This window comes from Vibrio sp. 1159 (genome assembly GCF_033340395.1).
GTDB classification, from domain to species: domain Bacteria; phylum Pseudomonadota; class Gammaproteobacteria; order Enterobacterales; family Vibrionaceae; genus Vibrio; species Vibrio alginolyticus.
The window spans coordinates 1-57,671 of the sequence record NZ_JAWOWL010000020.1 but is presented as its reverse complement, the minus strand read 5'-3'; the positions used below and the strand labels follow the sequence as shown (position 1 = coordinate 57,671).

At 45.2% G+C, this 57,671-nt stretch carries 52 protein-coding genes and 1 pseudogene (1 of these 53 running past the window's edge); 35 read left to right on the top strand and 18 right to left on the bottom strand.

Annotation, left to right across the window (positions count from 1 at the left end; all coding sequences use genetic code 11):
• The 7 genes from R7127_RS15950 to R7127_RS15920 form a co-directional block, all read left to right on the top strand.
• On the top strand, nt 1–562 hold the 3' portion of the coding sequence (locus tag R7127_RS15950) for an SDR family oxidoreductase (RefSeq protein WP_005375778.1). Its footprint begins 197 nt before the window's first position; only the last 562 of its 759 coding nucleotides appear in the window; its start codon lies beyond the left edge, outside the window; its stop codon occupies nt 560–562.
• A gap of 794 nt (nt 563–1,356) precedes the next feature.
• A complete protein-coding gene (cyoA, locus tag R7127_RS15945; RefSeq protein WP_005388604.1) occupies nt 1,357–2,238 on the top strand; it encodes a ubiquinol oxidase subunit II in 882 nt (293 codons plus the stop codon).
• A gap of 5 nt (nt 2,239–2,243) precedes the next feature.
• The gene (cyoB, locus tag R7127_RS15940; RefSeq protein ID WP_005375781.1) at nt 2,244–4,280 is read left to right on the top strand and encodes a cytochrome o ubiquinol oxidase subunit I; all 2,037 of its coding nucleotides are present in this window, start codon (nt 2,244–2,246) and stop codon (nt 4,278–4,280) included.
• Complete coding sequence (cyoC, locus tag R7127_RS15935; protein ID WP_033906953.1) at nt 4,270–4,872, top strand: cytochrome o ubiquinol oxidase subunit III; 603 nt, start codon at nt 4,270–4,272, stop codon at nt 4,870–4,872. The genes cyoB and cyoC overlap by 11 nt, the downstream gene beginning before the upstream one ends.
• The gene (gene cyoD / locus R7127_RS15930; protein ID WP_005375783.1) at nt 4,872–5,183 is read left to right on the top strand and encodes a cytochrome o ubiquinol oxidase subunit IV; all 312 of its coding nucleotides are present in this window, start codon (nt 4,872–4,874) and stop codon (nt 5,181–5,183) included. The genes cyoC and cyoD overlap by 1 nt, the downstream gene beginning before the upstream one ends.
• Complete coding sequence (gene cyoE, locus R7127_RS15925; protein WP_033906955.1) at nt 5,144–6,058, top strand: heme o synthase; 915 nt, start codon at nt 5,144–5,146, stop codon at nt 6,056–6,058. The genes cyoD and cyoE overlap by 40 nt, the downstream gene beginning before the upstream one ends.
• A gap of 671 nt (nt 6,059–6,729) precedes the next feature.
• Nucleotides 6,730–7,836 carry an NADH:flavin oxidoreductase gene (locus tag R7127_RS15920; RefSeq protein WP_154203913.1) on the top strand — a complete coding sequence of 369 codons (1,107 nt, stop codon included), beginning with the start codon at nt 6,730–6,732 and terminating at the stop codon, nt 7,834–7,836.
• Between the two features lie 80 nt (nt 7,837–7,916).
• Here R7127_RS15920 and R7127_RS15915 read toward each other — a convergent pair whose 3' ends face one another.
• Nucleotides 7,917–8,807, bottom strand: coding sequence for a LysR family transcriptional regulator (locus R7127_RS15915; protein WP_005375788.1), 891 nt, complete (start codon nt 8,805–8,807; stop codon nt 7,917–7,919).
• 155 nt (nt 8,808–8,962) lie between these two features.
• Between R7127_RS15915 and R7127_RS15910 the strand changes: the two genes are divergently transcribed.
• The 7 genes from R7127_RS15910 (at nt 8,963) to R7127_RS15880 (ending at nt 16,751) form a co-directional block, all read left to right on the top strand.
• The gene (locus tag R7127_RS15910; protein ID WP_005375789.1) at nt 8,963–9,361 is read left to right on the top strand and encodes a RidA family protein; all 399 of its coding nucleotides are present in this window, start codon (nt 8,963–8,965) and stop codon (nt 9,359–9,361) included.
• A 73-nt stretch (nt 9,362–9,434) separates the two neighbouring features.
• Nucleotides 9,435–10,895 (top strand): aldehyde dehydrogenase family protein, encoded by a 1,461-nt coding sequence (locus R7127_RS15905; RefSeq protein ID WP_005375790.1) that lies wholly within the window; start codon nt 9,435–9,437, stop codon nt 10,893–10,895.
• A 69-nt stretch (nt 10,896–10,964) separates the two neighbouring features.
• Nucleotides 10,965–11,954 (top strand): membrane dipeptidase, encoded by a 990-nt coding sequence (locus R7127_RS15900; RefSeq protein ID WP_053303711.1) that lies wholly within the window; start codon nt 10,965–10,967, stop codon nt 11,952–11,954.
• 109 nt (nt 11,955–12,063) lie between these two features.
• A complete protein-coding gene (locus tag R7127_RS15895) occupies nt 12,064–13,665 on the top strand; it encodes a BCCT family transporter (protein ID WP_172563867.1) in 1,602 nt (533 codons plus the stop codon).
• A gap of 101 nt (nt 13,666–13,766) precedes the next feature.
• On the top strand, nt 13,767–15,503 hold the full coding sequence (locus R7127_RS15890) for a hypothetical protein (protein WP_115386695.1): 1,737 nt from the start codon (nt 13,767–13,769) through the stop codon (nt 15,501–15,503).
• Nucleotides 15,500–16,231, top strand: a complete 732-nt coding sequence (locus R7127_RS15885) for a DUF3726 domain-containing protein (RefSeq protein WP_115386694.1) — start codon at nt 15,500–15,502, stop codon at nt 16,229–16,231. The genes R7127_RS15890 and R7127_RS15885 overlap by 4 nt, the downstream gene beginning before the upstream one ends.
• 142 nt (nt 16,232–16,373) lie before the next feature.
• Nucleotides 16,374–16,751, top strand: coding sequence for a nuclear transport factor 2 family protein (locus R7127_RS15880; protein ID WP_065275629.1), 378 nt, complete (start codon nt 16,374–16,376; stop codon nt 16,749–16,751).
• A gap of 82 nt (nt 16,752–16,833) precedes the next feature.
• Here R7127_RS15880 and R7127_RS15875 read toward each other — a convergent pair whose 3' ends face one another.
• Both R7127_RS15875 and R7127_RS15870 read right to left on the bottom strand, forming a co-directional pair.
• Nucleotides 16,834–17,829: an ABC transporter substrate-binding protein gene (locus tag R7127_RS15875; RefSeq protein WP_086047327.1), complete on the bottom strand. Its 996-nt coding sequence runs from the start codon at nt 17,827–17,829 to the stop codon at nt 16,834–16,836.
• Between the two features lie 141 nt (nt 17,830–17,970).
• Complete coding sequence (locus R7127_RS15870; RefSeq protein ID WP_206971212.1) at nt 17,971–20,205, bottom strand: hypothetical protein; 2,235 nt, start codon at nt 20,203–20,205, stop codon at nt 17,971–17,973.
• A gap of 424 nt (nt 20,206–20,629) precedes the next feature.
• On the opposite strand from R7127_RS15870, the gene artP reads away from it, so the two are divergent.
• The 5 genes from artP to R7127_RS15845 all read left to right on the top strand — a co-directional run bounded on the left by artP (nt 20,630) and on the right by R7127_RS15845 (nt 24,257).
• Nucleotides 20,630–21,358 (top strand): arginine ABC transporter ATP-binding protein ArtP, encoded by a 729-nt coding sequence (gene artP / locus R7127_RS15865; protein ID WP_086013014.1) that lies wholly within the window; start codon nt 20,630–20,632, stop codon nt 21,356–21,358.
• Nucleotides 21,359–21,446: 88 nt separating this feature from the next.
• A complete protein-coding gene (locus tag R7127_RS15860) occupies nt 21,447–22,190 on the top strand; it encodes an arginine ABC transporter substrate-binding protein (protein WP_017634244.1) in 744 nt (247 codons plus the stop codon).
• 1 nt (nt 22,191) lies between these two features.
• Nucleotides 22,192–22,881, top strand: coding sequence for an arginine ABC transporter permease ArtQ (gene artQ / locus R7127_RS15855; protein ID WP_005388570.1), 690 nt, complete (start codon nt 22,192–22,194; stop codon nt 22,879–22,881).
• The gene (gene artM, locus R7127_RS15850; protein WP_122069945.1) at nt 22,878–23,546 is read left to right on the top strand and encodes an arginine ABC transporter permease ArtM; all 669 of its coding nucleotides are present in this window, start codon (nt 22,878–22,880) and stop codon (nt 23,544–23,546) included. Before artQ ends, artM begins: the two co-directional genes overlap by 4 nt.
• A 138-nt stretch (nt 23,547–23,684) precedes the next feature.
• Nucleotides 23,685–24,257: a protocatechuate 3,4-dioxygenase gene (locus tag R7127_RS15845; RefSeq protein WP_206971211.1), complete on the top strand. Its 573-nt coding sequence runs from the start codon at nt 23,685–23,687 to the stop codon at nt 24,255–24,257.
• Nucleotides 24,258–24,266: 9 nt separating this feature from the next.
• On the opposite strand, the gene R7127_RS15840 is transcribed toward R7127_RS15845, so the two are convergent.
• Nucleotides 24,267–25,097 carry a LysR family transcriptional regulator gene (locus R7127_RS15840; protein ID WP_071234353.1) on the bottom strand — a complete coding sequence of 277 codons (831 nt, stop codon included), beginning with the start codon at nt 25,095–25,097 and terminating at the stop codon, nt 24,267–24,269.
• Nucleotides 25,098–25,215: 118 nt separating this feature from the next.
• Between R7127_RS15840 and R7127_RS15835 the strand changes: the two genes are divergently transcribed.
• Nucleotides 25,216–25,863 (top strand): glutathione S-transferase family protein, encoded by a 648-nt coding sequence (locus R7127_RS15835; protein WP_206971210.1) that lies wholly within the window; start codon nt 25,216–25,218, stop codon nt 25,861–25,863.
• Nucleotides 25,864–25,947: 84 nt separating this feature from the next.
• Here the strand turns inward: R7127_RS15835 and R7127_RS15830 are convergent, their stop codons facing one another.
• Nucleotides 25,948–26,619: a type 1 glutamine amidotransferase domain-containing protein gene (locus R7127_RS15830; protein WP_017821211.1), complete on the bottom strand. Its 672-nt coding sequence runs from the start codon at nt 26,617–26,619 to the stop codon at nt 25,948–25,950.
• A gap of 117 nt (nt 26,620–26,736) precedes the next feature.
• Between R7127_RS15830 and R7127_RS15825 the strand changes: the two genes are divergently transcribed.
• On the top strand, nt 26,737–27,621 hold the full coding sequence (locus R7127_RS15825) for a LysR family transcriptional regulator (RefSeq protein WP_005388553.1): 885 nt from the start codon (nt 26,737–26,739) through the stop codon (nt 27,619–27,621).
• A gap of 59 nt (nt 27,622–27,680) precedes the next feature.
• Here the strand turns inward: R7127_RS15825 and R7127_RS15820 are convergent, their stop codons facing one another.
• The gene (locus R7127_RS15820; protein ID WP_206949041.1) at nt 27,681–29,342 is read right to left on the bottom strand and encodes an electron transfer flavoprotein-ubiquinone oxidoreductase; all 1,662 of its coding nucleotides are present in this window, start codon (nt 29,340–29,342) and stop codon (nt 27,681–27,683) included.
• 137 nt (nt 29,343–29,479) lie between these two features.
• Here R7127_RS15820 and R7127_RS15815 point away from each other — a divergent pair, with 137 nt between their 5' ends.
• Entirely contained in the window at nt 29,480–30,445 is a 966-nt protein-coding gene (locus tag R7127_RS15815) for an electron transfer flavoprotein subunit alpha/FixB family protein (protein WP_054574341.1), read from the top strand.
• 67 nt (nt 30,446–30,512) lie between these two features.
• Here R7127_RS15815 and R7127_RS15810 read toward each other — a convergent pair whose 3' ends face one another.
• From R7127_RS15810 to pdhA, 3 genes are read right to left on the bottom strand one after another with little or no spacing between them, the layout of a single operon-like run.
• Entirely contained in the window at nt 30,513–31,661 is a 1,149-nt protein-coding gene (locus R7127_RS15810) for a dihydrolipoamide acetyltransferase family protein (RefSeq protein ID WP_175413489.1), read from the bottom strand.
• Nucleotides 31,658–32,641: an alpha-ketoacid dehydrogenase subunit beta gene (locus tag R7127_RS15805; RefSeq protein ID WP_017634235.1), complete on the bottom strand. Its 984-nt coding sequence runs from the start codon at nt 32,639–32,641 to the stop codon at nt 31,658–31,660. Before R7127_RS15805 ends, R7127_RS15810 begins: the two co-directional genes overlap by 4 nt.
• Nucleotides 32,634–33,728 carry a pyruvate dehydrogenase (acetyl-transferring) E1 component subunit alpha gene (gene pdhA, locus R7127_RS15800; RefSeq protein WP_025998586.1) on the bottom strand — a complete coding sequence of 365 codons (1,095 nt, stop codon included), beginning with the start codon at nt 33,726–33,728 and terminating at the stop codon, nt 32,634–32,636. The genes R7127_RS15805 and pdhA overlap by 8 nt, the downstream gene beginning before the upstream one ends.
• 65 nt (nt 33,729–33,793) lie before the next feature.
• Here pdhA and R7127_RS15795 point away from each other — a divergent pair, with 65 nt between their 5' ends.
• The 4 genes from R7127_RS15795 (at nt 33,794) to yegD (ending at nt 37,127) form a co-directional block, all read left to right on the top strand.
• Complete coding sequence (locus tag R7127_RS15795) at nt 33,794–33,988, top strand: hypothetical protein (protein ID WP_152560954.1); 195 nt, start codon at nt 33,794–33,796, stop codon at nt 33,986–33,988.
• A gap of 396 nt (nt 33,989–34,384) precedes the next feature.
• The gene (locus R7127_RS15790; protein WP_005375836.1) at nt 34,385–34,705 is read left to right on the top strand and encodes a DOPA 4,5-dioxygenase family protein; all 321 of its coding nucleotides are present in this window, start codon (nt 34,385–34,387) and stop codon (nt 34,703–34,705) included.
• A 324-nt stretch (nt 34,706–35,029) separates the two neighbouring features.
• On the top strand, nt 35,030–35,653 hold the full coding sequence (locus R7127_RS15785; protein ID WP_005375837.1) for a hypothetical protein: 624 nt from the start codon (nt 35,030–35,032) through the stop codon (nt 35,651–35,653).
• 121 nt (nt 35,654–35,774) lie between these two features.
• Complete coding sequence (yegD, locus tag R7127_RS15780) at nt 35,775–37,127, top strand: molecular chaperone (RefSeq protein WP_005375838.1); 1,353 nt, start codon at nt 35,775–35,777, stop codon at nt 37,125–37,127.
• A 339-nt stretch (nt 37,128–37,466) separates the two neighbouring features.
• Here the strand turns inward: yegD and R7127_RS15775 are convergent, their stop codons facing one another.
• A complete protein-coding gene (locus R7127_RS15775) occupies nt 37,467–37,940 on the bottom strand; it encodes a copper chaperone PCu(A)C (protein WP_042521048.1) in 474 nt (157 codons plus the stop codon).
• A 93-nt stretch (nt 37,941–38,033) separates the two neighbouring features.
• On the bottom strand, nt 38,034–38,495 hold the full coding sequence (locus tag R7127_RS15770; protein WP_005375842.1) for a hypothetical protein: 462 nt from the start codon (nt 38,493–38,495) through the stop codon (nt 38,034–38,036).
• 439 nt (nt 38,496–38,934) lie between these two features.
• Between R7127_RS15770 and R7127_RS15765 the strand changes: the two genes are divergently transcribed.
• Complete coding sequence (locus R7127_RS15765) at nt 38,935–39,984, top strand: hypothetical protein (protein ID WP_017634220.1); 1,050 nt, start codon at nt 38,935–38,937, stop codon at nt 39,982–39,984.
• A 97-nt stretch (nt 39,985–40,081) separates the two neighbouring features.
• Here the strand turns inward: R7127_RS15765 and R7127_RS15760 are convergent, their stop codons facing one another.
• Entirely contained in the window at nt 40,082–40,378 is a 297-nt protein-coding gene (locus R7127_RS15760) for a hypothetical protein (RefSeq protein ID WP_017634219.1), read from the bottom strand.
• 149 nt (nt 40,379–40,527) lie between these two features.
• Nucleotides 40,528–41,727 (bottom strand): DUF5666 domain-containing protein, encoded by a 1,200-nt coding sequence (locus tag R7127_RS15755; RefSeq protein WP_017820243.1) that lies wholly within the window; start codon nt 41,725–41,727, stop codon nt 40,528–40,530.
• A gap of 89 nt (nt 41,728–41,816) precedes the next feature.
• On the opposite strand from R7127_RS15755, the gene R7127_RS15750 reads away from it, so the two are divergent.
• The 3 genes from R7127_RS15750 to R7127_RS15740 all read left to right on the top strand — a co-directional run bounded on the left by R7127_RS15750 (nt 41,817) and on the right by R7127_RS15740 (nt 44,765).
• A complete protein-coding gene (locus R7127_RS15750) occupies nt 41,817–42,485 on the top strand; it encodes a response regulator transcription factor (RefSeq protein ID WP_017820242.1) in 669 nt (222 codons plus the stop codon).
• Nucleotides 42,457–43,698 (top strand): sensor histidine kinase, encoded by a 1,242-nt coding sequence (locus tag R7127_RS15745; protein ID WP_017634216.1) that lies wholly within the window; start codon nt 42,457–42,459, stop codon nt 43,696–43,698. The genes R7127_RS15750 and R7127_RS15745 overlap by 29 nt, the downstream gene beginning before the upstream one ends.
• A gap of 137 nt (nt 43,699–43,835) precedes the next feature.
• A complete protein-coding gene (locus R7127_RS15740; protein ID WP_017820241.1) occupies nt 43,836–44,765 on the top strand; it encodes an SRPBCC family protein in 930 nt (309 codons plus the stop codon).
• A 146-nt stretch (nt 44,766–44,911) separates the two neighbouring features.
• Here the strand turns inward: R7127_RS15740 and R7127_RS15735 are convergent, their stop codons facing one another.
• The 5 genes from R7127_RS15735 to R7127_RS15715 all read right to left on the bottom strand — a co-directional run bounded on the left by R7127_RS15735 (nt 44,912) and on the right by R7127_RS15715 (nt 51,541).
• Nucleotides 44,912–45,367 carry a hypothetical protein gene (locus tag R7127_RS15735; RefSeq protein ID WP_005375850.1) on the bottom strand — a complete coding sequence of 152 codons (456 nt, stop codon included), beginning with the start codon at nt 45,365–45,367 and terminating at the stop codon, nt 44,912–44,914.
• Nucleotides 45,368–45,379: 12 nt separating this feature from the next.
• Nucleotides 45,380–47,158, bottom strand: a complete 1,779-nt coding sequence (locus R7127_RS15730; protein ID WP_054579021.1) for a S8 family peptidase — start codon at nt 47,156–47,158, stop codon at nt 45,380–45,382.
• Nucleotides 47,159–47,407: 249 nt separating this feature from the next.
• On the bottom strand, nt 47,408–47,749 hold the full coding sequence (locus R7127_RS15725) for a hypothetical protein (RefSeq protein ID WP_017820239.1): 342 nt from the start codon (nt 47,747–47,749) through the stop codon (nt 47,408–47,410).
• A 10-nt stretch (nt 47,750–47,759) separates the two neighbouring features.
• Entirely contained in the window at nt 47,760–49,673 is a 1,914-nt protein-coding gene (locus R7127_RS15720; protein ID WP_213895308.1) for a tetratricopeptide repeat-containing diguanylate cyclase, read from the bottom strand.
• A gap of 611 nt (nt 49,674–50,284) precedes the next feature.
• Nucleotides 50,285–51,541: an aromatic amino acid transport family protein gene (locus R7127_RS15715; protein ID WP_130545589.1), complete on the bottom strand. Its 1,257-nt coding sequence runs from the start codon at nt 51,539–51,541 to the stop codon at nt 50,285–50,287.
• Nucleotides 51,542–51,920: 379 nt separating this feature from the next.
• On the opposite strand from R7127_RS15715, the gene R7127_RS15710 reads away from it, so the two are divergent.
• From R7127_RS15710 to R7127_RS15690, 5 genes and pseudogenes are all read left to right on the top strand, one after another.
• Entirely contained in the window at nt 51,921–52,355 is a 435-nt protein-coding gene (locus R7127_RS15710; RefSeq protein WP_017634213.1) for a GNAT family N-acetyltransferase, read from the top strand.
• Between the two features lie 292 nt (nt 52,356–52,647).
• Nucleotides 52,648–55,311, top strand: a complete 2,664-nt coding sequence (locus R7127_RS15705; protein ID WP_318141797.1) for a nitrate reductase — start codon at nt 52,648–52,650, stop codon at nt 55,309–55,311.
• A gap of 20 nt (nt 55,312–55,331) precedes the next feature.
• Nucleotides 55,332–56,237, top strand: a complete 906-nt coding sequence (gene cobA / locus R7127_RS15700; protein ID WP_054823889.1) for a uroporphyrinogen-III C-methyltransferase — start codon at nt 55,332–55,334, stop codon at nt 56,235–56,237.
• The gene (locus R7127_RS15695; RefSeq protein WP_206971199.1) at nt 56,234–57,187 is read left to right on the top strand and encodes a glycosyl transferase family protein; all 954 of its coding nucleotides are present in this window, start codon (nt 56,234–56,236) and stop codon (nt 57,185–57,187) included. Before cobA ends, R7127_RS15695 begins: the two co-directional genes overlap by 4 nt.
• 103 nt (nt 57,188–57,290) lie before the next feature.
• A pseudogene (locus tag R7127_RS15690) lies at nt 57,291–57,596 on the top strand (dienelactone hydrolase family protein); the annotation flags it as partial.
• Between the last annotated feature and the right edge of the window lie 75 nt (nt 57,597–57,671).

Here is a 57,671-nt window from a genome sequence, read left to right as displayed (position 1 = left end):
AATCGATGTTGAAACCACGTTTGAAGCGATTATCCAAGATTTTGGTCAACTCAATGGGTTAGTCAATAACGCTGGCGTGTTAAGAGATGGGTTACTTGTAAAAGCAAAAGATGGCGTGATCAGTAAGATGTCTTTGGATCAATTCAATTTGGTCATGAACGTTAACGTGACAGGAACATTTTTGTGTGGGCGTGAAGCTGCCGTCAAGATGATTGAGAGTGGCTCCCAAGGCGTTATCATCAATATTTCTAGTGTTGCGAGAGCAGGGAATATCGGACAAACCAATTATTCTGCATCTAAAGCGGCGGTCGCGACCATGGCGACAACATGGGCCCGTGAGCTCGCAAGATACGGTATTCGCGCGGCGGCGGTTGCACCAGGTGTAGTACACACCGCGATGGCAGAGCAAATGAAACCCGAAGCCATAGAGCGATTAGAAAAGATGATCCCAGTTGGCAGGATGGGCGAAACAAGCGAAATCGCGCATGCAGTAAAATACATTATTGAGAGTGATTACTTTACTGGCAGGGTTTTAGAAGTGGATGGAGGCATTCGTATGTAAAGCCCCAGGGTTAGGCCCCACAGACCGGAATGACAAGCTTCTTTCCCTTTCAACATTTTCTATGTTGTGGAGTGCTAATTCTGCGCAACCCAAATATATTTACAACTTATGTTTGGATTTACCTTGAGAATGATTTCTCACAATCCAATAAAGAGATGTAAATACCACTCAAATATTAAGTGAAATCATTAATTTGATGTTGATCACACTTTTGTTTTTTTAGTTTCCGCTTCTCATTAAGGCTATCTGCGTAAATGAAGTTGATAGTCAGTCTCATCAATTTTAAGTTTCAACTATTTGTTTTTAAATAATTAATTGTTGAAGCACGAGAAATTCGTGTTGAGGTTAATATTCGATTTAAAGTGTGTAACTTCCATTAATGGAAGGTTAGTTTCCAGTTGTGGCTAATGAGCTTTAACTTTTTACTCCTCATAATGCGCCAAATGTAACATAGTGTTTCAAAGTGTAACAATAAACTCACACTAAGAGTGTGGTTTTGATCTCCACTCAATTCCGTTTTGTTTCGCTCTGAGCCCGACGTTACTCATGCTCAACACATAAACATTCTAATGACTATAACAACTGGTTCTTGGCTTGATACCAATCGTATCGTAGTAAATAACGGTTCATTCTAGCTGGTTAAATGCTTGATGACGAAGTTGAAAAATTGTAAGTAGAATAACTACTTATCGAAGTTTTTTCTTGTTCTCATACATTACCTCTGCGCTATTTGTGAGCTCTTATTTACTTTGATTGGCATCTGCTTTGAAACCAGACAACCATCGAGAAAGTTAATGGAAGCCTCAAGATATAAACGCATCTTGTCGAGGGGAAGTTTGGCGTCCGTCATACTTATGCTCTCAGGATGTAATTCAGCTTTACTTGACCCCAAAGGTGCCATTGGTGTGCAAGAAAAAGAGTTAATTATTACTGCTCTTTTGCTGATGTTGATCGTTGTAATCCCTGTGATTTTAATGACGATTTACTTCGCTTACCGATACCGCGCCTCTAACACTGAAGAAGAGTACGCACCCGAGTGGTCACACTCGACCAAAATCGAAGTGGTGGTATGGACAATTCCAATCATCATCATTGCGATTCTTGCGACGATCACATGGCGTTCGACTCATGAACTAGAGCCATCCAAACCTTTGGAAAGTGATGTTAAACCAATGACCATCGAAGTGGTGTCACTCGATTGGAAATGGTTGTTCATCTATCCAGAAGAAAACATTGCGACGGTGAACTATGTGGCGTTCCCGAAAGACGTGCCAGTGCAGTTCAAACTGACTTCGGACAACATCATGAACGCGTTTTTCATCCCTCGCTTAGGTACACAGATCTACGCGATGCCAGGCATGGTAACCAAGCTCAACCTCATAGCGAACCACGAAGGTGACTACAAGGGTTTTGCATCGAACTACAGCGGCGAAGGCTTTTCGCAAATGAAGTTCACAGCTTCAGCAATGTCTGATCGTGCTGCGTTCCTAAATTGGGTGCAGAAAGTGAAGGCGAGCCCTGATCGTATTGAAGATTGGGAGCAATACAGCTCACTGGCAGCGCCAAGTATCGCAGAGCCAGTCACTTTGTTCTCTAGCGTTCCTCCGTTCTTGTTCACCGACGTTGTGACTCAGCATCCTGGTTCAATGAACTGTTTGCCTGAAAACCAAGGATAATCGTAATGTTTGGAAGATTAACTCTTGATTCAGTTCCATTCCACGAACCTATTATTGTCATCACCCTAGCGGTTGTGGCGCTGGTTGGTTTAGCCGTAGTTTACGCGGTGACCAAAGCCGGAAAGTGGCAATATTTGTGGAATGAATGGTTTACTTCAGTAGACCATAAAAAACTTGGCTTCATGTACATCGCAGTAGCGATGGTGATGCTTGTTCGTGGTTTTGCTGACGCAGTCATGATGCGTAGTCAGCAACTCCTTTCTTCTGCGGGTGAAGCAGGTTACTTGCCACCGCATCACTACGATCAAATTTTTACTGCCCATGGCGTGATCATGATCTTTTTCGTAGCGATGCCATTGGTTATTGGTCTGATGAACATCATCGTGCCATTACAGATTGGTGCGCGTGACGTAGCTTTCCCGTATCTGAATAACTTGAGCTTCTGGCTGTTTGTTGTTGGTGTCATCCTAACAAACATGTCTCTCGGCTTAGGTGAATTTGGTCGCACCGGTTGGTTGGCGTATCCGCCGCTTTCAGGTATTGAGGCTAGCCCAGGAGTCGGGGTCGACTATTGGATTTGGGCGCTGCAGATATCAGGTGTTGGTACGACGTTAACAGGCGTGAACTTCTTCGCGACCATTTTGCGTATGCGTACACCGTCTATGCCAATGATGAAGATGCCAGTTTTCACTTGGGCGTCTCTGTGTGCAAACATTTTGATCATCATTTCATTCCCAATCCTAACGGTGACTATCGCTCTGCTAACGCTGGATAGATACCTAGGCATGCACTTCTTTACCAATGATCTTGGCGGCAACGTAATGATGTACGTCAACCTTATTTGGGCTTGGGGTCACCCAGAAGTGTACATCTTGATCTTGCCAATTTTTGGTGTGTTCTCAGAAGTCACCGCAACCTTCTCACGTAAAAAGTTGTTCGGTTACACATCGCTAGTTTGGGCTACCGTAGTTATCACGATTCTTGCCTTTGTCGTTTGGCTACACCACTTCTTTACGATGGGGTCTGGCGCGAACGTAAATGCCTTCTTCGGTATTGCCACGATGATCATTTCTATCCCAACAGGGGTGAAGATCTTCAACTGGCTATTCACCATGTACAAAGGCCGCATCCGCTTTACGACGCCAATGATGTGGACGGTGGGCTTCCTGATCACCTTTACTGTTGGTGGTATGACGGGCGTACTAATGGCTGTTCCGGGTGCAGATTTCGTTCTGCATAACTCAGTATTCCTAATTGCTCACTTCCACAACGTTATCATCGGTGGTGTGGTGTTTGGATGTTTCGCTGCGATCACTTACTGGTTCCCGAAAGCGACCGGTTTCACCATGAATGAAACTTGGGGCAAACGCGCGTTCTATCTTTGGATTATTGGTTTCTTAATGGCGTTCTTACCGCTTTACGCGCTGGGCTTCATGGGGATGACTCGTCGTTTAAGCCAAGACATCAACCCAGAATACTTCCCACTGTTGTCGATTGCCGCAGCAGGTACGGTTGTGATTGCGCTGGGCGTATTGTCTCAGTTCATCCAAATTTACGTGAGTATCCGTGACCGCGAGCAAAACCGTGATCTAACTGGTGACCCGTGGGGTGGACGTACTCTTGAGTGGGCAACATCGTCTCCACCGCCGTTCTACAACTTTGCGCACCTACCAAAAGGTGATGTGCTGGATGCCTTCTGGTACCAGAAACAAAGTGGCGAGTTCGATCCAACTAAAGAAGTGGAATACGAACGTATTCATATGCCAAAAAACACGGCAACAGGCATCTACGTGTCGGCTTGGTCGCTCCTATTTGGCTTCGGCATGATTTGGTACATCTGGTGGCTAGCGGCGGCAAGTTTGGTCGGTATTATCGTGACGTGTATTCAGCACAGCTACAACGATGACGTGGATTACTACGTGGAAGTTGAAGAGATCAAAGCAATTGAGGCCGAACGTCGAGCTCAGCTTGAAGAAGCGAAGAAAAACTCAGTGAAAGACAGCGAAAGTAAAGATGATCTGGAGGTGACGTATGCAAACTAATATCGCAGCACATCACGACCATGATCACCACCATGACACGAATGGCAACAAGCTATTTGGTTTTTGGGTTTACCTGATGAGTGACTGCGTACTGTTTGCGACCTTGTTCGCGACATACGCTGTGTTGTCGAGCAATTCAATTGCGGGCCCAACAGGTAAAGACATTTTCGAACTCCCATTTGTGTTTGTCGAAACCATGCTACTGCTGTTTAGCAGTATCACATTTGGTTTTGGCATTATCGCGATGAAGCGCAACAACGTTGCTGGTCTCAAACGTTGGATGTTAGTCACGTTCGCGCTTGGTCTTGGCTTTATCTGTATGGAGGTCTATGAGTTCCATCACCTGATTGAAGAAGGCTATGGGCCACAAACAAGTGCATTCCTATCGGCATTCTTTACGTTGGTTGGTACGCACGGCCTGCACGTAACCTTTGGTCTGATTTGGTTAGCGGTAACGTATCATCAACTGTCGACGAAAGGTCTGAACGACAATATGGCAATGCGCTTTAACTGCTTAAGCCTATTCTGGCACTTTCTAGATATCGTTTGGATTTGTGTCTTTACCATCGTTTACTTACTGGGGGTAATGTAATGGATCAACATGTAGAAACCAGTTCGTCAGATTACGTGAAAGGCTTTATTGCCTCACTGATTCTGACGGTAATTCCGTTCTACTTTGTTTGGACGAAATCATTACCAGATACAACGACCTATGCGATTCTATTTGGATGTGCATTAGTGCAGATATTTGTTCACTTTAAATACTTCTTGCACATGGAAACAAAAACATCCGACGGACGTTGGAACCTTGTATCACTGATGTTTACCGCCATTGTTGTACTTATCCTTATCGCTGGCTCGGTATGGATCATCTACAACATGAACGTCAACATGAAGTTGTAGGCCAAGGTATGCTGAAAAGTTATTTGTCTATCACTAAACCGGGCATTATTTTCGGCAACCTGATTTCTGTTGCGGCGGGGTTCTTCCTCGCCGCAAAAACAGAACCAGCCAGTCTAATGTTGTTCGTTACGACGTTAGTTGGTGTTGGGTTAGTCATCGCTTCAGGTTGTGTGGTGAATAATATTTTCGATCGTGATATCGACCAAAAGATGGCACGTACACGAAATCGTGAAACAGTGAAAGGCAACATCAATATCGATATTGCGTTTGTTTATGCACTTGCATTATTGCTGGTAGGAACCGCACTGTTATTTATCCGAGTGAACCCACTATCCGCTGTCGTCGTGTTGCTTGGCTACGTGTATTACGTGTTCTTTTACACGATGTGGTACAAACGTAACTCGGTGTATGGAACCTTAGTGGGAAGTATCTCAGGCGCAGTTCCGCCATTGGTGGGTTACTTGGCGGTAACAAACTTCATTAGCTTGGAAGCGATTTTACTCTTTACCATGTTCTGTCTCTGGCAAATGCCGCACTCGTATGCCATTGCCATGTTCCGCATGCAAGACTACCGAGAAGCCGGGATTCCCGTATTGCCAGTTAAAGAAGGCATTCATAAAGCGCATCGACACATGAAAGCGTATGTCGTGGCGTTTGGAGCAGCATCATTGGGGTTATTTTTACTAGGTGAAGCCGGGTATGAATACTTAGCGGTTGCAGCGGTTGTTTGCTTTATGTGGACGAAAGTGACCTTTCGCAGCATTGATGACAACAACTACATCGCTTGGTCAAAGTCGGTGTTTAAAGTCTCACTGCTAGTGGTGATGGGGATCAGTGGTGTGCTTGGTGTCGAGTTGATTCCTCTAGCTCTGTAACAACCAAACCTAAGCGTTTGCTAAGCGCCAATATCTTTTGCTGCTGAATGCATGAATGACCTTACCTAGAAGTAAGGTCATTTAACTTTCTATTGTCCTTTGTTTTCCCTGTTTTTCCTGTTCCTCCTCTAGCTTCACTATCACGTATTCATATCTAAAAGCAAAAACAACCAGTGTGTAAAACATAGTGGGTCGCGTGTTTCCGCTGACGCGTAATAATGCCAAGAGATAGCGACGATTAAGCCAAAAAGTATAAACAGCGCAATAACTCTATTTGCCATATGAGAATTCAATATCGATAGTTTGTAATGTAAACATTTGGGGTAGTGCTAGTTCCGATAGCAGCATACAAACTAACAATGTGAATGTTTGAGTTGAATCACCAGCTAGCGAAATACAAAAGCTTTACGACTGAAAGTGGGTGACGAAGCATCTTAACTCCAGTGAAATGAACACGATTAAGAATCATCCATTTACATAATCTAAAAACTCACTAAACCTTAACCCAGATTAAAGTTTTGTCGTCTCCGAGGCATTAAGGTGCGCCTGTAGTTTGCAGGTCTCAAGGATTCAGAGAAGGAACAGCCATACATCGTGTATCGCTGTTCCTTTTTCGTTCTTGTTTACTTGCGAACAGATAAAACATAAAGACAACTTTAAGAGGACTGGTTTTGAGCATTTTGTTTTCCGAAGCCCGCATTGGCAACATGACCCTAAAGAACCGTTTTGTGAGAAGCGCAACGTGGGAGAACATGGCGACCGAAGATGGTCATATGACGGCAAAGCTTTACGATATTTACGAAACGCTTGCGAAAGGGGAAGTTGGGCTTATTGTTACGGGTTATGCCAATATCGTTGAAGAAGAGAAACCCAACGCAGGTATGATGGGGATCTACAACGACTCTTTTATTGAAGAATACAAAAAGCTAACAGAGCTAGTACATCAACAAGATTCTAAAATCGTGATGCAAATTGCTTACGGTGGCACCAAAACCACCCATAACGTCGGTGAGCGTGTCATCTTCGCTCCGAGTGACGTGCCTGAGCGTGGTACAAATACGCAAGGCAAAGCGATGACAAAGGACGAAATAGACTACATCGTAAAGGCATTCGCATTGGCGAGTAAACGTGCTCAAGACGCTGGTTTTGACGGCGTAGAGATTCATGCGGCGCACACTTATTTAATTAACCAGTTTTTAAGCCCGTACTATAATCGTCGAGAAGACGAATATGGCGGTGACTTAGAAAATCGCATGCGCTTTCTTTTAGAAATTTATTCTGAAACCAGAAAGCTGGTTGGAAGCGAATTTCCCATCCTCGTTAAACTGACGGCAACAGAGTTCTTTGACGGCGGTTTAACGTTCGATGAAACTCGCGTCGTCAGTAAGAAACTTGAAGAAGTAGGCGTTGATGCGATCATCGTATCTGGCAATATTCACGGCAAAGCAAACGAACTTGTTGGTCAAACGTTCGATGGTTACACACTACAAGAAGAAGGTTACTTTCACGAATATGGTCACGTGATCAGTCAGGACGTTAGCATACCGGTGATTACTGTCGGCGGGCTGAGCGACATTGATGCGATTGAGAAAATTGCAGAAAACACAGGTATCCAATTTTTTGCTGTGTCACGCCCTTTATTGGCTGAGCCACAGTTGATCAAACGTTGGAAAGAAGGCAATCGCGCACCAGTAGATTGTGAACGTTGCTCAAAGTGTCGTACCAAGCGTGGTAACTTTTGCGTGGTGTATAAGAACCGAAATCGTCGCAAAAAATAGAACGAAGCGAATACACAAATACAAATTAGCCTCCACTCTGAATATGGAGGCTTTTAATTATCCGCATGTTAATCGAACCATTATTTATCTTCTTTTTGATAGTTTAAATAATGCACACAAAGATCGTGAAATGCTTTAGCTTGAGGCGAGATCGTGCGATCGGTTAACGTAAATATACCAATTTGCCTTTCAAGTGGTGGATCGATAAGCGGAATCCAAACCAAGCGTGTTTCATTGGTTGGGAAAGCAAGCTTCGGTAGTGTCGTGACACCAATCCCAAGTTCTAAGACAGAAAACAGCGAAGTAATATTTTCGACCGAATAGAGCGCTTGCTGACTCAGAGCTCTTGCTGGGGTTGGATCGAGAAGTGTACAAGTGCCGTTACGGATAAAGGGTTGTTCCAACAAAGTTTGCCACTCGATTCCTTCTGGATGACTCGCAATAGGGTTGTCCTTTAAACACACCACGCCTATTGGATCGGCTAACAGCGGCGTAAAGTCAATGCCGCCCTCATCGAGGTGAGAGGGGTTACCGAGCGCTAAGTCGACCTCACCGGAGAGTAGGCGAGCCTCGACGCCAGCGGCATTATCGTCTATCAAGCTTACTTCTACATTTGGATACTGTTCGCAAAAGGCGCCCAACACGCTAGGAATGAGCTTCGCTGCAACAGAAGGAACGCTCGCAATTCGCACTCTCCCTTGCTGTCCGGCAGCGGCTGCTTTGAGATCGTTGTCTAGTGCACTGTAGATATTGAGAAACTGAACCACTTTGGGAAGACAAATTTCACCAAACGGGGTCAATTTGGTTTTGTTTCCGGGTTCAAACAGCGTTTGCCCTAGAATTTTTTCAAGCTCTTTTATCGATGTTGACAGTGCCGCCTGAGAACGATTTGCACGATGTGAAGCGGCTCGAAAGCCTCCTTCCTCGACTACCATCACAAAATGCATTAATTGTTGAAGCTTAATACTCATCCCTAATGCCTCCTAATCCCTTTATTTACGTTATTTTAAACAGGGTGATAAGTTTAATTTATCAAATGTCAAAAATTTACCGTTAGATTTATCGCCTGTCAATGTGCATCATTTAACCATATTGAAACAAAGCTGTTACAAAGGTTGAAAGGCACGTGAATACTCCTACTAAAAAACACCCAGTTAAAACCAGTCTATTTGCTTCTAAAGCGCCGCTTGAATGGGCGATAGTCAACAACGGAACCCTGTATACGGCTCAAATTCCTATTGATGACACAGGCGCGGTTGTGGAAGGCGGTATCGAAGCACAAACACGTCAAACCTTTAACAATCTCATTCACACCCTGGAGTGTGCAGGGGAGTCTTTGGACTCGGTGTTGCAGGTCCTGATTTATGTGACTGACAGAGAATACTTAAAGACCGTTAACCAAGTGTACGCGGAATATTTTGAAGCACCGTACCCAAATCGCGCCGCCATGGTGGTTGCAGGGTTAGCGCGAGAAGAGATGTTGGTGGAGTTTGTCGTCTACGCGTCGGCAAGCCAACCAGAATAAATCCAATAAGAACAATTAGAGATCAGTGAGTGGGTGGCTTGCCATCACAAATCGGAAGAACAAGGAAAGAACCATGACTTTTATTAACAATGTTCAAGCAGAAAAATCCCTCTATATAGCGGGTGAGTGGCAATCGGGCATGGACACCATCGCCAATATTAACCCTTCTGATATCAGCGAAAACATTGGCGATTTCGCACAAGCGAGTGTGTCGCAAGTAGAGCAAGCGATTCAAGCGGCTAAATCAGCGCAGCCAGAGTGGGAAAAAACACCAATCGAGCGCAAGCAAGCAGTGCTACAAGCGATTGGTGATGAGCTCATTGCACGATGTGACGAATTGGGCACCTTACTTTCGCGTGAAGAAGGTAAGCCATTTGCTGAAGGTCGAGGTGAGATATACCGTGCTGGCCAATTCTTCCAATACTTTGCTGCTGAGGTTCTGCGTCAAATTGGCGATAACGCTGCTTCCGTCCGTCCAGGTGTCTCCGTTGAAGTTACTCGTGAAGCCGTCGGCGTTATCGCCATTATCTCTCCTTGGAACTTTCCAACAGCAACAGCGGCTTGGAAAATCGCGCCAGCACTTGCGTTTGGCAACAGCGTCGTCTGGAAGCCTGCCAACCTAACCCCAGCAAGTGCCGTTGCGCTGACAGAGATTATCCATCGCCAAGGTTTACCTGCCGGCACGTTTAACCTCGTTTTGGGTAGCGGTTCGCAAGTCGGTAATACCCTTATCAATTCGAAGGATGTGAACGGCGTGAGCTTCACTGGTTCTGTGGACACAGGCCGTAAAGTTGCAGCGGCAACGGCACCAAATTTTGTGCGTTGTCAGCTAGAGATGGGTAGCAAAAATGCGCTCGTAGTGGCAGATGATGCAGACATTCAAATTGCCGTTGAAGCGACAATCGCAGGCTCATTCTCGGGTGCAGGTCAAAAGTGCACCGCGTCTTCTCGTCTTGTGGTTATGGACGGAATTCACGACGCGTATGTTGAAGCGCTAATCCAACGCATGAGCGAACTTAAAGTGGGTCACGCACTGGAAGAGGGCGTGTTCATGGGCCCTGTGGTTGATGGTAACCAGCTGAATGCGAACTTTGAGTGGATCGAAAACGCACGCCAAGCAGGCGCGGAGCTGGCTTTCGGTGGTGAGCGTCTGAGCCTAGAGCATGACGGTTACTACATGTCACCAACTCTGTTTTTAAATACACAGAATGGCTGGGAAGTGAACCAAGAAGAAGTCTTTGCGCCAATGGCGAGCGTGATTCGCGTTTCTGATCTGGATGAGGCAATTGCAGTCGCGAACGATACGCGCTTTGGCCTGACAGGCGGCATTATCACGCAAAGCTTGCGTAATAGCGCGATCTTCAAACAGCAAGTCCAAACGGGCTGCGTCATGGTTAACTTGCCAACTGCGGGTACAGATTATCACGTTCCATTTGGTGGCCGTAAAGAATCTAGCTTTGGTCCTCGTGAGCAAGGTCAGTACGCCAAAGAGTTCTACACCGTAGTGAAAACCGCTTATCAGCGTCCTTACTAAGATCGACAGGGTAACTGATGGTGTCAGTTGCCCGCACGAAAAGGCTAAGAAATTGTTTAAGGAGTGGTTATGTACCAACAACGGATTGTGATTGACGGATTGCAGTACTGCAATTGGGATCGAGAGTATTTCCAAACGCTTAAGGCGAGTGGCATTACCGCCGTTCATGCCACCATCGTCTACCACGAAACTGCGCGCGAAACCTTAACGCGTTTTGCTGAATGGAACTTGCGCTTCGAGCAAAATGCGGACCTCATCATGCCTATTTATTCAATGGCAGATGTAGAAAAAGCCAAAGCAGAAGGTAAAGTCGGCATCTTCTTCGGCGCGCAAAATTGCTCACCTATCGATGATGAAATTGGCCTGATTGAAGTGATGCGCCGCCAAGGTCTGCTGATCATGCAACTGACCTACAACAACCAAAGCTTACTGGCGACAGGTTGTTACGAACAAAACGATTCCGGCGTAACTCGCTTTGGTAAACAAGCGATTGAAGAGATGAACCGAGTCGGGATGATCATTGATATGTCCCACAGCGCGGAGCGTTCGACGTTGGAAGCTATCGAGCTCTCTTCGCGTCCAATTTGTATCAGCCATGCTAACCCGACATTTGCGCATGACGCACTGCGCAACAAGTCCAACACCGTGATCAAAGCACTGACGGAGCGCGGTGGTTTGATTGGATTCAGTTTATATCCATTCCATTTGCCAAATGGCAGCCAGTGCACGCTGGATGATTTCTGCCAGATGGTTGCGAAAACCGCAGACATGTTTGGCGTTGACCATTTAGGTATCGGTAGCGATTTGTGCCTAAATCAGCCGCAACAAGTGTTGGAGTGGATGCGCAACGGGCGTTGGTCAAAAGCGATGGATTACGGCGAAGGTTCTGCAAGTAACTCGGGATGGCCAGATGCGCTGCCATGGTTCTGCGGCAGCGCAGGGATGGAGAACATCTACAACGGATTAATGGGTCACGGATTCAGTGAATCTGAGGCTGGAAAAATATTGGGTGAAAACTGGTTCAACTTCCTTAAAGAAGGATTAGAGCCTATTTCATAGCATTCCCCAAAGTAGGAACCGCCTGCCCACATAATAACAATACGGCAGGCGTAAAACTCACATTTGTAGCCAGTCTTTGGCTGCTGCAAAGAACCTCTGGAGCCAGAGTATGTCTGATTTAACCAATAGCATGAAAGCTTCCACGATGAGCGTGTCATCGGGCAAGTCGAAAGCAAAACACAACACATCAACAACAGAAAACACGACGGACAAATTAGGACTGAGTAACCCGGCCTTTTGGTATAGCGGTGGTTTCATCGCGTTGTTCGTTGCTATTGCACTTTATGACGGCGAGCTGTTATCTACGATCGTTAACGCTGGCTTTGGCTGGGCAGTTCAGGTATTTGGTCCATACTGGCAGTTACTGCTGCTTCTCACTTTTCTTATTGGTCTTGGCTTGGCTGCAGGGCGAACAGGCAAGGTGATGTTGGGCGGGATTGCAAAACCAGAAATGGATTCTTTCCGCTGGATGGCGATTATTTTCTGTACCTTATTGGCTGGTGGTGGTGTTTTCTGGGCCGCGGCTGAGCCTATCGCGCATTACGTTAGCCCACCCCCTTTGTACGGCGCGCAAGATAACCCGCAGCAAGGTGCGGTGAATGCGTTGTCGCAATCCTTTATGCACTGGGGCTTTCTGGCTTGGGCGATTGTAGGTAGCTTAACTTCCATCGTGGTGATGCACCTACATTACGACAAAGGTTTACCACTAAAACCCCGTATTTTGCTTTACCCAGTCTTGGGCGAACGAGCACTTAAAGGCCAACTCGGTGCATTGATTGACGCGTGCTGCATTATCGCGGTAGCCGCGGGCACCATCGGACCAATTGGGTTTTTAGGCTTGCAGGTTAGCTACGCGTTAAATGCGCTGTTTGATATTCCTGATGGCTTTACCACTCAGCTTATCATCATCTTGTTTGCGATTGCGCTTTACACCTTGTCAGCACTCAGTGGATTAAGCCGAGGCATGCAACTGCTTAGTCGTTACAACGTGATTCTGGCAATGGCATTGATGGTTTACATCCTGTTTTTTGGCCCTACGAATTTTATCTTTAATGGATACATTCAAGGTGTAGGGAGCATGCTGGATAACTTTATCCCAATGGCGACCTACCGTGGTGATGAAGGTTGGCTAAGCTGGTGGACAGTATTTTTCTGGGGCTGGTTCCTGGGTTATGGTCCGATGATGGCAATCTTTATTGCGCGTATTTCCCGTGGTCGAACTATTCGCCAAGTTATTTCCACCATCAGTATTGTGGCTCCGTTAACCACCTGTTTTTGGTTCACGATTGTGGGCGGCTCAGGCCTTGCGTTTGAAATTGCTGAACCGGGTAGCGTGAGTGCGGCGTTTGAGGGCTTTAACTTGCCAGGTGCTTTGCTTGCAGTGACTCAGCAACTACCAATGCCAATGCTGACTTCAATTCTATTTCTGATTTTAACCACGATCTTCATCGTCACGACGGGCGACTCAATGACCTACACAATCAGTGTCGTGATCAGTGGTGAAACGGAGCCGAATGCGATCATCCGTACCTTCTGGGGAGTAATGATGGGTGTGACGGCATTGATCCTAATTTCCCTTGGCTCTGGCGGCATCTCTGCTCTGCAATCTTTCATTGTTATTACCGCGGTTCCGGTTTCGTTGATTCTGTTACCGTCACTTTGGAATGCGCCACAAATTGCAATCAAAATGGCGAAAGAGCAAGGGCTATAACAATTATCTAATTCAAACAACGTGGAGCTTGTGCGGGTGTTTTCCTCCTGCATCCGCACAAACCCTAGTATTCTTACAATAACAAATAGGTGGTGAGCAAAATGGATGCACATCGTTCTACTTATACGGAAGCAACTATGCGCGATGCAGCGATTGTCATGGCAGCCGAAAGGCTTGGCGCAATGCACCAAAACCGAATTAGCTTTGTACGCAGTCTGATTCGTAATATGGCAAGCCAAAACTGGCAAGTAACCAAGCATGAGTGGCAGCTTTGTCCTCGTGGTTATGGTCATGTGATTTACAAATTGACCACGCCAGAGCACGTTTATCATTTGGTGGTATTCTGTGATGAAATTGCCGACGACGAGCGTAATGATCGCGTAATTGCTGAAAAGTGGGACGTCACATTTGCACTGGTTCAAGGCGATGTTGATGTTACTTTGTTGGAAAGATTGCGAGAAAATGTACCGCTGCAAGAAGCGGGACGTAATCCAAACAACGTACTTGTTCTTGCTCGCGCAAACAAAAGTGTGCGCGTGTTTGAGCACATTGTTAGCGCGCTTTCTCAAGGCGAGCAGCCTGAGCCGAAAGAGTTAGCTGAAGTGGGTTATATCCTGCGTACCACAGCTGTTTATGGTAACGGAAAGTTTGGTATCGCCGATTTCAAACTGTTAGAGAACAACTCAGATTTCAGCCAGTCTTTTAGTGCGCAAATGTGTGCCGTATATATGTTGCGTGAATTCAGCCTGGATTGGGTGCACTATCTGGCACTTCAACAAGGTGGCGACAACGCGGTGGCTTTGCATCGTGGCTTGCAGCGCTACCTTGGTGTCGGCAATGCGACTGGCTTAGGCATGGCTCCATACTTGATTAATCACCCGTGCATCGTTGACCAATGGATGACCTCTCGCGAACGTGCGGTAGCGCGAGTCTTTGCGATGCCATGTGAAGCTTCATTCCATGCTCCTTTGCAAGGATTACTACAAAAAGCACAGCGTCATTTAGAGCAAGTCATCACCATCAATGAACATCAAGACAGGCTCAATCATCGAGCGATATCAGACATCAAACAACTGCTATCAGAGCTAACAACGTTAATGGCATCACATCCGAATTGGGCGAGTTTGGTCGAGCATAAGAAAACAATGAGTGTGGAAGCCCAAGAAATCCTCACCTCTTGCTTGATCGAACTCTACCCATCTTTAGTGGATGAATTTGCTAGCCAAATGAATACGGATGAAACGTTATCTATTCCGGGCGGGAAAAAGATCCAAGATTTACTGGAAGTGTTGCAAAGCAAGTACCGCTGGGCGATTGATGCGGATTACTCACTAGCCGAGAACAACTACTGGTTCTGGTATCGCTCACAAGATAAAGAAGAGCCAAGGCTTGGTGTTCGCGGGGAAGAGGCTGGAGAAGAAAAAGAACTGCCGCTTGATATCGGCAGACAAGTGAATCGCTTGTACCAGGCCTTGCTTGACTGTGATGTAGAAATGTCCGTAGCAGAGTTTCTATTGCAAAAACTGGCTTATCGTTCGATCACACGTCGCGTATGGACGCTAGGCAACCGTGCGATGGGGGATATTCAAATGAATGTGCTGCGTAAAGATGCGTTACCAATGCACTTACTGCGTTGTAAATTGGCGATCTTTGGCGCGACTAAGTTTGATCCGCGCTCGGATCGTTGGGTTCGAGTAACTTTCTTCCAAGGTGCGCCGTTGTTAGATGAAATTCACGACCCTAAACTGGCAGACACATGGATTTTCCCTAGCATGCCGCCACGTGACGAAATTGCGCAAAGTGATAATCAAAAAATCAGTGGAGGATTTGCATTATGATCGTCTCTCACAACGAATTGGTGGCCGCGGTTAATAAGGCATTTCTTGGCATGCGCCGTCACTGTGGTGAGGCGGATGTCATTGCGAACATGGTGGCGGACTTGCAAATGGTTGGCTTACATGGAGTTCGCCATTTTAATAACGCCAGTCTGTTTCTTGGGTTAGATTCAGACTGCGCCGTATCGGTGACCAACAGCACGTCAGCGAGTATCGAGATGGATTTGCACAATGGCAGTGTGGCGTGCCACTTACCCGCCGTGTTGGATTTCGCACTTGAGAAAATGATTAACAGTAAGTCGATTACTATCACGTTGAAGCAGTGCCATAACCGTTGGCTAGGTTTTAGTGAGTTGTTGAAGCTCTCTGCAAAAGGCATTGCGTGCCGTGCACAATGGGTCAATGGCTCTAGTCCCAAGCGAACGCTTTATGTGTTAAACCGTGGACGAATCGCGCCAGAAGTCTTTTTCTCGGATCAGTTTGATGGGCATGATACGGATTTGCATAGTATGGTTATCGAACTCTCTGTGAACGATTTCGATATCGAGAAAAGCGCACAGGGATACACCATTCACATTGAAGGCGATGAGTTAAGCAACACGCAACAAGCCTCTTGGCAAAATGGTATTTTTGTCGAAGACCAAGAATGGGAAACACTGAAACAAACCGCAACCGCGTTGCTGGTGGAGAGCAGTGAGCGTTCTATGCTCGGTGCTGGTGGTGTGGTTTAAGCGATGAAAGGCGATGATTCCAAGTAGAAGTGATGAAGGCTGCTCTTTAGCGGCCTTTTTTGTGCGCGAAGTTTGGTCACTTCTGAAGTTCAAAGACTATGATTACCGTTATCCGCAAGATGGAGCAACACAGGTAAGAAAAATGGATCTGCAAGAGAATAAAAGAAATGCCATTGCGTTTTACGAAACCTCCTATCGAGGTAATCCAAGAAAAGCGGTTGAAGACTATGTTGGCGATGAGTACATCCAGCACAATCCATTAGTTGGAAATGGCCCCGAGGCTTTTATCGAGTATTTTGAGCGGATGCAAAATGAGTATCCCAATAAAGACATTACGTTTGTGCGAGCCATTGCTGAAGGGAACTTGGTGGCACTACACACTCACCAAACATGGCCTAATGATATTGAATACGTGACGATGGATTTCTTTCGTTTTGATCATAATGGGAAGATTGTTGAACATTGGGACGCTCTGCAAGAGATTCCTAAAGAAACATTGAATGGTCACACTATGTATTAACGAGTCGTTGACGAGTCTCCCATGCCGTTTATTCAAACGGTATGGGAGGTTAAATGATTTGTGGCACTTTAAGTATTAATCATCAAAGCGCTTTTTCGATTCTCACCGCGACGTCTTCAGATACCCAGCCTTTCCACAAGTCAGGGTAGGTATTAAAGAAGTAAAACATCGCTTCTTCACCGTCCGCGTAGTTATCTTCCATCCAGGCCAGCATTTCACTCATTTGCTCGTTGGTAAATCCGCGTTTCTGCAAGTACGCGAATGCTTGGGGTTCTTTGCTCGCAAACGCCTCAGTTGTTACTGTGCGAACTGGAGAAGGTGGGTACATTGTTACTTTTGGTGAAGCGCAATCAGGCTGAGTGGTACAGTTGCGATACTCTTCTAAATCTGTTCCGCTACCAAAATCCACTTTGACCATATCATACTTGCCCAATACGGGGGTCGGTGACCAGTAGTAACCAAACCAAGGCATTTTGCGATCATAGGCTTTGGCGATGGTGCCAGCTAATGCTGCGCCAGATCCTGGGTCAACCATCTCAAAGCCGTGCTCACTTAACCCTAATGCATTAAACAAGTGACCGGAGGTGATTTGGCATGTCCAACCAGCAGGGCAGCTATAGAACGCGAACTTGTCATCATCTTCTGGGTGTTCAAATAGTTTGGCGTGCTTGATGACGCCTTCTATCGTCGCGAGTTCTGGATACTGTTTTACCAGATAGGCGGGAACCCAAAACCCTTCTTCACCACCATTGACAAGCGATTCACTAGCGATGCGCAAGCGTTTATCCGCAATCCCTTTATCAAGTGCTTCTTTAATACCGTTTGTCCATAACTCTGGCGCAACGTCAGGCTGTCCCTTTTCAATCATAGAGGTGCCTGTAGGAACGCTATCACCAGGGATCAATTCCGCATCGCACAGGTAGCCTTCATTTAAGACAAATTGGTCGATGTGCGCCATTAAGCTGGCCGAATTCCAATTCATGTCTGCGATGGTTATTTTTCCGCATTCGTCCGCATTTGCATGAGTAGATAATGCTGATAGCAGCAGAACAGAGAGCATTGAAGGTGTCGTCTTCATGTGACTGAATTTCCTTGTCGTTGTCATTTACTTCAGTATATACATCGGTTTATAAAGATTCAGTGAACAAGTTTTTTTCAGTGACGTTAAGCATAAAAACGGCGATTTATGAAGCGTTTAGTCAGAGTGGTTGAAAGGGAGTTAATACAGCAAGAACACTCCTTCGTAGCCGCCAATCTCAATATGAGAAACATAGTCGCCGATGTTACCGTCTTGATCTACAGGTCGCATAGGCTCTGGAAGTGCGATAGTTATCCTCGGTGAGGAGAAATAATCGATATTTTTGCCAAAAAAATCAGTCCGATACAGCACTCGGCCTTTAGTGAATTCGCGGGCTAACACCATCTCCGTAGGACCATGCACCACCACCGTATCGTCTGAGTGATACGCAAAGTACGTATGGGTTGGTAACAAATCGATAGCGCCATTGGGCAAGTCAGGATGAGCCACTTTGCTCATAGAAGCATCTCCAATCACCGTGTAATCGGCAGGATAGGGCGTGCTGGTGGACATCATTACCGGAGTCGCCTGATACCCCTCTGGTATTTGATTGGCAGGCTCTCCCAAATCAACGGCAAGCAAGGTGCTAGGTTGATAAGCAATATTCTTTGGTACGCCTGCCTTCCAGAAGTTGTCACTTGTTGTGTTATTACTTCCATATAAGTAGCCATTGTTCCACTGATTAAAGTAACTGCGCTCAGGGTGATAGTTTAAGTAGAACACTGCTAGTGCAGAGTATTGGTCCTGTTTCCAATTGTCTTCTGTGTTCCCAAAGTATTGAACGCGACCATAACGCGTTGTCGCTTGATAAATCACTTTCTGGCCAGCTTTGGCGAGTGCAGAGTTATCCCAAAACTTAGCTAACCCAGCATAGCCACTAAAGCCGGTAGAAGGGAAAAGGTAGTGCTCGCGCAAGTACAAGGAGCCAGCGTCAACCAAGTGGTTTTGCCCATTACGACCGAATAAGTTTGCCGTACCTATGTTGAGGCCAATTAACGCATCTTCATCCTGCGTTGCCAGTTTATTCAAGAACGCCGAGAATTGCGCTTTGTACGCATCGTCAGCAGCTTGGCTACCCGCCACCAAACCAAGCTCACCCACTGTGCCTCCGGAATATATGTAGAACTGATTTGCACCGAGTAACTTATTCGTGTCGTCGTTGTACGCACCATTTAAACCTTGTTTCGCCCATTCAGCTTGGTAATAGTGGCGCATTGTATTGGTAAAAACGGGATTGCCGAGATTGGTCAATGCCCAAGAAGAGGTTTGATTCCACATACGACCAAATGGAATAACCCGTGACTCCCAACGAAATCGTGCGGTTGCATTCTTATTTGAACGGTTTTTGTATTCATTCCAAGAAAGATAATTGTCTTGGTTTCGATCTGCAGATTTGTCGAAGCCACGAATTTTACGCCAGCGTTGAATGGTTTGACCTTCAGGTGTCTCCGTTGGTGCTCCTGAGATATTGACGGCAGGGAAGCTATTTTTGAGTTGAATGTTTTCGAGACGTGGGCGGTTTTCTATGTTGCCGTCATGCCAAGTAATTTTCGCAAAGTAAAGGCGGCCGCCGTCGCGTAAAAAGGTGGAGCCAAAGTACTGACCGCCACCATAAGTTTTTCCGCTACCATCATGCGTTGTAGCGCGAACCCAATCCGAAGGAACAGACCAGTTTACTGTTTGGTTTTTAGTCATGTTCTCAGTTTTGTCTTTTTTAATCGCGAAGCGTTTCCATTCTGTTACCCGACCAAACGAGTCGATAGCAGAAGGGTATTCAATCGTGAAGCTGCCGCCTTGAGCAAACTGAGAAAACGTAAAGGTTAAGCGGTCGAACTTCTCTGAGTGATAAACATAGAGCGCACCATCATTATTCGCCTGACCAAATACGTCAGCATCCCATGGCGGTGTTTGATATAGCCAAAAGCCGGCGTGGTCAGCGCTGGCGGTATAGCCAACGATCATCGGTTTTCGATTGAGTAATGTATTTTCACCATGGCTTGAGTCGACTTCAGCTAGGATAGTGTCTTCAGAAAAGTGGAGAAAGAAATCTTCGTAGTCAATTCCATTCAGTTCTGCTTGGTTACGTATATCGTTTTCCAGCCAACCTGAGTTAAGTTCCAGCTTTTGGTTGTACATGTAACCAAGTGCTTGTACACGCTCATTATGACTTTTACTTTCGTAAGCGCCGAATACGATATCAGCATAATCCAGTTCCCATTCACGTGTAGCCGCAGCAGAGATAGGCTTATCTTGAAGATCAATACCCTGTTCATGCAATCCAGGTAACACGATTGCTGTTCTACTCCAAACGCTGGGTATAGAAAGTAAGCTCAGAGAAGCAAGTGCAATGAGAGAAAAACAATGCGACTTCAACATGGAGTTATCCCATTAATACTTAGATGACTCAAATTAAGAGTCAGATACAAAAAGAAATTATAGTCCATTCACAAAGTCCTAATCAGGAACTCGCCGATAGAAGGCTTTACCGGAAATCGAGGGGGGAAGCCCGGCAAAAATGAGAAGGTCTGCGTCGGGTGTAGTACGTTCAAAGACTCAAAATTCCGTCTACACAAGCACAAAAGTAACCAGAATTTTAACCTTGTTTCGATTGCCATCATATTGTTGGATTTTCATCAACAATTTCAGTTAAAACCAACTGATTAAACCAGTCATATTCTCTGTTGTATTGATTGCTTATCATACAAAAATTTAACAAAATTAATTTTTATACATTTTTATTGCATAAAAAATCCTTTTGAGTAATATAAATGCCAAGTGACAATTAATGCGGTATGTCAGCATGACTATTCAGGTAAGCGGAATCAATAAATCCTACGGTGAGACACAAGTGCTTCACGATGTCAGCTTTAAGTGTGAAAGCGGCGAAACACTGGTGTTACTCGGTCCGAGTGGTGCAGGGAAGAGCTCTCTACTACGTGTTCTTAACCTTCTTGAAGGTGCGGATAACGGCAAGCTAAACATCGCAAATGATGTTTTTGATTTCTCTACTGAAATCAAAGAGAAACAAGGTTTAGCACTTCGTCGTAAAGTAGGCATGGTGTTCCAGCAGTACAACCTATGGCCACACATGACAGTGATGGAGAACCTGATTGAGGCTCCGGTAAAAGTCGCTGGCATGGATAAAGAAGAAGCGAAGAAGCAGGCAATGCAAATTCTTGCGACGCTGCATTTGGCAGACAAAGCGGATGCATGGCCGATGCAACTTTCTGGTGGTCAGCAACAACGTGTGGCGATTGCTCGTGCATTGATGATGAAACCGGAAGTCTTGCTTTTTGATGAACCGACCGCTGCGCTTGATCCGGAAATTACTAACCAAGTCGTTAAGATTATTAAAAATTTAAGCGAAACCGGAATTACACAAGTAGTTGTGACGCACGAAGTGGATTTCGCCAAGAAAATCGCTAGTCACGTACTGTATTTAGAAAAAGGACACATCGTTGAGCACGGCACAAATGATTCGTTTTCTAACCCGCAAACCGCCCAGTTTGCTGACTACTTAAATCACTAAATTACGTTTTTAAAGTTCAGTCTATTTAACAGATAAGCTCGGCTGTCATTGCGAGTGTCAGCCCACTAAGTACACACGGAGTATTGCAATGAAAAAGATTCTACTAGCTTCACTAATCGGCCTTTCTTCTGCAACTATGGCAGCAAACGCAGCAGCACAAGAAGAGATCAAATTCGCGATGGAAGCGACGTACGCACCATTCGAATACATGGATGAAAACAACCAAATCCAAGGTTTTGACGTGGATCTGGCGAACGCACTATGTAAAGAAATGGAAGCCAAATGTACCTTCCATAACCAATCTTTTGACAGCCTGATCCCTGCATTAAAATTCAAACGTTACGATGCGGCTATCTCTGCAATGGACATTACCGAGGCGCGTTTGGAGCAAGTGAATTTCACGAATGCATACTATGACAACTCAGCTGCGTTTGTTTCTATCAAAGAAAAAGTGGCTGATCAAAAAGCACTAGAAGGTAAGCGTGTTGGTGTTCAAAACGGTTCAACACACCAAAGTTACCTGATTGAGCAAATGCCAGGTGTAACTGCGGTTCCTTACTCAAGCTACCAAGACGCATTCATCGATATGAAGAACGGTCGTATTGATTCTGTATTCGGCGATACAGCTGTTGTAGCTGAATGGTTCAAGAAAGAAGACAATCTAGCATACGTGGGCGAGCACGTAACCAACCCTAAATACTTCGGTAACGGTTTCGGTATCGCAGTAAACAAAGGTAACGACGAGCTAGTGAACAAGCTGAACACGGCACTGAAAACAGTGAAAGCGAACGGCGAATACGACGTAATCTACAACAAGTACTTCGGTAAGTAATATGGCACTAACGGGTTACTCTTTATCGCTTGTTCAAGCTAGTTGGATGACTGTCCAGCTAGCCTTCACAAGCCTTTTAGTCGGTTTGATTCTGGCAGTGGTATTCGCCAGTGGCGAAATGTCTCGCCGCGTTTTCGTTAAATGGCCAATGACGGCGTTTGTGACGATTGTGCGTGGCTTGCCAGAAATCCTTGTCGTGTTGTTCATTTATTTTGGTTCGACTCAGGTTCTGTTTTTAATCACCGGCGACTTTATTGAAGTTAGCCCGTTCTTGTCTGGCGTGGTGGCGTTGTCATTGATCTTCGCTTCTTATGCTTCTCAAACTCTACGTGGCGCGTTAAAAGCCGTTGGAAGAGGGCAGAGAGAAGCAGCAAGTGCACTCGGCATCAGTCAGGCACATGCTTTTGTTCGCATTGTTTTGCCACAAGCAGTAAGACACGCACTACCAGGTTTAACTAACCAATGGTTGGTTTTGCTGAAAGATACCGCGCTTGTATCACTGATCGGAGTAACGGATTTGTTGAAACAAGCACAGCTAACATCTGCAGCGACACATGAAGCGTTTACATGGTACGCAACTGCTGCGGCGATTTACTTAGGCATTACTTTGATTACACAACGTGCCGTAAAACTGATTGATAAGAAGTTCTCAATTCAAGGCATGAGCATGGGACAGGAGGCAACCGCATGAACGAACAACACGTTTGGCAAATGCTGGATGGCTTAGGCACTAGCCTTCAATTGACCGCCGCTTCTTTGGTAGTGGGCTGTCTCTTAGCTTTGATGATGACGCTGACTCTGATCCTACGTACTCCGGGTTTGCATTGGGTAAGTCGTGGCATCATCACCTTGTTTACTGGTACACCTTTGTTGGTGCAGATCTTCTTGGTGTACTACGGTCCGGGTCAGTTTGATGCCGTAAGAGAAAGTGTATTCTGGACATGGTTAAGCCAACCTTGGTTCTGTGCGATGTTGGCGTTAGCGTTGAATACCGCGGCGTACAGTACTCAGCTGTTCAAAGGAGCGTTTAACGCGATTCCTTCCGGTCAATGGCAAGCGTGTCGTGCATTAGGCATGAACAAAACAGCAACACTGAAAGTGCTTCTGCCATACGCTATTCGTCGTGCTGTTCCGGCTTACTCGAACGAAGTGATTTTGGTCTTCAAAGGCACGTCACTAGCAAGTACGATTACGATCATGGATCTGATGGGTTACGCGCAGCGCATTAACGCACAAACTTACGATACGTTGACAGTATTTGGTGTTGCAGGCGCATTTTATTTAACGGTAAATGGTGTGCTGACTCTCATTTTCCGTCAGGTAGAGAAGAAAGCACTGGCGTTCGAAGCCGCATAATCCTTCGATCAACACTCATCATTTAGTTCCACAGTGCCTCTGCAAATGACTCTCTTGCAGGGGCATTTTTTATATTCGTCATGGCAAATCTCTCAAGTTCCACCAAACTTAATTCAACGTAATTGCATTGGTGGCATCATGGAAAGAAGACACTTTTTAGCGCTGTGGACATTGTTGTTCGCACCCTCTTTAAAAGCGACGACACCAATGCGGCCGACGCCAGCACAAACAGAAGGGCCATTTTATCCAGTAGTGGATATTCCTCTTCGTCAAAACTTGATTCTGCAATCAGAAGGTTTGGTCGGTGAAGCTATCGTGTTGCAAGGTAAAGTCGTAGATACGTCGGGAAGCCCTATCTCAGGCATCAAAGTAGAAATCTGGCAATGCGATGGGCAGGGGATTTACGATCATCCTAAGCAGCCAAATAATGATAAGTTTGATACTCACTTTGCAGGTTTTGGCGCGGTAGAAACTCAATCGGATGGTCGCTACTTATTCCAGACTTTGTACCCCGTGCCTTATGCCTCTCGTCCACCGCACATTCACGTTAAGTTGTGGCGGGATAACCAAGAGCTTCTGACCACTCAGTTGTACTTAAAAGGCAATACTGGTGATGAATGGTGGGGTGGCAAAGCCCGAGATTATCTACAGTTTGAAACCATACGAACCGACGGGCGATTAACTGGCCAATTTAACTTTGTGATTGGCTAGCGAATCCGGTTAAGCCATCAACTCAACCAATTGCGCCAAGCATTCTTTGTCCAGTATTGGATGAGGCTCAACACCCGTGACCAGCACTATATCCACGGAAGGCAGTGATGGCATATCGTCTAAGATCTTAAGATCCTCGCTAACGCTAATACTGCCCATCGCACCGATAGCCATGCCTGAACGTACAATTGCTCGTTGTGCAGAAGCCGTATTGCAACATGCCAGTAGTTGATAAGGAGTGCCACGTTTGGTTAATCCGTCTACTGCTGCCGCATGGTATTTACAGTCGGTTTGGAATAGGGCGAGAGGGAGAGGTTGGGCGTTCTCAATGTCAAAATCAGGATGAGCAATCCACACGCCTTTGTCGCTTGCTAGCCAGTAACCTTCCTCACTGTCCGGTGCTCTTGTCACAATAGCGGCGTCTAGCTTTCCTTCATCAAGTTTTTCTCTCAAGGTGATGCTCGGCTCACTAAAGACCTGAATCGAACATGTGGGCTCAGATTGCTGTAATACGCGGATGACTTTAGGCAAGATATTGTCGTTGTAATCTTCTGGGCAACCTAAGCGAAGAGGACGCTTATTTTCATAACGTTTCACTTGTTTCAGTGCTTGATTGTGCAAGCTAACCAATTGCTCTGCGTGAGAGCGTAGTGCTAATCCCGCTTCACTTAAGACAAGATTGCGACCTTCTTTTTCAAACAAACTGACGCTGAGTTCGTCTTCTAGCTTACGCATTTGCGCACTGAACGCGGATTGGGTGCGATTGATCTGCTTGGCTGCACGAGTGAAACTTCCCGTTTCGACAAAAGCCAGAAAGCTGCGTAACGCATCGATATCCATATCTAAAACTCATCCATCGTTTTTGTTGAAGTGTTCCATCAAAACTATCCGTTAGTCCCCTTAAATACAATCAGATATTGTGAATGGGTACTCAAAACACAAACCGCATGGAGGCGTCATGAAACTGTTTATTGCTAATCAAAACTACTCAAGCTGGTCACTTCGCGCATGGCTGATCTTTTCTCAATTCAAACTAGATGTCGAAGTCACCAAGCTCAAATTATTCACAGAAGACTTTTATAAGACCTTGGAAGGTATTACACCAACCGCGAAAGTACCTACCTTGGTGGATGGTGACGCAACCGTGTGGGATTCATTAGCGATTTTGGAATACGTTAACGAGCAATACTTACAAGGTAAAGCTTGGCCAAGCAACTCCGCAGAACGAGCTAAAGCACGCGCCATTGCATCAGAAATGCATTCGGGTTTCTTTGATTTAAGAAACGAACTCCCAATGAACATCCGCGCACACAGAAAAGTCGACTTAACGAAGGGTGCGCTTAAAGATATTGCTCGTATTGACGCCATTTGGGCAGAGCAAGCAGAACTGCATCCAAACGGTTGGCTATTTGGAGAATGGTCGATAGCGGATGCTATGTATGCACCTGTGGCATTGCGTTTCCAAACTTACGGTATCGAGTTATCCGAAGGTGCCAAAGCTTACCAACAGAAGGTGCTAGCAAGTGAATCTTTACAGCAATGGTTGGAAGAGGCGAACCAAGAAACAGATATCGTAAAAGAGGACGAGGCAGGGGAAGAAGTATAAGCGCATCTTGCGATCGCCTGTAGCAAGGGAAAGCATGACAAAGCACGCTTTCCTCTTCTAGGATGGTTGTAGTTTCCGGCGCGTTTAAGCTAGGTGTTCAACAATCGCTCTGCCTACGCCGTGTGCGCTCGTTGGGTTTTGACCTGTGATGACTCGGTCGTCCACAATCACAAGCTCTTGCCATGGTTGCACTTTAGAGTATCGCGCTGCGCCACGAGCAAGAGACTCTTCCAACAGGAATGGGATGTCGTTGATAGTGCCGAAGTCGATCTCTTCTTCGCGAGTGAAACCTGTCACTGATTTAGACGCAAGTAGCTTCTCGCCATTGCTAAGCGTGATAGGAAGAAGAGCGCCCGGACCATGACAAACTGCTGCCACAATACCGCCATCTTCATAGTGTTTTGCGGAAATCTTGGCAAAATCTTCGTTGCTCGCTAGGTCTGAAAGAAGACCAAAGCCACCCGGATAGAAGATCGCATCATAGTTGTCACCGTTGATTTGTGATACTGGAATCGTGTTGTTGATGCGGTTCTGGAAATCATCATCCGCCAAAATTTTCTCGTTGACTGCGTCGCCTTCGATGTCGGTTCCGTACAGTGGTGCTTGTCCACCTTTGATAGAGGCAATGTCGTAATCGAAGCCTGCACCTAGTAGCTCGCTAAGGGCATGAGTGAGCTCTGGCGCGTAAGTTCCGTTTGCTTGGTCAGTTTCACCAAGAGTCGCATGGTTCGTCACAATGATGAGTACTTTCTTCATGATGGTTTCCTTTTTGGCTTACGTGTATTTGTTGAACACCTTCATACTAATTGCTAAACAAATAAGTGATAATACGATTAATTGGCAAAACATTATTGCTATATAGCAAAGGTAAGTATGGACAGTTTTGAAGGCATCAATGAGTTTGTTACGGTTGCTGAGAGCTTAGGGTTTTCTGCAGCGGCAAAACAGTTAGGTTGCAGTACTAGTCATGTCAGTCGCCAAGTCACAAGATTAGAAGAGCGATTAGGTGTCGCTTTGTTAGCCCGTTCGACAAGAATGGTGAGTCTAACGGAAGCGGGGCAAGCGTATTATCAGCAGTGTAAAGAATTGGTGATTGGGCTTCAGCAAGCCAATGAACAGCTCACCACGCAGCAAACTCAGTTGAGTGGTACGTTACGCGTGAGTGCCGCTGGTGCGTTTTCTGAGAACCATGTAGCGCCTGCCTTGATGGCGTTTGCCAAGCAACATCCTAATCTCACGGTTGAAATTAACTTCAACACCAGCATGGTCAACTTTATTGAAGATGGTTTCGATTTTGCCATTCGTTACGGCAGGTTGAGTGATTCAGGCTTGGTTGCGAGAAAGCTGGTGGATCGTCCCATGGCAGCGGCAGCCAGTCAGCGTTATCTCGATGAACATGGTTTACCAACGCACCCAGAGCAACTCAAGCGTCATAGCTGCATTATTGCCAATAAGGACGTTTGGTTGTTTGAAAAAGACGGCAAGCCTTTAGATGGCGTAAAAGTGCAGGGCAGATGGAAGAGCAATAACGCACACACGGTCTTGCAAGCCTGTGCAGAAGGATTAGGTGTGGCGTACTTACCGAAGAGCAGTTTCAACGATGCTATTTCGTCTGGTCGTTTGGTGCCAATCCTAGAGCCCTATTGGGGAAGTGGCAACAGCAGCTGGATTGTTTATCAGAATCGTCATTTTCTACCACTACGAGCGCGATTGGCTATCGACTTCTTGCTTGATCATTTTGCCGATTGGCAGGAGTAATGAGGCTCTGCCAATCGGTTTGTTTATCCATTTGTTAGATCGTCAACATACTAACGTATCTACATGTTTTGATAGCTCGGTCCACCGCCACCTTCTGGTGCTTTCCACGTGATGTTTTGCGAAGGATCTTTGATGTCACAGGTTTTGCAATGCACGCAGTTGGCGGCATTTATCTGAAACTTCAACTTATTGTCCACTTCCACCACTTCGTAAACCCCAGCGGGGCAATAGCGCTGACTCGGTTCGTCATACATACCTAAATTCACATCAATTGGAATGTGAGGGTAAGTCAGAACAAGGTGACAAGGTTGATTCTCTTCGTGCTGTGTTCCCGACAAAAATACCGACGAAGGCTTATCAAAACTGATTTCACCATCTGGTTTTGGGTATGCAATTGGGTGGCACTCTTGTTTAGGTTTTAACTGCTCATGATCGTGCGAATAGTCCTTGATAGACCAAGGTAACGGCTTCTTAACCAGTGGTTGCCACAGGTTGTGTTCAAAAGTCGAAAGAGCACCGCCAAGTATGCTGCCCAACTTATGAATGTTCGCGCCAAAGTTACGCGTTTCGGCGAGTTCGTCATACAACCATGATGATTCAAACAACGACTGGTAGTCTGGCTCAGAAGCTCCAGTTTGTCGGGCCGTATGTACCGCTTCTGCTGCAATGATTCCGGATTTCATTGCTGTGTGGCTGCCTTTAATTTTTGCGACGTTCAAAGTCCCCGCATCACAACCAATCAATAAACCGCCAGGGAATTGCTGTCTCGGCAGAGAGGAAAGCCCACCTTTCGCAATGGCTCTTGCGCCGTAAGCGATGCGCTGAGCACCTTTCAAATGTGTTTCAATAGCAGGATGGTGCTTAAAGCGTTGAAATTCGTCAAACGGACTCAAGTAAGGATTGCTGTAATTCAAGTCGACAATAAGCCCGACGGCGATTTGGTTGTTCTCCATGTGATAGAGAAAACCGCCGCCTGTGGTATTTGTTTCACTCAAGGGCCAGCCAGCGGAGTGGATAACACTGCCAGATACATCCTTACTGTCAGTGGGTAACTCCCATATCTCTTTTAGGCCAAGCGCGTAGTGCTGTGGTTGCTTTCCTGCGTCTAGGTCGAACCTTTGAATAAGTTCTTTACCCAGATGTCCGCGACAACCTTCAGCAAAAAGGGTGTATTTTGCCCTTAGCTCGATACCTGGTTCAAAGTTAGGTTTGGCCTGGCCGTTCTTATCTAGTCCCATATCGCTCGTGTTAATGCTTGTCACGGCGCCAGTCTGATCATAATTGATGCTTGCAGCGGCAAAGCCCGGAAAAACTTCCACCCCAAGATTTTCTGCTTGGTTAGCGAGCCAACGGCAAAGGTTGGCAAGGCTAATTACGTAATTATTCTCGCCATTTATCATTGGACGCGGTGTAAGGAAGTGGGGAACGCGAATATGGTTTTGTTCAGTAGTAAGATAAAGGAAATCATCTCGTTGAACTGAGGCTGCTAGCGGGGCGTCCATTTCTTTCCAATTGGGGAAAAGCTCATCTAAGGCACTAGTTTCAAAAACAGCGCCAGATAAAATATGTGCGCCCACTTCTGAGCCTTTTTCTACAACGCAAATTGAAAGTGCGTCACCTTCACTGTCTTGGTTGAGTTGAGCTAGCCGACAAGCGGCGCTTAAGCCTGCAGGTCCGGCCCCCACGATCACGACATCAAACTCCATGCATTCTCGTTCCATCTTTATGCTTCCTTTCTATTATCGTCATCTGCGTGACAGGTTTTGGTTTCTATACAGAAAACTATAGCTCAGTTGACGTTAACGTGAAGTGGACTAAGCTCAAGTAATGGATCTGACGTGTTATATGAGGCATGACCATGGAAGACCGACCATTAGCAACACTTGTGCTCGCAGAGCATGACAACCAATCGTTGGCTGTAGGGACGCTGTGTGCAATTAAAGCGGCATTTGAGATTAAGGATGATGATAAATCGCTTCCTGTTTCTGTGTTGCTTATTGGTTATCAGTGCCAATCAGTTTTGGATGAGTTGAATTGCGTTCAGGGTGTTGCAGAAATTATCTGGGTTGATGCGAAGGGATATGAACATGGATTAGCGGAAAATATCGCACCTTTGATCTCACAAGTAGCCAAAAACTACTCACACATTCTTTCTCCTGCCAGTACATTTGGTAAGAATGTGATGCCTCGTGTGGCGGCGTTGCTTAATGTTGGTCAACTTTCTGACGTGATGACAATCGAGTCTATCGATACGGTGATTCGTCCAATTTATGCTGGAAATGCATTGGCGAGAGTCACGTCGAATGATCTCTATAAAGTGATGACCATAAGAAGTACGGCTTTTGATGCCGCAGAGCTATCTGACACGCCAGTTGTCCCTAAGCTTACTCAAGTCGACACGGTGATTATCAATAAACTTAGTGAGTTTGTTTCGCAACAAACGCCAGAAAGTGAGCGACCAGAATTGCCAGCGGCTAGAGTAGTGGTGTCGGGGGGGCGTGCATTCGGGAGTAAAGAGAAGTTTGTTTTAGTAGAACAATTGGCTGACAAGCTAGGTGGAGCGGTAGGGGCGTCACGAGCGGCGGTCGATGCGGGCTATGTGTCTAATGACCATCAAGTCGGGCAAACCGGCAAAATTGTTGCACCGGAGTTATACATTGCCGTCGGAATTTCTGGCGCGATCCAGCATTTGGCGGGAATGAAAGATTCCAAGGTGATTGTTGCAATTAATAGCGATCCGGATGCTCCTATTTTTGACATTGCAGATTATGGATTGGTCGGCGATTTGTTTGTGGTAATGCCTGAGCTGTTAGAGAAGCTGTAGATATGGTCTTGTTCCCTAAAACAAAAGGCTTCCAAATTGGAAGCCTTTATCATTTGATTTTAATAAGTCACTTTTCGCTCGGACGTTGCAGGTGCTCTGCAAGTACTTTCGTAAACCTTGCAGCTTCACCACCAGTACAAGCGCGATGATCAAACGTTACGGATAGCGGCATTGCTTTCACCGAAATTGCTTGACCATTTCTTATCACAACTCGGTCGAGTATTCGGCCCGCGCCGACAATAGCGACTTGTGGCGGTGTGACGACAGGTGTTGCGTAAATACCGGCAATCGCGCCGAAGTTGGAAAGCGTAATCGTTGCGTGCTGCAATTGCTCACGACCGATTTTTCTCTCTCTGATCCCTTCAACGGTTTGATCGAGCCAACGACGAACATCTTGTGGCTCGTATTCATCTGCGTGGCGCAAGACTGGCACGTACAATCCATGACGGCTATCTACTGCAATTCCTACATTGACCGTTGTGTGTACACAGCGTGTCATGGTTTCGGCATCAAACCAAGCGTTTAAAGCAGGCTCTTCTTTACACGCATGAACAATCGCTTGAACAAGGCGGATACTGATATCTTCGTTTGGCAGCCAATCTTCCAACAATGCTTCTTCCGTAATGGTTACGGCTGCAACATGTTCGTGCGATTCGGTCATAGACGACACCATGGTACGTCGAGCGCCTTTCAAAACTTCGGTGCCTGGACGCTGTTTTCCGGCTTCGTCGTAAATATCGGCATCAACGATAAGTCCGTTCGGGCCACTACCTGACACGAGGTTAAGATCTACCCCAAGTTTTTGTGCCAACAAGCGAGCCGAAGGCAGGGCGGTAACGAGGTTACTTTCTGTCGTGTTGTGGTTGCCACCTATCCAGAAATCATCAACGTTTACATGATGCGCTTGGTGAGAAACGCTGCCGACGACGGTTGCGGCGTCAGCAGTGGCTTTTTTCTCTGCCGTTACTTCTCTCCCGGCACCTGTTTCATCAATCTCTAGCAGTAATGCACCAATATTGACGATTTCACCTTCCTCACCATGACGGCTGACCACACGGCCCGAATAGGGGGCAGGGACGTCTACCGTCGCTTTTGCTGTCTCTACGGTTAAGATCACTTGATCTAATTTAACCATGTCTCCGACATTAACGTGCCATTTGACAATTTCTGACTCAGCGAGACCTTCACCGAGATCGGGTAAATTAAACGTCTTCATTTCCAATCCTCCACGAGTTCGCGCGCCGCGGTCACAATGTCTTCTTCCTGAACCATGAAATAATCTTCGTTACGGTAATAAGGCATAATGGTGTCCATTCCAGTTACTCGTTTAGGTGGGGCTTTAAGTAAGCACATGGCGTGTTCAGCGGTTCGAGCTAATAGCTCAGATCCCACACCACAAGTTTTACTCGCTTCATGAACAACGAGTAAACGTCCAGTTTTTTCTAGTGAGCTGAAAATCGTCGCGGTATCAATTGGCTTAATACTCGCCAAATCAATCACCTCGACTTCAATTCCCTGACTAGACAAGGTTTGCGCGGCCTGAAGTGACTCTACGACGCATGCGCCCCAAGTAACGAGCGTGATATCTCGCCCCTTACGTAAGGTGAAGCAGGTGTCGAGTGGGAGTGCTTCGCCGTTATCAACGACTTCAGATTTAACGGTGCGATATATGCGCTTCGGTTCGAAGAACATGACGGGATCATTGCTTCTAATTGCGGCGAGAAGTAAGCCGTATGCGCGTTGTGGTGAAGAAGGAATCACCACTTTAAATCCAGCAGTGTGAGCAAATAGCGCTTCCACGCTTTCTGAGTGGTGTTCCGGAGCGTGGATACCGCCGCCAAATGGCGCACGAAAAACCGCGGGACAAGTGAGCCGACCGCGAGTTCTGTTACGCATTCGAGCCGCGTGGCACATTAAGTGCTCCATCGCAGGAAAAACGAAACCTTGAAACTGAAATTCGGCGACAGGTCGTAATCCTTGCGTTGCCATACCGACCGCAACCCCGCCGATTAAGGCTTCAGCGAGTGGCGTATCGATGACTCGTTTAAGACCAAACTCTTGCTTGAGTCCAACAGTGGCACGAAATACACCACCATTATCGCCCACGTCTTCACCTAATACGACAACATTGGGGTCTTGTTGCATTTCGTGGTGCAGGGCAAGGTTTACTGCTTCAACCAACGTTAGCTCAGCCATGTCTGCCTCCCTGCATTCTCATTGCCTTGTTGATGAGTTCATCTCTTTGTGCATGAAGCTCTTGAGGTAGCGATTCATACAAATAATCGAAACCGGTTTCTGGTGCTTGTGGCGGTAAGCTCAGATAGCGTTCAACAGCTAACTCTACTTGCTCTTTACAGTAATCTAGCCATTGCTGTTCTTGTTCGTCGCTCCAAGCGCCTTGATTAAGGAGATACGTTTTAAGACGTGCGATAGGTTCGTATTGCCATGCGGTTTGAACATCATCTTCTTTACGATAACGAGTCGCATCATCGGCCGTAGTGTGGTCACTCAGTCGGTAACTCACCGCTTCGATGAGTGTTGCGCCTTTCCCTTTTCTTGCTCTCTCAAGGGCGGTTTTAGTTGCATCATAAACGGCGACGACATCGTTACCATCGACAGTAATACCCGGTATACCTGCACCTTGCGCTTTTTCTGATAAGAAATCGGCGGCACATTGGAGACTACGCGGCACTGAAATTGCCCACTGGTTATTGTTTACGACGAAAACAAGTGGAATATTCCAAGTACCTGCGCAGTTTATTGACTCAAGAAAGTCCCCTTTGGATGTACCACCATCGCCGCACATGACTAGCGCAGCTTCATGGTTACCTTGAATTTTTAGCGCGGAAGCCACCCCGACAGCATGCGTACATTGCGTCGCTATGGGTACACAGTAGGGAAGGTCTCGGCTAGGAACCGGACTGCCCTCAGGAGCAAAATCACTCCCGCGCTCATCGCCCCCCCAGTATTGAAGGTTCTTTTCCATGCCAATGCCACGACACCACATCGCAGGCATATCGCGGTAGTAAGGGACAAAAACATCATCGGCTTTAAGTGCTCTGCCTACCGCAATGCCTATGGCTTCCGCGCCTAAGTGTGAGGGATAGGTCCCTAGCTTACCGGTGCGTTGCAAGGCAACTGCTTTGTTGTCGTAAGTGCGAGTTAATACCATGTCTCGGTAAAACCCGACCAATGTTTCAGTGTCAGCCCAGTTGGGTAGTTGGCCGACTAGGTCCCCACGATGGTCGATAAACCGATGCATGGGTAATGCCTGAACGTTCATCTCAAGCTCCTTTTGACGCTGCGGGTCTTTTGGACTGCAGCTATTCATACAAAACCAGAGTTTGTATGGGTACTCAAACTCTGATATCAGCGCAAAGGCCATACCTAAGGTTGCGTGTGCTTTCGATAGCGGTAGGCATCTGTTCGTCCCTTAAACTATTTGTCGATAACATCGCTGCGATTATTTCACCGCAAGATACAGAGAAAGGCTTTTCTGTATCTAACCCTCTAACTAAATCGTGGTATAGCCAGATACAATAAGTGTAAACAAATTGTTAAATTATGCTTCATTTTGACTTTCGCTCAGTAGTAAAGTTTTGCTTACACCCTAATTTTGCAGAGTAATATGCTGCTATTTTGTTGGTGGTATTTTTAAACTCGAATTTAATTACTGGTTAATGAAACATATTTGCAACAAAATTTGGCTGTAAAATTTGACAAAGTGAGTCATTATTAATGAATCAACTCAAACAGTTGCTAGATGATGAATTGCAAATTTTTGTTGTGCTCGAAGCCTCGACCTTATGAGAATGCATAACTTCTTCCCAACTGAGTGGAATCAAGGTAGGGTGACGGCATTACAAATGTATACCCTCGGCAGTCCTTGAGCTTATCCAAAGTAGGTGGTGCTCAAGTGGAAGTGATTATGGAGAAGTTATGTACCACGCTCATGTTTATTTTCCCCTAAGAGAACAAGATAAAGCGCAAGCCTTGAACGAGATCATCCGTCAAGAGCGTCAAGATGTGCTGCGTGTGTTTCCATTAGTTGGAAGGTTAGTTGGCCCACACAAGATGCCGATGTTTGAAATTCACCTAGAATCATTGAGTGAAGAGTTCTTGGCGTGGCTTGATACGATTCGAGGCGATTTTTCTGTGCTTATTCACCCAGTAAGCGAAGAAGAGTTGCTCGATCACACAGAACGCGCGATTTGGTTGGGCAGAGAGATTGGTGTATTTGAAGAAAAGTTAGAGAAATAGTTGCTCCTCTTGCCCATGCATGGCCGCTTTGAATCCTTCTCTTCTCATTGCGGTCACAGCTTCTGCTTAACGCCTCATCTTCATTGATGGGTGCGGAATCCCTCTCTTACGCTTTGCTGTAGCTATTTTTGTGCTAAACCTAAAAGTAGGCTTTCGAACTTCACACAAAGCGTGAAAATGTCGCTGTTTAGTATGCCGTTGAATGAATTTTGGTGGTAATAAAATAATAAGTCTTTGATAAATCAAATAGGTATAGCAGGGAAGTGCAGTTTACGACCCCAACGCCATTGGCAGTGGCGCCGATAATTTCTGAGGGGGAAGGGTATGTTTTCAATACTCTTGGTTATACTTGCACTCTATATATTTTGGCTGTTGTTTCGCAACGGGCCTGAGTTTGCCGGGCGTACCGCCCAAAAAAAACGTGACTGGGTTGGGCCTACCGCCAACAAAGAAGAGTGGCGAGGATTTTGTACGGATGTATTTCAGCCGTTCAGTTCTCAAACGACTTTCTACGCCATTGCTTATTTTGCCAATTACGTAGCAGCAGCGAACGCAATATCTTGGTCAACGATATACGAAGGCGATTATCCGGTCATCATAAGCCGATTTGGTAGCTACTTCATTTTAAGCACGCATGATGCACTGGTCGTAGCTGGGTTTATTGCGCTTGCTTTCTTTATCATTAATTGGCAACTTGCCATGCGCTGCTCTGGTATTCTTAGCCAGTATCTAGTGCGGATTCTTATTATTAATCAAAAGCGCTTTGTCGCGATTAGCTTGGTGTTTTGCAGCTACTTTTCGTACCTACTGACGCTTGGTATATTCTGGTTGTTCCATGATGGGTATTCAATCTGGCATGGATTAATGCTTAGCCCCGTGTTCCTGTTGTTAGCTTTACTGGTAGCGGTTGTTGTGCCATCTGCAAAAAGAGAAAGTAGTGTACCTTAGATAGGTTTTCCACGTTAAATTACACTTGATTTTGGGATAGTAATTCTTATGCCATTAAGTTAGCATTGCCAGCTTTTTAACGGTCAAAAGGCCACTAATCAGTGGGACAGTGGGAGAAACAATGTTTATCGGCTTTGACTATGGTACTGCAAACTGTTCAGTGGCTAAAATGGAATCGGGTGATCCAGTACTGCTTAATCTAGAAGGAAACAGCCCTTTTATTCCTTCCACCCTTGCTGCACCGACTCGTGAATCGGTATCCGAGCATTTATTTCGCCATCGAGATATTAAACCATTAGATCAAGTTGGTGAGCAGGTTTTACGCCGGGCAATCAATTTAAACCGAGAAGAAAGTATTGACTTAGAATCCGACGACATCGCGTTTGGTCAGGCTGCACTTAATCTCTATTTGGAAGATCCTCGCGATATCTATTATGTGAAATCGCCGAAGTCTTTTCTTGGTGCATCTGGCTTGCGTGATGTGCAATTGGCTTTCTTCGAAGACCTTGTCTGCGCGATGATGGACAATATTAAGTCTCAAGCCGAAAACGATGCGCAGCAAAGTATTACCGATGCTGTGATCGGCAGACCAATTAACTTTCATGGGCGTGGCGGTGAAACGGCTAACATTCAGGCTGAACGCATTTTGTTGCGGGCAGCGAAACGTGCGGGCTTCCAAAATGTGGAGTTTCAGTTTGAGCCTGTCGCGGCGGGCCTAGAGTATGAAGCGACACTCAGCGAAGATAAAATCATTCTAGTAGTCGATATTGGCGGTGGTACAACGGACTGTTCGTTGATCCAAATGGGACCGTCTTGGCGCGGCAAAGCAGATAGGACCGCAAGCTTGTTAGCTCACAGTGGCCAGCGTGTCGGCGGGAATGATCTTGATATCGCGCTAGCATTTAAGCAGCTCATGTTCCCTTTTGGCATGGGAAGTAAAATGGAGTCAGGCATTGTGATGCCGACTACCCAATTCTGGAACCCGATAGCAATCAATAATGTAGAAGCGCAGAGTGACTTCTATTCGCGAGAGAACCTATCAGCGTTAAAGTTGCTTCAAAAGCAGGCTCAAGAGCCAGAAAAACTTGCTCGTTTGCTAGAGGTGTATCATGAGTCTTTAGGCTACAACATTGTTCGCCGTGCCGAAGAGGCAAAAGTGGCACTTTCAGAACAAGCTTCTTACCGAACTGGCATCAACTTACTATCAGAAACGATTGAAGTTGATGTACAACGTGACGAAATGATCGAAGCGATCCAGTCGCCAAAGAATAAAATGACGGCGTTGGTGACAGAAGCGGTAGAGCAAGCTGGAGTTAAACCCGATGCTATCTTTATGACTGGAGGTTCGGCACGCTCGCCAATCTTGCGCGATGCGGTGCAAACCGTACTGCCAAGTATTCCGGTTGTCAGTGGAAACTATTTTGGCTCAGTAACTGCCGGCTTAGCTCGTTGGGCTGAGGTTTGTTTCAAGTAGAAAGAAAGCCGATTAACCGTGGGTCTTTGTTGCCAAACTTATGATTTCATTTAGGCTTGCCAAGTGATGGTTGGATAACTTTGTCGAGAGGTTGAGTTTTAAGCGGGTAGGGAACCTTTTTAGGATCTTAAGTCTTTCAAGGTCATTCTGAATAGCGAGGAACGAGCGTGATTTAGAATCTCTTGCCCGAGCACGCTGTTATGATATATGACGCCGTTTCGCCAAGCGTTATTTATCACCATTGTTCTGAAGAGTCGAGTTAGGACCTGTTGGATAATGATTTTGACTAAGCTGAGATAAAAATGCCCGCTAAATCAGCGGGCACTTTTGTTTGCGTCATTAATGATGCATGTGTTTTTCCATGTGGCCTTGTTTCTCAACCGCCATTTCCACTTCAACCTTACCTGCGTTTTTAAAGGTTAATGTCATAGGGAAGCGGTCACCCTCTTTAAGAGTTTGTGTTGGATTGAAAATCATTAAATGGAAGCTGCCTGGCTTAAACAACACTGAGTCATTGGCTGGAACGCGCACTTCGTCAATCTTAATCATTTTCATCACACCATCTTCTTTCTTATGCGTGTGAATTTCGACATGCCCTGCGATTGGGCTTTCTGCTGCGATCAATGCATCTTCACTGTCACCGTGGTTGGTTAATTGAAAAAAACCACCGATAACAGGTGCGTTTGGTGGCGCTTCGCGGCTCCATGGATGGTCGATATGAATTTTTCCTGCTTCATAATCGTGCGCTAAACTCAGTGGGCTAGCGATGACAGCAATAAGCGCGATAGCGGCGGTTTTAAATGATTTAAGCATGTGTTTTTCCTTTTGAATGAATAGCTTCTCTGAATGGACAACAAACAGAGTCATCGTTATTTTTGAATAAAGTTGTCAATGATTAGATGCCTGTTAGGCAGGAAAAACACTCGGCGGAGAGTGCTTAGGCGCGATGTGTTTGTAAACGAACTTATCGCATTTTGAAAAATGATAAGTCGTCAGTGCATACTTTACTCGGCGCAGCCAATGGATGGTTGTCAGGTAAAGCCCAATCGCAACCAGAAGAAAGAATTGAACAGCTTGAAGAAGCGGACATTCAAACTGAAAGCCGTCGTGTAAGTTAAGATCTTGGATGAGCTTAGAAGAAGATTGAGCGTTAGCCTCAATCAACGTATTGATATCCACCCATTTGAAACCATCTGCGGTACACAGTAAAACCTTTTCACTTTGGACTTTGTTGAGCCAAGTTGTGCTGTGAACTTGTGTAGGATTAAGAGCGGCTGTGGACGCTAAATACAACTGAAACAACACCGCGATAATAACCGCAATAGCGTGCAAGCGATGGTGTTTGTGCTGTATTAGAGTGTTTTCCATACAATTGAGTGCTTATCTTCTTCGGCGCGGGATACTAACAAATTAACCAAACAATGTAATTATCAGTTTACTAAAAGGTGATGCAAGTGTGCATTATTTGTTTTGTTGCCTATTTTTAACGCTTTAATGTCTTGATTCGGCTGACATTCACAACCTCCAATTCAACTTGTCAGTCTTGCTTAGTCGCTTCTGAAGATACCGAATTAATCTCTCTTATATGTCACTGAAGCTTCGGTTAGTGGGTGTCGTGGTGGTGTTTTTACGTGCTAGATTTGGCTGATATCGATTCAAAATGCACACCGAATCTTCACTTGTTTTCCATTAACGGAATTATGACAGTAATTTAATAAAGGATACGGTATTCTGCGCTCCTTTGTACATGCCAGAAACGTCCGTCCTACTTAGTCGGAGGGGCGATTAATCTTAAGAAATTTCTCAAATGAAATACGAACAACAGATTGGATATCGATACCCTAAAGGTCGATTTGCCATGGTGAGTGTATATGCATTCACCGGTGCTGCGATTTTAGCATCGACTATTTTTTCTCTATTGTTATTTTTGTCTATCGACGAAAACCCGATGATGCAAACCTTATTTGGTGGTTTAGCGATCATTTTTGAAGCGGGTAAATTTTACGCTTGGTATGAATACGGTGAGCGCCGAGCCCATCGCAACTACACAGGAGCAGCAACCGCTCTCGTGTTTTATTTAGTTTTAGCTGCGATTTCCATTGGCGGTAGTATTGGTGGGATTAATAGTGCAACCAATAGTGCACAAAGTCATATTTCGGTAGAGCAGGCGAAAGTGGAAGCGTTTAATCGTCAGATTGCGGCAATCGATAAGCAGATTGAGCTCAACAATATGGCAGCGCAGAAATACATCGAGATGGAGCGTATCGCGACTGGTGTAACTCGCATTCAGGATCAAAACAAAACCTTACGTGAAGAGCAGCAACGCTTGGCTATGGAGCGTGATAGTTTACCGCCGGTTACGCAAGGCTCAGTGATTGGTTTGATTGATAGCCTAGCCAACGCATTTGGTACCACCTCTCAGCAAGCTCAGCTTGGCTTGGTTGTATTTCTTTCGATTCTTTTGGACTTCTTTGCTGCATTTTTTGTTGGCTTGATTGGTGAAGAGCAACGGTTCCGATATTTCTATCGCAGAAATGAGGGCATGATATTGAAAACAGTTCGCGATATAGACCCAGCGCCTGCGGGTTATCTTCCTCATATAAAAGAGGAAGAAGAGCAAGAAATACCAGCTGCGCCGGAGCCAGAAGAACCAAAGGAACCGAAAACCTTGTTAGAGCAAGTTAGCGATGCACTTAAAACGCATCAAATTACGTGCACCAAAAAAGCCGTTGCTAAACAGTTTAGGCTGTCTGCGGAAGAGGTAGACAAGGTATTTGAAGAATTGGCAGAGCTCGGTTTAGTGGGGAAAAAAGCCAACCACCATTATCATTGGATAGGTGAAGCAGAAACCGCATAATTGGTTATCTATTAGAGTTCGGAAAGAGCGTCAATCGGCGCTCTTTTTTTTTGGGAGGGGGGAGTTTCGCTATTAAAGTTAACTACAAGAAAGCGTATCAATCTTTATTGAGCTTTTTGGTTACGTCTTTCACCGTTTTCTTCTCTTTTTCCGGTGTCATTGCATCAACAGCTTTACCCGCCATCCCTTCATCTGGCAATTTGTCTTTTCCTGCATCAACTGCGGTATCTTTCAGTGCCTCTTTAGGCGTACAGCGACCCCCAACACCAACCACGGCTTTTGTCGCAGCGGCTTTAGCTGCCTTTTCTGCATCGCAGTCAGGATCCATAACGCTAGCTAAGCTCGTGGCTGAACCAAAAAACAAGATTAACAAAATGAGGTTGCGTTTTTTCATATTCGTCACCAATGTTGTGAAACATAGGTAAAGTGTAACGGAGAGAAAAGGCTTTGACTGAGAATTTGTTGGTTTGAGCTTGGGAAGCAAAGTAAGGTGAAAAGAACAAGTGCCACCGAAGTGACACTTTTTCTTAAGCGTAGAAGGGATTAGTTGTCGTAAACGTCTAACTCCACTTCACGGGCAATATTTTGCTCGTTAATGATCACACCTTCGACTTCGACACGAGCACCATTTAGGTTAAGTTCTTCAATGCCTTGGAAGCGTGTTTGTGCATCAATCACAACGGTGGTGTTAGTTAGTACTTGATCAGCATCATTCTCACAATGCTCGATTTCAAATGTTCTTGCTTCAGCATCGTAGTTTGATACGTATCCTTCACATTCAAATTCTTTACCTTGCCATTGGTTGTTATCGTCAAAGTCTGGTTGCTCAAACTCAATAACGGTAGCGATGCGTTTGCCATTTTTCATGACAGACGTTACTTCCACTTCTTGGCCTTGTTTTAGGTTCGCTTTGCTGCCATCTTCAAATCGTGTTGCGTTATCGATGAAGAATGCACCTCGGTAGTTTAGTGAGAACTCACTGTAGTCATTTGCAACCCAAGTGACGATGCCTTCCACATCGCTGTCATTGCTTATGACGTCGTAGCCTTCAACTTCTACCTCATGTGCCATGAAGATACCGTTTTGCATTTCACCTTCGGCTTCAATCCATTGACCAATGCTAAGCTGGTTAACGTTGTTATATGTCACCGTTACTTTTCCACCTAACTTAAATGTTCCAGCATTTGCATCGATACTGGTAATACGGCCTTCCAGTTCGTAGTCGTTATCAAGTGCTGGGTAATCGTTATCTACGTCGAGCTCGACCACAGACAACACTCGATAACCCGCATCAGCAGTTGGCAATGATGACACCATCACCCAGTCGTTGACCTCTATATCATCACTTAAATCGTCAAACTGCAGCTCTACGCCGTTTACCGTGAATTTTTTCTTCACATGATCAATTGCTGTCACACGTCCAGTAATGGTTGGTTCAAGTATGACTCGGACGCCATTGTCCGAAGTTTGCCGAATATCTGAACCCACGCGAACCACCATTTTTGGTTTTACATCGGCCAGTTGCACTTGTGTGTCGTCATAAACCACCTCAGACACACGATACGTATGTCCATTGACGGTTAACGTGCTTTCTTCAGCGTTGACCGCTTCAACAGAGCCAATCGCTACACTTGGTTTCACTGCTGGTTGAGTTGATGTGCTATCGCTATTGCTGCCACCACCTGAACCACCACAACCAGACAATGCCAAACCTACTACAGAAATAAGAGCGAGTTTTTTCATTGTATTAACCTCAATTTACGAGCGAGTTTAGGAAATTGCCTGTATCTTATTGGGCATATCGTGAAGAGATCGTGAAGAAATGTGATTTTATGAAAATTTTAATTGTAGATGACAACCATAACGTCTCGGAGACGATTGCAGACTATCTTGAGCTAGAAGGCATGATTATCGATTGTGCGTTTCATGGAGAGGCTGCGATTAAGTTAATCGAGGAAAATCATTACGATGTAATCATCATGGATATCATGATGCCGAAGCTCGATGGCATCAGTACGGTACAGAAGCTTCGACAAGATAAGTTATGTGGAACGCCAATTCTCTTCCTAACGGCAAAAGATACGCTAGAGGACAAAATCGCGGCTTTTAAAGCGGGGGGAGATGATTATTTAATGAAGCCATTTGCGATGGAAGAGCTCAGTTTGCGTGTTCATGCTTTGGCTAATCGTGGTCCAAGACAAGATATCGGAACGCTCAAATTTGCAGATATTTGTTTAGATGCGCGGACAGGAAAAGTAACGAGAAAAGACAAAGAAATTAAGCTGAGTCGAATTCAAACTAAAATTTTAAAATTGCTCCTCCAACGTGCTCCAGCAGCGGTCTCGCGCACAGAAGTGATCGATAGTGTGTGGGGAGACGAACCACCCGGAAGTGATGCACTTCGTAGCCATATTTACGGTTTAAGAACCGCGCTAGACAAAGGTTTTGAAGAATCACGATTAGAGACTATTCATGGACAAGGTTACCGACTTAAAGCATAACGAATATCCAAGCATTTATCGCAAGATCCGTTGGGGTTTTGGGGTCATGACGTTTGTGATGTTTACTCTTTTTTGGTCGCTGATTTATGTGGCAGAAAACAAACTGGAAGTGCTGAGTTTACATCACTGGCTAGATACTGAAGCTGCGCTTTATAGTGAGAATTTCGAGAAACAGGGCTGGGATGCGCCATTGCCAAACGTATTGGAATTCAACTCATATTGGAGTGAAGCACCGACACCCGATTGGTTGCTCTCTTTTACTTCACCTGGTTTTTACGAATACCTGCTTGGTGAAGAAGACAAACACTTTGTTGTATTGAACCACCCCTCAGGGAAGGGGCTTATGTACATTGTATTTCAAGATGACTCCGATGATTACTTGGACGAATACGAAAGCTCGCTGCATCAGTTTACGCTGCTGCTCGGTGGTTTGTTTTCATTTGTCATGGTTGGGTATGGCATTTACATGGTGCGAATATTGTCTCGGCCATTAGCGCAAATTGAAGACAAAATTAGCCAAATGTCACCGGATCAACCCGCTTTCCAAGTTGAAACTAAGTTCAGCGAAACACGCCAGATAGAGCAGACTTTGCTGGATAATAAGAACGATATCGCGGGCTATTTCAAACGAGAACAAGAATTTAGCCGTTTTGCATCGCATGAGTTGAGAACGCCAATCATGGTGATTAAAGGCTCAACAGACATTCTGACGCGTCTCCCTGATCAACCTCGAGTTGCGCAAAAAGCCATCACGAGGATGCAGTCAGCTTGTGACGAGATGCGTGTACTGACAGAAGCGTTTCTCTTACTTGGTAAAGAGAAAATAGAGCCTCAACATTACGGAGAGCATCAGCTTCTTACTTGTTTACAAAAACAACTGGAAGAGCTGGCTCCTTTATTTGCCAAGCAAGATTCGAACTACGCTTTGCACGAACAACATAGTGGTGTAGTGAAGGCACCAGAGAGTTTTGTGACCATTGTTATCAACAATCTGATTAAAAACGCCTTTAGCTATAGTGTGGGAGATATTGAAATTGAGTTGAAAGGTCATGCGCTTAAGATCCTAAACCGTCACGATGGCAACGAGACGTACAACGCTGGTTATGGTTGTGGGCTTGTTATCGTACAACGAATATGTGAACGGATGGGGTGGGCGTTAGTACTGGACGATGATGGTGTTCGATTTAGTGCAAAAGTGGAGTTCTGCTCTTAGCTTTGCGCGTATTGATTCAAGTGAGAATTAACGCTCTGGATTTTTCTTGTCGTACGCATCTAACCCGTAGTCAAACAAGAAAAAACTGGAATTTGAATTAGACTGAAGTTAGTGAAGCGGAAACTCGAGGAACCGTTATGCTCTCTTATCAGGTCAGCCGAAGTATTGAAATTAATAAGAATCAAAGTGAAATTATTGGCTATCTCAAGAACTTCAATAACTGGCCCAGCTGGTCACCATGGATCATTCTTGAACCAAGCTGCGAGCTGACATTCAGTGATAATCAGGGCCACGTTGGAGCTGGTTATCAATGGAATGGTCAGCGTATTGGGACTGGCGCGATTGTACTGGAAAGTACTCAAGAGCATCGATTAGATATGGAGCTACATTTCTTTCGCCCAATCAAGAGCCATGGAAAGGTGACTCTAATCGTGACGCCGTCACAAAATGGCTGTTTAGTCGAATGGCAAATGCAATCTCGCGTCCCTTGGTATCTGTTCTTTCTGAAAAGTATGTTTAAGTCGATGATAGAGATGGATTATCAACGTGGGTTACGCATGCTCAAAAGTAAGCTTGAAACCGGAAGAGTGCATTCAGACTTAGTCGAAATAGGTAACCGAACGTTGCCTCAAATTCATTACATTGGGATCAAGGGTGTGGCTAGCTTGCAGGAATTAGGTTCGGTAATTGAGAAGCATGTTCAGCAACTAGAACAGTTAATTAGTGACGAAACCCTATCCGTGAATGGTGAATTGTTTTGTTATTACCAGTCGATGGATATGCAGAAAGGTACATTCGAGTTTATCACTTGCTTTCCTCTTCATAACTCAGTACCAGCGCCTCAAGGGGCGGTTACCGGTACCATTCCTGAGAGTGAAACATTTGTCGTTGAACACCGAGGTGAATATCAGTTTTTGGGAAATGCATGGGCTTTAGCGATGAACTTGGTTCGTCAGAGTGGTATGAAAGTCAAAACCAGTCCTTTAGGAATCGAACGCTATCTGAATAGCCCGAAGGAAACCACGGAAGAAGAGCTAAGAACGGAAATTATTTTGTTTAAGAAATGACAGGCGCAGGCGAGTAGGGTGTTTAGGTATCATACTGGTTATGCGAAATGTTATTAAAGAATAATAGCCTATCTGTTCCTACCCATAAAAATGCCTCAGCAATCGCTGAGGCATGGTTTTACAGGCCAACTTCTCTTGTTAGAGAATTATTGTGCACGGTATTTACCGCTGTTTAGTTCAATTTTAGACGCTTTTACCCGGCTGTCTGCGTTTAGGTAGTCGCTAATACTTAGCAGATCTTGATCTTGAGATGCTTTTAACACCGCTGATTCCCCCTCTGCGAAGATAACTTCTAATTTTAACTCTTTGGCGACTGCTTTCGCTTCGTTAGGATTGTTTACGGTGATATAAACCAGTCCAGTGGCTTTGGATACGTTACTAAACGCATTCTTAAACACCTCATCACCCGCTTGAAGCTTTACGTCTTCAGATAGGGTTCTAATAGTGCCAGTTTGCACTTTTCGATAATCTTGGCCATTAATCTCAACCGCTTCTGATGGCACAAACAGTTCTGGTGCAGGCTGTTGAGAGAGCTGTTGCTCAGCGTATACACTCGACGTCATGATAACGAGAGCCAGCATAGAAAATGATTTGTATTTCATGTTATTGACTCCTTAGTGTCCAAATATGCGCATCGACCAGTTCTTAATAACACCGGGCTGAGCGTTGTTTGCCATCGGAACGTCATAGATGGTGGAAGAGTTGAAATATGCAATGTAAGAATAGACTTCATCGCCGTTCGTATCTATTGCTCGCAACGTCCATTCGCCTTTTGCATCTTCGCCATAAAATTGGTTAGACAACATTAATTGATCTTTGTAGCCAGTAATCGATGAATCAAGAGATTGACCAACAAGACCATTGCGCGGTGTTTGCAAAACGGAACGAGTCCCTGATGGCGAAATGAGCTCGATAGCTAAGTCGGGCAGACGAGCGTGGTCCAGTGTCAATGTCACTTGAACGGATTCTACTGTCAGCTCATCGGCAATGGCGATACTTGAAGAACCACCAACTAGACTTGCATCGGGTACACTTACTTCTGTAGCGTTATTAACCCATGGCGTAATGACTTGAGTTGGCAAAACACGATTCGTCATGCGAGCACGTTGCATCGCTTCATCTAAATCTACAGCGCCGAAGCCATAAAAAGTATGGAAATCTACGCCTGCTGCGTTTTTTTGCCAAGGGGCAATTGCCTCGTAGCTAACCTGTTCACCTTTATGGTTAGTAAATTCAAGCTGTACGCCTGGATGCGCTTTATCCGTTACTTTTGCTGTTTCCGCTAGTAAAGCACGTACATCACGAGCAGAAAGTGCGTGGTTGGTTGACATGATTGCCGCGATGGCACCCGATGTGTTTGGCGCAGCCGATGAGGTTCCGTTCATCGTACTGGTATAGTTACAGTTCGGATCGAGCTCCGTTCCGCCGTGTAACCCATTAATGCCAAGGCCATCACTGGTATTTTGCCCTTCTTCACAACCCATTAAATCAGTGGTGACCATAGCAGGGAAATCTTGCCCATATTCACCTGCTGGTGCTGCAACCCACACGTTCGACCCCACCGATGAGTAACTCGCTCTCGTACCATCCGCTCGCAATGCACTAGTGACTAGATTGAAGTAATTGGCGTTATCATAAGACTGAGCAGAGTTGTGCATCGGTAAGCCTTGATTGTCTCCACCAGCAAAGAAGTTACTTGGCAATACGAAGAATCGCCCTGCATTGAAATAACGGTAACCATTACCTGCTGACTTTACAAATACAGCACCTCGACCCCATGCGTTACTCTCGCTGACGTTTTTCATCACGTCCATTTCAAGTTTTAGCTGAGGGTCGCTTTCATCAAAAGTAATCGGGTTTATAGGGCTGAAACCGTAACTTTGGTTAAATACGCGAACATCGCGTGTTGCTGGGTCCATGCCATGGGAGATTAACCAGCCTTCTAATGTCTGGTTGGCTAACCAGTTAAAACCGATGAGGGAAGAGTGATAAGCGACACCGCGTCCGCCTTCACCGTTGTTGCCGACGGCGCTAATCAAACCGGCTACAGCAGTGCCATGACCATTAGTATCAACCGGATAACTTGGTGGGAATGAAGAGTCTTCGACGAAGTTTCTGCTACCTGTAACTATATTACCTGCAAGGTCGGGGTGATCGATCTGCACTCCAGAATCAATAACAGCAACTTTCACACCAACACCTGCAATCCCCATTGCCTGAGTGAGCTTAGTGTTTAAGTCGTTCCCAGCAACAGCAGGATTAGCCGCAAACGCAGTTTGCCCCGTGTTGTCTAAGTGCCATTGTTCAGAATAGAGTGGATCAAACGCCGAGACGGCAGGTGCAATGCCTACTGCCAACATAGCAGCAAATAGGCGATTAATGCGTATTTCCATTTTTGACCTCATGTCTTTGTTTGGAATTTTTTAGTTCCTGTTTCATATTCCGCTAACAGGAACAAACAAAGCTAACGACAAAGAATAAGGACGAAAACCATTTACAACTTGTTTACATTAAAAGTTCGATGGACAACATAAGTCTTTGTTAATTTACTGAAACTATGAGGTTTTTATATGTCGCATCGAACATGCATGAAAAGTGAAAAGCAGAAAATACGAGTGTACCGTCTGCTTCAAGAGGGGGGGTTATTTAGTTGGAGCGGGTTGAATAGTTGCCATTGGTTTCTTAGGTTCGGCTTTTTCCTTAGGCAGCACGTTATCAATCCACTTTTTAATGTACAACTTATCGAATTCTTTATCACACCACTTTTTGTTTAATCCACGTCGATTGAACTCAGCACCAATCGCCACTTTGGTTTGGTTAGTTGCACGGTTGTAGTAGAGAGTTTCACATAGTTGAGTGTTACTCATTTGCTGGGCATATACGTTGACACTGCTGCTGCGCATTCCCAGTTGAGATGCTTGCTGATTACTACACGCCATAAGAAATAGAGGCGCAAAAGTAATAATGATTAGATTTTTTTTCATGTGTGCTTTTTTATGATGTAGGATGAATGACGAACTGGTTTCTACCAGCTTGCTTCGCATCATACAAAGCTTGGTCTGCCAAGAAAAACCATTGATCCCATTCTTGTTTAATTATTTGTGCCGACAGTTTGTCCACTGCTCCAAGGGAAATTGTCGCGTTTAATGGTTTAGAGTCAACCACCAATGGCGTGTTTTCAACAGTATATCTCAATCGCTCCAAAAACTTAGCGCAATCTTCAGCTCGCTGTACTTCGAATAATAGGACAAACTCTTCTCCACCCCAACGAATGAGTAGGTCACCAGAGCGAGTGGATTCATTAAATAGCGTGGCAATATGAGTCAGCATTTTATCGCCAATATCGTGTCCATATTGATCATTAAAGGTTTTAAAATGATCAACATCTAAAACTGCTAAGGCAAATGTTCTATCTGGGCTTCTACGAGCCATTTTGTCCAGCCAAATGTGAAGATAGCGACGGTTATGCAGTTGAGTTAACGGATCGGTAGTATTTTCTTGAGTGAGTGCTTTATTAATACGTCTAACGCGCAGTACGTAACGAAAACCAACGACACCAATTGCCGTAATAGCGATAAAGTAGAACATTTCTCGATAGCGCTGCGAACGCAGTTCAGACGCTTGTAGCGCATTTTTTGTTTCTAGCAATTTGAGTTCTTTCTGGGCTAACTTAGCTTCGAGATCAAACTTAATGTTAATCATCTCTTCACCATGAATATGATGAGAAAACTCAGCCTCCAGCTCTCTTAATTGGGTTAAATAATGAAAAGCGGCTTCATAGTCATTAAGAATTTGATGAGCGTTTACCAGTACCGAAAGCATATCAATACGCTGCCGCAGCTCTAATTCACTGGTTGACTTGGTTTGTTCTAGAACGTTAAGCGCTGTTGTAATAGCTTTATCGTATTGTTTGTTTGCGAGGTAAGCCTCTGCAAATGCCTCGTAACAAGACGTTTTTAGCATTTCTAGATTTTTTGGAATGGGCAGGTCTACGCAACGTTGTGCGACCATTAATGCATCATCAATTTTTCCTACCGAGCTCAACATTTGTGAAAAGCTGGATAAAGAGTGGTGCTTGACTGTGTCAGACCCCGTTTGCATTGAAAGTCGAATGGCTTCATTGAAATAATATTCCGCTTTTTTGTTATCTCCGAGGCTCGAGTGAACGATGCTAAGGTTTGCGTAGATAACCCCCATAAAAAAGCTATTATCGTATTGATATTCGCTCTCTAGGTAAGTGTCGAGAGCTTGCGTTAGGTAACTGTTGGCCCGAGCCCAATCTGATGCGTCGATGTAGACCGTCCCAATGTTGTTCAGTGTCATCGCGACTTGTATTTCAAACACTGTTTTTTCTAATAACTCATAGGCATTGCGATAATATTTTAGGCCACTGCGTAGTTGATTTCGAGATACTTCTAGATTGCCTAACCAGCGGTAAGCACGGCCTTCTAATGCTAGATAACCAAGATCACGGGCTGTAGAAACAACGTCATGGAGTAACAATTCTGCGTTCCAGTTATCGTCTTGCTCAATCATTGTTACAGCCTTATTGAGCTGTGCTTCAGCGACGACCCATTCCAAATGGTGCTTTTTACCGAATTCGATTAAATCGGGCATATCTTTCGGTAATGGAACGCCTTCGTAACGCTTAAGGTACTTTCGTGCAAAGTAATACAGAGCAAGAGACTCCGCTGATGCATTCTGTGGCGCATTTAACTCATCTTTTTGAATTGATCGCGGCTTACCCATCGAGCGAAAGTAGAGTTTTAACATGGGCTTGCTTTCTGCTGAAATGTGTTCTTCCAGATAAGCTTGCTTTTCGGTACTCGCCAGTACGTTGGTGGGATGCAAGAAAAGTCCAAGTGCAGTACAAAGTGCGTAAGCCAGTTTTTTAATTGAGAAGTGCATGAGCGTATTAATAAAATGTGATCTCTTAACCGAATACCAGTTAAGTCTACCATTTCTTGTTGGTTAAGTGCGGATGGATTCCCAGTGGCAAAATGTTTTGGGAGTGAGATACGAGAAGGATCTCTATAATATTATGATTTATAAAAACAAAATCTATTGAAAACTTATGTAATGATTGGAAGATGGCATAGGTAGGGTAACGATGGAAGGTAAGTGAGCATATTCGGTGGACTCAATCTAGTGGTTTAAGCCGCGGATTCATCGCTCGAAATCAGGGTGAAGTGTAAAAAATTACGTTTCTGTCATAAATATTTAATGTTTGTATGGGTTGTTAAAAAACTGGATATTAGACATAGTGTTATTAAGCCAATAAAAAATGGCTTTTATAATAAATAGGAGATTAACTATGCATAATGAAATGATTCAACCTTCGCACTTCGGCATTATCGGCCGTACCTGCATTGCTTCAGTACTTATGATTGCGGGTGTTTTCGCTCTTATTTAAGAGTCAAGGGTAACGATGATTACCTTTTAAAGAGTAAGAAAATTCAGGGAATCACCTTAACCTTGTGTAAGGTATTCCCCTGAAAATCCAAGCTAGTCTTTAGTTATTAGCTGAAGAAGCTAAAAATCAATGCACTTACCGCCACAATGCCTGCTGCTAGAACAAAGTAAGTAGAGATATTTCCTCGATATTGTTTCATCGCCTCGATTTTATACACCGCTAACATTGGCATAATAAATAAGATCATTGCAATAACAGGCCCTGACAATGCTTCCATCATACCAAGAATACTTGGGTTCATGATCGCCGCCGCCCAGATTGAGAAGAACAGTGCTGCCACGCTGATACGATCAACACGCTTCTCAGATAGGTTAAAATGCTTGTTAATTAAACCATTTAAGCTTTCACGCGCACCTAAAAAATGCCCAAGGAAAGATGAAGTGATAGCAACAAACGCTACTAAAGGACCAAGTGTTGCAATAAATGGATTATCGGTTGCGTTCGCTAAGTAAGACAATACGGATACGTTTTGTTCTTTTGCTTGAGCCAATTGTTCAGGTGACAGTGTTAGTACACAGGAAAATACAAAAATAAGAACAAAGGCAATCAGCATAATGCTAGTGCGACGAAGAATAACTTCGGATTTGGCATCTGCCTGCTTACCGTAATGGCGACGTTGTACATTTGCAAAGCTTGAAATTGCAGCTGCGTGACTAAACGAGAAAATCACTACAGGAACTGCTAACCACATAGTGCTAGCAAAAGCTGACGCTTCTGGCACATCCATGACAGGCATGGTCCAGTTCGGTATTAAGTAAAATGATAGAAAGGCAAGAATGGCAACAAGTGGGAACACCATGATGGCAAAGGCCCGTAGCATTACTTTTTCACCCGCCATCATAATAGCAATTAGTGCAAACACTAGTACGCCAGAAAGCAAAGGTCTAGGTAAAGAAGCCATATCAGCCTGATTTACCATGAAGCTATCTACTGTGTTTGTTATTCCAACCCCATATATCAACAGGATCGGGAAGATCGAAAGAAAATACAGCAGTGAAATAGAACGACCTGCTTTTGCGCCGAAGTGCTCTTCCACTACATCAGTGAAGTCTGCGTTTTTGATCTTAGAAGATAGTACAAAACGAGCTAAGCCACGGTGCGCAAGATAGGTCATTGGAAAAGCAAGTACTGCCATCGCGACTAAAGGCCAAAAACCACCAATCCCAAGGTTAATTGGCAGAAACAGGATGCCTGCGCCAACGGCTGTTCCAAATAGGCTAAGAACCCAATGTGTATCATGTTTTGACCAAGCTGTGGTTGTGTTTATTTCACTAGGATTTAAGGCATTTCGAGATTCTTTCACTTTAAAACTCGCTTTTATAAAAATAATAATGCTGAAAATGGTAAAGGTTTTAGTGTTTATTATCACACGCGAAGCTTGGTGAATAATGCTGTGAATTTGGGGTGGTTGTAAATTATCCAACTATGAATTTTTCAATAAACCAGAATAAAGTTCTTAAATGTAATGCATTTAATGGTTATATGTATTGAAATTTTCATCTTGTGTGGTTTTTGATTTTGCGGTTAAAACTTAATCACGGATGTATGTTCTAAGTGAGTTAGGCCTAATTTTCAGGAAGAATATTACATTTCTTAAGCACTTAATTGAGATGTTTGTGTCCCGTCATTTAGATGAGATTTAGGTATACTGCTGCCATTCATGTTAAAGAAGGAGTCATTGAATGGACATCTTGTCTGCGCAAAAAGAGGACTTATTTGCCATATATAAGCTCGAAAATACTTTATTTGGAGAACACGCCTATCCTCAATTTTTCTTTCGGCAAGCTTTTGATTGTTGGGGAGAGAGTTTACTGGTAGCAAAAGAGGGAGAGCAGGTCGCAGGGTATATATTGCTAACGACTAGCACAAATGCACATCAATATTGGATCATGTCATTGGCCGTCGATATTCAACATAGAGGTAAAGGTATTGCGCGTTCCCTCCTAGAAAACGTTATTGCGTCGTTGACGTTAGGCTCAAGCGTGAAATTGACTGTCGATCCTAAGAACCAACCTGCATTGTCTTTATACCTCTCCCTTGGCTTTAAAACGTTAGAAGAAGAAGCGCATTATTTTGGTGACGAAGAATCCAGGTTAGTTATGGAATTAGTAAAGTAATACTGCACGATAATGACCGAAATTTGCACACAATCAGTGCGTAGCATTACGTTGCTATAATTGGTTTTAAGCTAACCCTTTGTATGGTAAGGGTTTTTAATCTTGGCACCTCACTTGCTTTACATAAACGTTCATCGATAACTCGATGCGCCGCTCTTAATAGCAGGCGAGAGCGGTATAGGGTATTACTTTTTGAAAATGTACTAACAGCGTTAAAGGCATTGCTGCCTCTCTCGATTCGGGAGAGGCTTTTTTTTGCTAGTAAGTTGGGCTGAATCGCACTGGAGGTGTTATGTCGCAAGGATGCAAAAAAACCACTTGTCCCTATTGTGGTGTTGGATGTGGTGTCGAGGTCAATGCGAAAGGAATCGTTGGGGATGCGTGTCATCCTGCAAATGCGGGATCACTGTGCGTGAAGGGTGTCGCGCTGGCAGAGAGCTTGAATATGCCTTCGCGCTTGTTGTATCCAAAGCTTGTCACCAAGCAACGACCTCAAGGGCAAGAGGTGCAATGGCAACAAGCCACGGATCTGATTGCTGAAAAGATTCATCAAGCGAAAGCGGAGTTTGGACCGGATTCCATCGCGATGTACGTGTCAGGGCAGTTGTTAACGGAAGACTATTACGTCGCCAACAAACTCATGAAAGGCTATGTTGGCAGCGCAAACATCGATACGAACTCGCGTTTGTGTATGTCTTCGGCGGTTGCGGCTCATGTACGAGCATTTGGTGAAGATGTCGTTCCCGTCAATTACGACGATATTGATAAGACTGAGCTATTGATCATTTGCGGTGCTAATACCGCTTGGACGCACCCTGTTTTATTCCGACGTATTCAACAAGCGAGAGAAAACAATCCTAACCTCAAGCTGGTGATCATTGACCCGCGTGAAACGGTCACCGCACAGCAAGCGGATTTGCATCTACCGATTAAAAACGATGGTGATGTGTCACTCTTCAATGGGCTGCTCAAGTTTCTTATTGAACAACAATTGATTGATTCTGAATACATAAATTCTTATACCGACGGATTTAATGCACTTAGAGAAGAAGTTTCTGATTTGCGTTACGATGTCACTAATTTGACGTCTTCCATTGGCATTTCAGAAGAAAAACTCACGACATTCTTCCAATGGTTTGCGCAAAGCCCAACCGCAATTACGTTGTTTTGCCAAGGGGTAAACCAAGCCGAAAATGGCGTCGACAAAGGCAATGCAATCATTAATGCACACTTGGCGACGGGTAAAATTGCCAAGTCAGGTTGTGGGCCGTTTTCTATTACAGGTCAGCCCAATGCGATGGGTGGGCGAGAAGTCGGTGGATTGGCAAACCAGTTAGCGGTTCATCGTGCTTTTGACGCAAAGTCTATAAAGCAAGTGCAGGCGTTTTGGGATTCACCAGAAATTGCCACTCAGCCCGGTTTAAAAGCTGTTGAACTGTTTGAGGCGGTAGAACGTGGTGAGATTAAAGTTCTCTGGATCATGGCAACCAATCCTGTTGTCTCTTTGCCAGATAACCAATTGGTAAAACGTGCACTAGAGATTTGTCCGTTTGTGATTGTTTCCGATATCACAGCGGATTCGGATGTAGCGCATTACGCGGACCTATTGCTACCCGCCGCTGGCTGGGGGGAGAAGCAAGGCATGGTGACCAATTCTGAGCGTCGACTTTCAAGGCAGCGCCAGTTTCAAACGCCTCCCGGTGAAGCAAAATCAGATTGGTGGGCGATAAGCCAAGTTGGGCAAGCTCTGTGTGCATTGGAAAAGACACAAAATGGCTTTGCGTTTACTTCTGAGCGGGCGGTATTCAGGGAATATGCCGCGATGACAGGCATGAATGCAGATTCGCCATTGAAGCTAGATCTTTCTCAATACGCCAACTTAACCGAGCAAGAATACGAAGAGTGGGTGCCGACACAATGGGGAGGAGAGCGCCCTTTTGCTGATGGCGTCTATTCACACCCAGATGGAAAAGCGCGTTTTGTCGTGACCAGTGAATCTCCAACGCGCTTAGAAAGAACAAAAGGCTGGTGGCTCAATACGGGCAGGCAACGTGACCAATGGCATACCATGACGCGCACAGGGCATATCGCCCACCTTGCCGCCTCAGAGTTAGAACCAACCGTGTACATGAACACGCTCTCTGCCACTCAAAATCGCTTAAAAGCAGGACAGCTCACCAAGCTGTTTCAGCCTGCTTCAAACACCGGTATTTATGCCAAAGTTGCCATTGATGAAGGTTTGGGTTTTCAGGAGCTGTTTATGTCAATGCACTGGGCGGGTCGATATGGCGGTGAAAGCAGTGTTAATGCGATAGTAAACAGCGCAAAAGACCCTATTTCAGGGCAGCCTGCATTTAAGTCGTCTTATGTTGAAGTGCAAGACGCCGCGGTCAAAACCTACGGTATGTTCATCGGTACACAGTTTGATTCCGGTAAATTTCTCTACAGCGCATTTCAAGCAGAAAGCAATTTGGGCATTTGGCGCTTTGCACATGATAAGCGACCAAAGAAGCAGAGTTTTTGTCGAACGGAAAAGAGCCGCAGAATTACGATAGATATTGCCCAAGGTTGGTTAGCAGTGGATTACGACCTTGTTGGAGAGGTTCGTATCATTCGTTCTGTTTTAGTGGTGTCTAGTGAACCGATTCAAACCGACTACACCAACTTTACCGGCTTGATTGGCAAGCCGATGGAGCTATCGCAACTGCTTACCATCACTCAATCGCAAAGTAGCGCCAAACTGGTTTGTAGTTGTTTCCGCGTTACCGATAAACAAATACATGACGCGATGGAGAAACAAGACTGCACGTCAGTGACCCAACTTCAAAACAAACTCAAATGCGGTACTAACTGTGGCTCGTGCGTCTCTCAAATCAAACAAATGGTCGACAGCCATCAGCATCAAAAGGGCAAACAGCAAGCGAACCAGCAAAGTTTGGCTATTCAAATAAAGTAAGTCATAAAGAGGATAAGCACATGGAAGCGCCTTATCAAAAGTCTTGGTTTAAGAAAGGACAAGCGAGTCAGAAACAAGAACGCTCGTCTCGCTTTTCTAAGCATGATCAAGCAAGCAAACTGAACCAACTTTTAGAAGACCATTCACTAGACCTGGACGCGAACCACAAAGGTTTTGTCTCGATTGTCGGAGCAGGGCCGCACGATCCTGACTTGTTAACGGTAAAGGCTGTGAAAGCGATTATGTCGGCAGAGGTACTGTTGTACGACCGTTTGGTTAACAAAGATATTTTGGAGTTGGCTTCGCCACAAGCCGATTGGATTTACGTGGGCAAAAGATGCGGACAACCTAGTATTGGTCAGGAAGAAATTTGTGACTTGATGGTATCGCTCGCTCAACAAGGAAAGCGAGTTGTACGCTTAAAAGGGGGAGATCCTTTTGTATTTGGCCGTGGAGGTGAAGAGGCGTTAGCACTCGTCAAACACTCAATCGCTTACGAAGTCATCCCCGGCATTACCGCTGCGATTGGATGTTCAGCAAACAGCTTGATTCCGCTGACTCATCGTGGCGTTGCTCGTAGCGTTACCTTTGTGACGGGGCAAGTGGTAACAGGCGCATTTGAAGCGTGGAGCCAACTGATGCAAAGCGGACAAACGTTAGTCTTCTATATGGGGTTAGAAAAGTCATCGCAAATACAAACGAGTTTAATAGGCTCTGGTTTGAGAGAAGATTTTCCAGTCGCGATCATCACTCATGGTTGCAGCCCTCAACAACAAGTGCATGTTACACAACTCAATCAGCTCAATGATTTATCGATTACACTTAAAGGCGTGAGCCCAGCATTGATTGTGATGGGAGAAGTTGTCAAACTGCGCGAACAACTAATAGAAACCGTACAGTCAGTGACGGAATACGAGGGAATATGAGCAGCATTTTGGAATGTATTAGAACAGTCGGTCGTGGCGAACGTGGTAGAAAACCACTGAACTTTGACCAAGCGTTTCGAGTTATGGATGAATACCTAAACGGTGAGTGCGATGATGATCAGATGGCGATGTTATTGATGCTGATCCGCGTACAGAACGAGACTCAACAAGAAATCGCTGGTTTTGTGAAAGCATTCCAATCCCGCATGCCAGCTATTGGTGCAGACATTGATTGGCCATGTTATGCAGGCAAACGTGAAGCGGCAGGTCAACCTTGGCACCTGTTGGCAGCGAAGATCCTTGCCGATAATGGTCATAAAGTGTTAATGCATGGCTATCACGACCGTCAATCTGGTCGTTTACACGCCGAAGATTACCTCGACACTTTTGCTATTACGAAAGCGGAATCAGCAGAAGACGCAAAGCGTGTGTTAGAAACACAAAACATTGTGTATCTGCCGCTGAGTGCGTTTGCGGCTCAAGCAGAAACCATGATCGGTTGGAAGAATCGTTATGGGCTTAGAACGCCGATTAATACCGTGGTTCGAGCACTGAATCCGGGGCAGGCGACGGTTGGTATTCGTGGTAGCTTCCATCCTGGGTTCCAACAACTTCATGCTGAAGTCGAATTCGAGATTGGCAAAACCGCTCATGCCGTTGTGTCATTCAAAGGACAATCGGGTGAGTCCGAATACAACCCGAAAGTAAGCCAAACAGTATGGTTAAGCCAAACAAGCGGCGTGACATCGCATTACTGGACGGAACAAATGCTGTCTGAGGTGCCAATGCTTGCAAACTGCCCGTTTGGTACGTCAGAAGACGACATGAACCAAATGGCGAATACGGTTCTCGCTACGATGACAGTGGTCTTGTTTGCACAAATGCACGACAGAGAAAAAGCATTCGAACGCGCCTTCTCTTACTGGCAAGCCTATTGCGGCCAGCAATAACGAACTATTGTCAATTAATGTAAAACCAACGACGCAAAGTTGTTGAATCTGAATCCATTATCTATTGTTTGAAGAAGGTAAAAGATCCTAGCTCGCCAATGATGTGTTTCACCACCTTGCTCCGTATCAGAGTGGTGAAACCGCAGTTTTAGCCTCAATTGCGTTCGTTTCTCGCTGCGCTTTTGAGAATGAGAAATTCCCATATGGTAAGACACAGAGGACATGGATAATGGTTCTAAAGCATACCACTCCTAATGAAAAGGCTTCTCACCCAATCCCGCAAGAAGCCTTCGATTGGTACGACGAATACGCCCACGGAAAAATCACGCGCCGTGAGTTTCTTAACAGGCTGGGTGGCCTTGCGGTGCTTGGCTTTAGCATGACAGCACTGGTCGATGCGTTAACCCCACGGAAAAATCATGAACATCCCCGTCAATAAAGGCTTGCTAGAACCTTTAAAAGGTACTCAGAATCCATCGCACAC

Coding starts and splice junctions, on each gene's coding strand:
- R7127_RS15915 (WP_005375788.1), bottom strand. CDS start 8,807: ATGAGTATTAAGCTTCAACAATTAATGCATTTTGTGATGGTAGTCGAG.
- R7127_RS15750 (WP_017820242.1), top strand. CDS start 41,817: ATGAAAATTTTAATTGTAGATGACAACCATAACGTCTCGGAGACGATT.
- R7127_RS15740 (WP_017820241.1), top strand. CDS start 43,836: ATGCTCTCTTATCAGGTCAGCCGAAGTATTGAAATTAATAAGAATCAA.
- R7127_RS15845 (WP_206971211.1), top strand. CDS start 23,685: ATGGAAAGAAGACACTTTTTAGCGCTGTGGACATTGTTGTTCGCACCC.
- cyoA (WP_005388604.1), top strand. CDS start 1,357: ATGGAAGCCTCAAGATATAAACGCATCTTGTCGAGGGGAAGTTTGGCG.
- R7127_RS15720 (WP_213895308.1), bottom strand. CDS start 49,673: ATGCACTTCTCAATTAAAAAACTGGCTTACGCACTTTGTACTGCACTT.
- artM (WP_122069945.1), top strand. CDS start 22,878: ATGAACGAACAACACGTTTGGCAAATGCTGGATGGCTTAGGCACTAGC.
- cyoD (WP_005375783.1), top strand. CDS start 4,872: ATGGATCAACATGTAGAAACCAGTTCGTCAGATTACGTGAAAGGCTTT.
- R7127_RS15745 (WP_017634216.1), top strand. CDS start 42,457: ATGGACAAGGTTACCGACTTAAAGCATAACGAATATCCAAGCATTTAT.
- R7127_RS15810 (WP_175413489.1), bottom strand. CDS start 31,661: ATGAAGACGTTTAATTTACCCGATCTCGGTGAAGGTCTCGCTGAGTCA.
- artQ (WP_005388570.1), top strand. CDS start 22,192: ATGGCACTAACGGGTTACTCTTTATCGCTTGTTCAAGCTAGTTGGATG.
- cyoE (WP_033906955.1), top strand. CDS start 5,144: ATGGATCATCTACAACATGAACGTCAACATGAAGTTGTAGGCCAAGGT.
- R7127_RS15900 (WP_053303711.1), top strand. CDS start 10,965: ATGTACCAACAACGGATTGTGATTGACGGATTGCAGTACTGCAATTGG.
- R7127_RS15710 (WP_017634213.1), top strand. CDS start 51,921: ATGGACATCTTGTCTGCGCAAAAAGAGGACTTATTTGCCATATATAAG.
- R7127_RS15815 (WP_054574341.1), top strand. CDS start 29,480: ATGGAAGACCGACCATTAGCAACACTTGTGCTCGCAGAGCATGACAAC.
- R7127_RS15825 (WP_005388553.1), top strand. CDS start 26,737: ATGGACAGTTTTGAAGGCATCAATGAGTTTGTTACGGTTGCTGAGAGC.
- artP (WP_086013014.1), top strand. CDS start 20,630: ATGACTATTCAGGTAAGCGGAATCAATAAATCCTACGGTGAGACACAA.
- R7127_RS15835 (WP_206971210.1), top strand. CDS start 25,216: ATGAAACTGTTTATTGCTAATCAAAACTACTCAAGCTGGTCACTTCGC.
- R7127_RS15840 (WP_071234353.1), bottom strand. CDS start 25,097: ATGGATATCGATGCGTTACGCAGCTTTCTGGCTTTTGTCGAAACGGGA.
- R7127_RS15695 (WP_206971199.1), top strand. CDS start 56,234: ATGAGCAGCATTTTGGAATGTATTAGAACAGTCGGTCGTGGCGAACGT.
- R7127_RS15860 (WP_017634244.1), top strand. CDS start 21,447: ATGAAAAAGATTCTACTAGCTTCACTAATCGGCCTTTCTTCTGCAACT.
- R7127_RS15705 (WP_318141797.1), top strand. CDS start 52,648: ATGTCGCAAGGATGCAAAAAAACCACTTGTCCCTATTGTGGTGTTGGA.
- R7127_RS15765 (WP_017634220.1), top strand. CDS start 38,935: ATGAAATACGAACAACAGATTGGATATCGATACCCTAAAGGTCGATTT.
- cyoC (WP_033906953.1), top strand. CDS start 4,270: ATGCAAACTAATATCGCAGCACATCACGACCATGATCACCACCATGAC.
- R7127_RS15890 (WP_115386695.1), top strand. CDS start 13,767: ATGGATGCACATCGTTCTACTTATACGGAAGCAACTATGCGCGATGCA.
- R7127_RS15885 (WP_115386694.1), top strand. CDS start 15,500: ATGATCGTCTCTCACAACGAATTGGTGGCCGCGGTTAATAAGGCATTT.
- R7127_RS15875 (WP_086047327.1), bottom strand. CDS start 17,829: ATGAAGACGACACCTTCAATGCTCTCTGTTCTGCTGCTATCAGCATTA.
- R7127_RS15790 (WP_005375836.1), top strand. CDS start 34,385: ATGTACCACGCTCATGTTTATTTTCCCCTAAGAGAACAAGATAAAGCG.
- cobA (WP_054823889.1), top strand. CDS start 55,332: ATGGAAGCGCCTTATCAAAAGTCTTGGTTTAAGAAAGGACAAGCGAGT.
- pdhA (WP_025998586.1), bottom strand. CDS start 33,728: ATGAACGTTCAGGCATTACCCATGCATCGGTTTATCGACCATCGTGGG.
- yegD (WP_005375838.1), top strand. CDS start 35,775: ATGTTTATCGGCTTTGACTATGGTACTGCAAACTGTTCAGTGGCTAAA.
- R7127_RS15735 (WP_005375850.1), bottom strand. CDS start 45,367: ATGAAATACAAATCATTTTCTATGCTGGCTCTCGTTATCATGACGTCG.
- R7127_RS15770 (WP_005375842.1), bottom strand. CDS start 38,495: ATGGAAAACACTCTAATACAGCACAAACACCATCGCTTGCACGCTATT.
- R7127_RS15730 (WP_054579021.1), bottom strand. CDS start 47,158: ATGGAAATACGCATTAATCGCCTATTTGCTGCTATGTTGGCAGTAGGC.
- R7127_RS15725 (WP_017820239.1), bottom strand. CDS start 47,749: ATGAAAAAAAATCTAATCATTATTACTTTTGCGCCTCTATTTCTTATG.
- R7127_RS15805 (WP_017634235.1), bottom strand. CDS start 32,641: ATGGCTGAGCTAACGTTGGTTGAAGCAGTAAACCTTGCCCTGCACCAC.
- R7127_RS15760 (WP_017634219.1), bottom strand. CDS start 40,378: ATGAAAAAACGCAACCTCATTTTGTTAATCTTGTTTTTTGGTTCAGCC.
- R7127_RS15895 (WP_172563867.1), top strand. CDS start 12,064: ATGTCTGATTTAACCAATAGCATGAAAGCTTCCACGATGAGCGTGTCA.
- R7127_RS15880 (WP_065275629.1), top strand. CDS start 16,374: ATGGATCTGCAAGAGAATAAAAGAAATGCCATTGCGTTTTACGAAACC.
- R7127_RS15755 (WP_017820243.1), bottom strand. CDS start 41,727: ATGAAAAAACTCGCTCTTATTTCTGTAGTAGGTTTGGCATTGTCTGGT.
- R7127_RS15820 (WP_206949041.1), bottom strand. CDS start 29,342: ATGGAACGAGAATGCATGGAGTTTGATGTCGTGATCGTGGGGGCCGGA.
- R7127_RS15795 (WP_152560954.1), top strand. CDS start 33,794: ATGGGTACTCAAACTCTGATATCAGCGCAAAGGCCATACCTAAGGTTG.
- R7127_RS15775 (WP_042521048.1), bottom strand. CDS start 37,940: ATGCTTAAATCATTTAAAACCGCCGCTATCGCGCTTATTGCTGTCATC.
- cyoB (WP_005375781.1), top strand. CDS start 2,244: ATGTTTGGAAGATTAACTCTTGATTCAGTTCCATTCCACGAACCTATT.
- R7127_RS15785 (WP_005375837.1), top strand. CDS start 35,030: ATGTTTTCAATACTCTTGGTTATACTTGCACTCTATATATTTTGGCTG.
- R7127_RS15905 (WP_005375790.1), top strand. CDS start 9,435: ATGACTTTTATTAACAATGTTCAAGCAGAAAAATCCCTCTATATAGCG.
- R7127_RS15870 (WP_206971212.1), bottom strand. CDS start 20,205: ATGTTGAAGTCGCATTGTTTTTCTCTCATTGCACTTGCTTCTCTGAGC.
- R7127_RS15830 (WP_017821211.1), bottom strand. CDS start 26,619: ATGAAGAAAGTACTCATCATTGTGACGAACCATGCGACTCTTGGTGAA.